Origin of the sequence: Mycolicibacterium elephantis DSM 44368 (genome assembly GCF_004014805.1) — a bacterium.
Lineage (GTDB): Bacteria > Actinomycetota > Actinomycetes > Mycobacteriales > Mycobacteriaceae > Mycobacterium > Mycobacterium elephantis.
Genome location: NZ_ATDN01000004.1, coordinates 57,672 through 112,139 on the forward strand (window position 1 = coordinate 57,672; position 54,468 = coordinate 112,139).

62 protein-coding genes and 1 pseudogene (2 of these 63 running past the window's edge) are annotated in these 54,468 nt (G+C 66.9%); 44 read left to right on the forward strand and 19 right to left on the reverse strand.

All coding sequences use genetic code 11. The annotated features are described in order from the left end of the window. The 3 genes from MELE44368_RS04445 to MELE44368_RS04455 all read right to left on the reverse strand — a co-directional run. On the reverse strand, positions 1–1,394 hold the 5' portion of the coding sequence (locus tag MELE44368_RS04445; protein ID WP_128107387.1) for an ABC transporter permease. It extends 187 nt beyond the left edge of the window; 1,394 of the gene's 1,581 nt are visible here — the first part of the coding sequence; its start codon is at positions 1,392–1,394; its stop codon lies off the left edge, out of view. Beyond that, a complete protein-coding gene (locus tag MELE44368_RS04450) occupies positions 1,395–2,411 on the reverse strand; it encodes an iron ABC transporter substrate-binding protein (RefSeq protein WP_128107388.1) in 1,017 nt (338 codons plus the stop codon). It lies immediately after the preceding gene. Between the two features lie 129 nt (positions 2,412–2,540). Further along, on the reverse strand, positions 2,541–3,359 hold the full coding sequence (locus MELE44368_RS04455) for a DUF1206 domain-containing protein (RefSeq protein ID WP_128107389.1): 819 nt from the start codon (positions 3,357–3,359) through the stop codon (positions 2,541–2,543). A 127-nt stretch (positions 3,360–3,486) separates the two neighbouring features. On the opposite strand from MELE44368_RS04455, the gene MELE44368_RS04460 reads away from it, so the two are divergent. The 14 genes and pseudogenes from MELE44368_RS04460 to MELE44368_RS04515 all read left to right on the forward strand — a co-directional run bounded on the left by MELE44368_RS04460 (position 3,487) and on the right by MELE44368_RS04515 (position 12,755). Then, positions 3,487–3,855: a YraN family protein gene (locus tag MELE44368_RS04460; protein ID WP_128107390.1), complete on the forward strand. Its 369-nt coding sequence runs from the start codon at positions 3,487–3,489 to the stop codon at positions 3,853–3,855. Continuing rightward, entirely contained in the window at positions 3,855–5,366 is a 1,512-nt protein-coding gene (locus MELE44368_RS04465; RefSeq protein WP_128107391.1) for a YifB family Mg chelatase-like AAA ATPase, read from the forward strand. The genes MELE44368_RS04460 and MELE44368_RS04465 overlap by 1 nt, the downstream gene beginning before the upstream one ends. Further along, the gene (gene dprA / locus MELE44368_RS04470; protein WP_128107392.1) at positions 5,363–6,484 is read left to right on the forward strand and encodes a DNA-processing protein DprA; all 1,122 of its coding nucleotides are present in this window, start codon (positions 5,363–5,365) and stop codon (positions 6,482–6,484) included. Before MELE44368_RS04465 ends, dprA begins: the two co-directional genes overlap by 4 nt. A 12-nt stretch (positions 6,485–6,496) precedes the next feature. After that, complete coding sequence (locus tag MELE44368_RS04475; protein ID WP_128107393.1) at positions 6,497–7,546, forward strand: beta-galactosidase; 1,050 nt, start codon at positions 6,497–6,499, stop codon at positions 7,544–7,546. A 77-nt stretch (positions 7,547–7,623) separates the two neighbouring features. Then, positions 7,624–8,490: a siderophore-interacting protein gene (locus MELE44368_RS04480; protein WP_128107394.1), complete on the forward strand. Its 867-nt coding sequence runs from the start codon at positions 7,624–7,626 to the stop codon at positions 8,488–8,490. A 24-nt stretch (positions 8,491–8,514) separates the two neighbouring features. Then, positions 8,515–9,231, forward strand: a pseudogene (locus tag MELE44368_RS04485) (alpha-hydroxy-acid oxidizing protein); the annotation flags it as partial. A gap of 124 nt (positions 9,232–9,355) precedes the next feature. Further along, complete coding sequence (locus MELE44368_RS27290; RefSeq protein WP_264032541.1) at positions 9,356–9,490, forward strand: hypothetical protein; 135 nt, start codon at positions 9,356–9,358, stop codon at positions 9,488–9,490. Positions 9,491–10,190: 700 nt separating this feature from the next. Then, complete coding sequence (locus MELE44368_RS04490; protein WP_128107395.1) at positions 10,191–10,418, forward strand: hypothetical protein; 228 nt, start codon at positions 10,191–10,193, stop codon at positions 10,416–10,418. 79 nt (positions 10,419–10,497) lie between these two features. Beyond that, on the forward strand, positions 10,498–11,127 hold the full coding sequence (locus MELE44368_RS04495; protein WP_128107396.1) for a helix-turn-helix domain-containing protein: 630 nt from the start codon (positions 10,498–10,500) through the stop codon (positions 11,125–11,127). Continuing rightward, on the forward strand, positions 11,124–11,300 hold the full coding sequence (locus tag MELE44368_RS26550) for a hypothetical protein (RefSeq protein WP_164890026.1): 177 nt from the start codon (positions 11,124–11,126) through the stop codon (positions 11,298–11,300). The genes MELE44368_RS04495 and MELE44368_RS26550 overlap by 4 nt, the downstream gene beginning before the upstream one ends. After that, positions 11,297–11,518, forward strand: a complete 222-nt coding sequence (locus MELE44368_RS04500) for a hypothetical protein (protein WP_128107397.1) — start codon at positions 11,297–11,299, stop codon at positions 11,516–11,518. The genes MELE44368_RS26550 and MELE44368_RS04500 overlap by 4 nt, the downstream gene beginning before the upstream one ends. Before the next feature lie 174 nt (positions 11,519–11,692). Then, positions 11,693–11,893, forward strand: a complete 201-nt coding sequence (locus MELE44368_RS04505) for a hypothetical protein (protein ID WP_128107398.1) — start codon at positions 11,693–11,695, stop codon at positions 11,891–11,893. Beyond that, positions 11,890–12,327, forward strand: coding sequence for an HNH endonuclease (locus MELE44368_RS27475; RefSeq protein ID WP_128107399.1), 438 nt, complete (start codon positions 11,890–11,892; stop codon positions 12,325–12,327). Before MELE44368_RS04505 ends, MELE44368_RS27475 begins: the two co-directional genes overlap by 4 nt. After that, positions 12,318–12,755, forward strand: coding sequence for a hypothetical protein (locus MELE44368_RS04515; RefSeq protein WP_128107400.1), 438 nt, complete (start codon positions 12,318–12,320; stop codon positions 12,753–12,755). Before MELE44368_RS27475 ends, MELE44368_RS04515 begins: the two co-directional genes overlap by 10 nt. A gap of 140 nt (positions 12,756–12,895) precedes the next feature. Here the strand turns inward: MELE44368_RS04515 and MELE44368_RS04520 are convergent, their stop codons facing one another. Then, positions 12,896–13,249, reverse strand: coding sequence for a hypothetical protein (locus MELE44368_RS04520; protein ID WP_128107401.1), 354 nt, complete (start codon positions 13,247–13,249; stop codon positions 12,896–12,898). A gap of 405 nt (positions 13,250–13,654) precedes the next feature. Here MELE44368_RS04520 and MELE44368_RS04525 point away from each other — a divergent pair, with 405 nt between their 5' ends. The 5 genes from MELE44368_RS04525 to MELE44368_RS04545 all read left to right on the forward strand — a co-directional run bounded on the left by MELE44368_RS04525 (position 13,655) and on the right by MELE44368_RS04545 (position 18,286). Then, a complete protein-coding gene (locus MELE44368_RS04525; RefSeq protein WP_128107402.1) occupies positions 13,655–15,124 on the forward strand; it encodes a terminase TerL endonuclease subunit in 1,470 nt (489 codons plus the stop codon). 35 nt (positions 15,125–15,159) lie between these two features. Then, entirely contained in the window at positions 15,160–16,533 is a 1,374-nt protein-coding gene (locus tag MELE44368_RS04530; protein ID WP_128107403.1) for a phage portal protein, read from the forward strand. After that, positions 16,530–16,994, forward strand: a complete 465-nt coding sequence (locus tag MELE44368_RS04535; protein WP_128107404.1) for a hypothetical protein — start codon at positions 16,530–16,532, stop codon at positions 16,992–16,994. The genes MELE44368_RS04530 and MELE44368_RS04535 overlap by 4 nt, the downstream gene beginning before the upstream one ends. 107 nt (positions 16,995–17,101) lie before the next feature. After that, positions 17,102–17,956: a phage major capsid protein gene (locus MELE44368_RS04540; protein ID WP_128107405.1), complete on the forward strand. Its 855-nt coding sequence runs from the start codon at positions 17,102–17,104 to the stop codon at positions 17,954–17,956. A gap of 27 nt (positions 17,957–17,983) precedes the next feature. After that, the gene (locus MELE44368_RS04545; protein WP_241566479.1) at positions 17,984–18,286 is read left to right on the forward strand and encodes a hypothetical protein; all 303 of its coding nucleotides are present in this window, start codon (positions 17,984–17,986) and stop codon (positions 18,284–18,286) included. Positions 18,287–18,655: 369 nt separating this feature from the next. On the opposite strand, the gene MELE44368_RS04550 is transcribed toward MELE44368_RS04545, so the two are convergent. Next, a complete protein-coding gene (locus MELE44368_RS04550; RefSeq protein WP_128107407.1) occupies positions 18,656–20,014 on the reverse strand; it encodes a recombinase family protein in 1,359 nt (452 codons plus the stop codon). Between MELE44368_RS04550 and MELE44368_RS04555 the strand changes: the two genes are divergently transcribed. After that, positions 19,946–20,491: an alpha-hydroxy-acid oxidizing protein gene (locus MELE44368_RS04555; RefSeq protein ID WP_409366098.1), complete on the forward strand. Its 546-nt coding sequence runs from the start codon at positions 19,946–19,948 to the stop codon at positions 20,489–20,491. The two genes, MELE44368_RS04550 and MELE44368_RS04555, sit on opposite strands and share 69 nt — an antisense overlap. 32 nt (positions 20,492–20,523) lie before the next feature. Further along, entirely contained in the window at positions 20,524–21,426 is a 903-nt protein-coding gene (locus MELE44368_RS04560) for a tyrosine recombinase XerC (protein ID WP_128107481.1), read from the forward strand. A 15-nt stretch (positions 21,427–21,441) separates the two neighbouring features. Here MELE44368_RS04560 and MELE44368_RS04565 read toward each other — a convergent pair whose 3' ends face one another. Together MELE44368_RS04565 and MELE44368_RS04570 are read right to left on the reverse strand one after the other, a co-directional pair. Then, positions 21,442–22,410: an LLM class F420-dependent oxidoreductase gene (locus tag MELE44368_RS04565; protein WP_128107408.1), complete on the reverse strand. Its 969-nt coding sequence runs from the start codon at positions 22,408–22,410 to the stop codon at positions 21,442–21,444. Positions 22,411–22,520: 110 nt separating this feature from the next. Continuing rightward, positions 22,521–23,003, reverse strand: coding sequence for a M23 family metallopeptidase (locus MELE44368_RS04570; RefSeq protein WP_128107409.1), 483 nt, complete (start codon positions 23,001–23,003; stop codon positions 22,521–22,523). Positions 23,004–23,288: 285 nt separating this feature from the next. Here MELE44368_RS04570 and rpsB point away from each other — a divergent pair, with 285 nt between their 5' ends. The 4 genes from rpsB to MELE44368_RS04590 all read left to right on the forward strand — a co-directional run bounded on the left by rpsB (position 23,289) and on the right by MELE44368_RS04590 (position 27,237). Beyond that, on the forward strand, positions 23,289–24,158 hold the full coding sequence (gene rpsB, locus MELE44368_RS04575) for a 30S ribosomal protein S2 (RefSeq protein ID WP_046754754.1): 870 nt from the start codon (positions 23,289–23,291) through the stop codon (positions 24,156–24,158). Positions 24,159–24,170: 12 nt separating this feature from the next. Beyond that, positions 24,171–24,998 carry a translation elongation factor Ts gene (tsf, locus tag MELE44368_RS04580; protein ID WP_128107410.1) on the forward strand — a complete coding sequence of 276 codons (828 nt, stop codon included), beginning with the start codon at positions 24,171–24,173 and terminating at the stop codon, positions 24,996–24,998. Positions 24,999–25,066: 68 nt separating this feature from the next. Next, complete coding sequence (locus MELE44368_RS04585; RefSeq protein ID WP_128107411.1) at positions 25,067–26,473, forward strand: amidase; 1,407 nt, start codon at positions 25,067–25,069, stop codon at positions 26,471–26,473. Next, the gene (locus MELE44368_RS04590; protein WP_128107412.1) at positions 26,470–27,237 is read left to right on the forward strand and encodes a class I SAM-dependent methyltransferase; all 768 of its coding nucleotides are present in this window, start codon (positions 26,470–26,472) and stop codon (positions 27,235–27,237) included. Before MELE44368_RS04585 ends, MELE44368_RS04590 begins: the two co-directional genes overlap by 4 nt. Position 27,238: 1 nt before the next feature. Here the strand turns inward: MELE44368_RS04590 and MELE44368_RS04595 are convergent, their stop codons facing one another. Together MELE44368_RS04595 and MELE44368_RS04600 are read right to left on the reverse strand one after the other, a co-directional pair. After that, entirely contained in the window at positions 27,239–28,366 is a 1,128-nt protein-coding gene (locus MELE44368_RS04595) for a glycerate kinase (protein WP_128107413.1), read from the reverse strand. Positions 28,367–28,404: 38 nt separating this feature from the next. Then, the gene (locus tag MELE44368_RS04600; protein ID WP_241566480.1) at positions 28,405–28,857 is read right to left on the reverse strand and encodes a MarR family winged helix-turn-helix transcriptional regulator; all 453 of its coding nucleotides are present in this window, start codon (positions 28,855–28,857) and stop codon (positions 28,405–28,407) included. Positions 28,858–28,903: 46 nt separating this feature from the next. Here MELE44368_RS04600 and MELE44368_RS04605 point away from each other — a divergent pair, with 46 nt between their 5' ends. The 5 genes from MELE44368_RS04605 (at position 28,904) to rlmN (ending at position 33,079) form a co-directional block, all read left to right on the forward strand. Continuing rightward, positions 28,904–29,584: a class I SAM-dependent methyltransferase gene (locus tag MELE44368_RS04605; protein ID WP_128107414.1), complete on the forward strand. Its 681-nt coding sequence runs from the start codon at positions 28,904–28,906 to the stop codon at positions 29,582–29,584. Between the two features lie 79 nt (positions 29,585–29,663). Beyond that, positions 29,664–30,470: a UMP kinase gene (gene pyrH / locus MELE44368_RS04610; RefSeq protein ID WP_128107415.1), complete on the forward strand. Its 807-nt coding sequence runs from the start codon at positions 29,664–29,666 to the stop codon at positions 30,468–30,470. A gap of 42 nt (positions 30,471–30,512) precedes the next feature. Further along, entirely contained in the window at positions 30,513–31,070 is a 558-nt protein-coding gene (frr, locus tag MELE44368_RS04615) for a ribosome recycling factor (RefSeq protein ID WP_046753340.1), read from the forward strand. Further along, entirely contained in the window at positions 31,070–31,954 is an 885-nt protein-coding gene (locus tag MELE44368_RS04620) for a phosphatidate cytidylyltransferase (protein WP_206613682.1), read from the forward strand. Before frr ends, MELE44368_RS04620 begins: the two co-directional genes overlap by 1 nt. Before the next feature lie 27 nt (positions 31,955–31,981). After that, positions 31,982–33,079 carry a dual-specificity RNA methyltransferase RlmN gene (gene rlmN / locus MELE44368_RS04625; RefSeq protein WP_128107417.1) on the forward strand — a complete coding sequence of 366 codons (1,098 nt, stop codon included), beginning with the start codon at positions 31,982–31,984 and terminating at the stop codon, positions 33,077–33,079. An 87-nt stretch (positions 33,080–33,166) separates the two neighbouring features. On the opposite strand, the gene MELE44368_RS04630 is transcribed toward rlmN, so the two are convergent. The 4 genes from MELE44368_RS04630 to MELE44368_RS04645 all read right to left on the reverse strand — a co-directional run bounded on the left by MELE44368_RS04630 (position 33,167) and on the right by MELE44368_RS04645 (position 36,912). Continuing rightward, complete coding sequence (locus MELE44368_RS04630) at positions 33,167–33,589, reverse strand: nuclear transport factor 2 family protein (protein ID WP_064930207.1); 423 nt, start codon at positions 33,587–33,589, stop codon at positions 33,167–33,169. A gap of 86 nt (positions 33,590–33,675) precedes the next feature. After that, positions 33,676–35,160: an aldehyde dehydrogenase family protein gene (locus tag MELE44368_RS04635; protein ID WP_128107418.1), complete on the reverse strand. Its 1,485-nt coding sequence runs from the start codon at positions 35,158–35,160 to the stop codon at positions 33,676–33,678. 55 nt (positions 35,161–35,215) lie between these two features. Then, positions 35,216–35,761, reverse strand: a complete 546-nt coding sequence (locus MELE44368_RS04640; protein WP_064918357.1) for a TetR/AcrR family transcriptional regulator — start codon at positions 35,759–35,761, stop codon at positions 35,216–35,218. Between the two features lie 47 nt (positions 35,762–35,808). Then, positions 35,809–36,912 (reverse strand): phosphotransferase, encoded by a 1,104-nt coding sequence (locus MELE44368_RS04645; RefSeq protein ID WP_083042516.1) that lies wholly within the window; start codon positions 36,910–36,912, stop codon positions 35,809–35,811. 54 nt (positions 36,913–36,966) lie between these two features. Here MELE44368_RS04645 and MELE44368_RS04650 point away from each other — a divergent pair, with 54 nt between their 5' ends. Further along, positions 36,967–38,127 (forward strand): CaiB/BaiF CoA transferase family protein, encoded by a 1,161-nt coding sequence (locus MELE44368_RS04650; RefSeq protein WP_128107419.1) that lies wholly within the window; start codon positions 36,967–36,969, stop codon positions 38,125–38,127. Here the strand turns inward: MELE44368_RS04650 and MELE44368_RS04655 are convergent. Beyond that, positions 38,114–38,644, reverse strand: a complete 531-nt coding sequence (locus tag MELE44368_RS04655; protein ID WP_046753355.1) for a TetR/AcrR family transcriptional regulator — start codon at positions 38,642–38,644, stop codon at positions 38,114–38,116. The genes MELE44368_RS04650 and MELE44368_RS04655 overlap by 14 nt on opposite strands. 44 nt (positions 38,645–38,688) lie before the next feature. Between MELE44368_RS04655 and MELE44368_RS04660 the strand changes: the two genes are divergently transcribed. The 3 genes from MELE44368_RS04660 to MELE44368_RS04670 are packed head-to-tail and all read left to right on the forward strand — an operon-like array spanning position 38,689 to position 40,964. Then, a complete protein-coding gene (locus tag MELE44368_RS04660; RefSeq protein WP_064892483.1) occupies positions 38,689–39,942 on the forward strand; it encodes a cytochrome P450 in 1,254 nt (417 codons plus the stop codon). An 8-nt stretch (positions 39,943–39,950) separates the two neighbouring features. Continuing rightward, positions 39,951–40,142 carry a ferredoxin gene (locus MELE44368_RS04665; RefSeq protein ID WP_128107420.1) on the forward strand — a complete coding sequence of 64 codons (192 nt, stop codon included), beginning with the start codon at positions 39,951–39,953 and terminating at the stop codon, positions 40,140–40,142. A gap of 48 nt (positions 40,143–40,190) precedes the next feature. Then, positions 40,191–40,964 (forward strand): MarP family serine protease, encoded by a 774-nt coding sequence (locus MELE44368_RS04670; RefSeq protein WP_128107421.1) that lies wholly within the window; start codon positions 40,191–40,193, stop codon positions 40,962–40,964. 74 nt (positions 40,965–41,038) lie between these two features. Here the strand turns inward: MELE44368_RS04670 and MELE44368_RS04675 are convergent, their stop codons facing one another. Together MELE44368_RS04675 and MELE44368_RS04680 are read right to left on the reverse strand one after the other, a co-directional pair. Continuing rightward, the gene (locus MELE44368_RS04675; protein WP_128107422.1) at positions 41,039–41,863 is read right to left on the reverse strand and encodes a thioesterase family protein; all 825 of its coding nucleotides are present in this window, start codon (positions 41,861–41,863) and stop codon (positions 41,039–41,041) included. Continuing rightward, positions 41,860–42,696, reverse strand: a complete 837-nt coding sequence (locus tag MELE44368_RS04680) for an SMP-30/gluconolactonase/LRE family protein (protein ID WP_241566481.1) — start codon at positions 42,694–42,696, stop codon at positions 41,860–41,862. Before MELE44368_RS04680 ends, MELE44368_RS04675 begins: the two co-directional genes overlap by 4 nt. 49 nt (positions 42,697–42,745) lie before the next feature. Here MELE44368_RS04680 and MELE44368_RS04685 point away from each other — a divergent pair, with 49 nt between their 5' ends. Genes MELE44368_RS04685 through MELE44368_RS04715 form a run of 7 tightly spaced genes read left to right on the forward strand, consistent with a single transcriptional unit; the run spans position 42,746 to position 49,540 of the window. Further along, positions 42,746–43,450 (forward strand): NIPSNAP family protein, encoded by a 705-nt coding sequence (locus MELE44368_RS04685; protein ID WP_128107424.1) that lies wholly within the window; start codon positions 42,746–42,748, stop codon positions 43,448–43,450. 2 nt (positions 43,451–43,452) lie between these two features. Continuing rightward, positions 43,453–44,676 (forward strand): cytochrome P450, encoded by a 1,224-nt coding sequence (locus tag MELE44368_RS04690; protein ID WP_128107483.1) that lies wholly within the window; start codon positions 43,453–43,455, stop codon positions 44,674–44,676. A 1-nt stretch (position 44,677) separates the two neighbouring features. Then, on the forward strand, positions 44,678–45,646 hold the full coding sequence (locus MELE44368_RS04695; RefSeq protein ID WP_128107425.1) for a zinc-binding dehydrogenase: 969 nt from the start codon (positions 44,678–44,680) through the stop codon (positions 45,644–45,646). Continuing rightward, a complete protein-coding gene (locus MELE44368_RS04700; RefSeq protein WP_128107426.1) occupies positions 45,643–46,389 on the forward strand; it encodes an HpcH/HpaI aldolase family protein in 747 nt (248 codons plus the stop codon). Before MELE44368_RS04695 ends, MELE44368_RS04700 begins: the two co-directional genes overlap by 4 nt. After that, complete coding sequence (locus tag MELE44368_RS04705; protein ID WP_128107427.1) at positions 46,386–47,093, forward strand: SDR family NAD(P)-dependent oxidoreductase; 708 nt, start codon at positions 46,386–46,388, stop codon at positions 47,091–47,093. Before MELE44368_RS04700 ends, MELE44368_RS04705 begins: the two co-directional genes overlap by 4 nt. Continuing rightward, positions 47,075–48,592, forward strand: coding sequence for a flavin-containing monooxygenase (locus MELE44368_RS04710; protein WP_128107428.1), 1,518 nt, complete (start codon positions 47,075–47,077; stop codon positions 48,590–48,592). The genes MELE44368_RS04705 and MELE44368_RS04710 overlap by 19 nt, the downstream gene beginning before the upstream one ends. Before the next feature lie 6 nt (positions 48,593–48,598). Next, positions 48,599–49,540 carry an alpha/beta hydrolase gene (locus tag MELE44368_RS04715; RefSeq protein ID WP_128107429.1) on the forward strand — a complete coding sequence of 314 codons (942 nt, stop codon included), beginning with the start codon at positions 48,599–48,601 and terminating at the stop codon, positions 49,538–49,540. Here the strand turns inward: MELE44368_RS04715 and MELE44368_RS04720 are convergent. After that, entirely contained in the window at positions 49,518–49,991 is a 474-nt protein-coding gene (locus MELE44368_RS04720; protein ID WP_128107430.1) for an SRPBCC family protein, read from the reverse strand. The two genes, MELE44368_RS04715 and MELE44368_RS04720, sit on opposite strands and share 23 nt — an antisense overlap. Positions 49,992–50,062: 71 nt before the next feature. Between MELE44368_RS04720 and MELE44368_RS04725 the strand changes: the two genes are divergently transcribed. Beyond that, complete coding sequence (locus MELE44368_RS04725; RefSeq protein ID WP_128107431.1) at positions 50,063–51,232, forward strand: acyl-CoA dehydrogenase family protein; 1,170 nt, start codon at positions 50,063–50,065, stop codon at positions 51,230–51,232. On the opposite strand, the gene MELE44368_RS04730 is transcribed toward MELE44368_RS04725, so the two are convergent. Beyond that, positions 51,229–52,161, reverse strand: coding sequence for an LLM class flavin-dependent oxidoreductase (locus tag MELE44368_RS04730; RefSeq protein WP_128107432.1), 933 nt, complete (start codon positions 52,159–52,161; stop codon positions 51,229–51,231). The two genes, MELE44368_RS04725 and MELE44368_RS04730, sit on opposite strands and share 4 nt — an antisense overlap. Positions 52,162–52,277: 116 nt before the next feature. Between MELE44368_RS04730 and MELE44368_RS04735 the strand changes: the two genes are divergently transcribed. Further along, positions 52,278–53,195, forward strand: a complete 918-nt coding sequence (locus MELE44368_RS04735; RefSeq protein ID WP_128107433.1) for an LLM class F420-dependent oxidoreductase — start codon at positions 52,278–52,280, stop codon at positions 53,193–53,195. Positions 53,196–53,247: 52 nt separating this feature from the next. Here the strand turns inward: MELE44368_RS04735 and MELE44368_RS04740 are convergent, their stop codons facing one another. Continuing rightward, the gene (locus tag MELE44368_RS04740) at positions 53,248–53,940 is read right to left on the reverse strand and encodes a DUF427 domain-containing protein (RefSeq protein WP_128107434.1); all 693 of its coding nucleotides are present in this window, start codon (positions 53,938–53,940) and stop codon (positions 53,248–53,250) included. 110 nt (positions 53,941–54,050) lie between these two features. Here MELE44368_RS04740 and MELE44368_RS04745 point away from each other — a divergent pair, with 110 nt between their 5' ends. Continuing rightward, positions 54,051–54,468 carry the 5' portion of a hypothetical protein gene (locus MELE44368_RS04745; RefSeq protein ID WP_128107435.1) on the forward strand. 122 nt of this gene lie beyond the right edge of the window, so 418 of the gene's 540 nt are visible here — the first part of the coding sequence; its start codon is at positions 54,051–54,053; its stop codon lies beyond the right edge, outside the window.

The window sequence follows — 54,468 nt, forward strand, 5'->3', positions numbered from 1 at the left end:
GCGACGGCGACGAAAACCAGTGCGGCTCCTGCAGCTGCGGCGGGTGCGGTCAGGCGCAGCGTGACGCGGAAGAACGTCGCGGTCGGCGAACTGCCGAGCGAGCGGGAGGCCTCCTCGAGGCTGGTCGGCACCTGAGCGAGCCCGGCGCGGACGTTGACCAGCGCACGCGGCATGAACAGCAGCACGTAGGCGAACACGATCAGCGCCACGCTCTGGTAGAGAACGGGCGCAACGGAAATGGTGACGGTGACCAACGCCAGCGCGGTGACGATTCCAGGCAACGAGCTGGCCACGTAGTTGGCTCCTTCGGCGGCGCGCGCGAGAAATCCGCTGGATCGCACCGCCACCCACGCCACGGGGAACGCCAGCACGGTCGTCAGCGCCGCCGCCGCCGCGGCCAGGCCGATGGTTTGGCCCAACGAGGTGAGGATGCCCCCGAAGTCCCACACTTCTGCGCCGCCGATCCACAGCCAGCGCAGGATGGTCCACGCCGGCACGCCGATCGCCAGCACCGCAAGCGCGACCAGCGCCGCGGTAGCAGGTAACACGCCGCGGCCCAGGCGAATCGGCGTGATCGTCCACGGCACGCCGGAGCCGATCCTGGCGAATCGAGCGTTGCCGCGGGCCGCGGCCTCGGCGACCAGCAGTGCAAGGCACAGCAACACGAGAACGCCGGCGAGCATGCTGCCTGCCGCGCCGTCGAACGTCACCTGGAACTGTTGGAAGATCGCCACGGTGAAGGTGTCGAAGCGCACCATCGCGAAAGCGCCGTACTCGGCGAGCAGATGCACACCGATCAACAGCCCGCCGCCGAGGATTGCCAGCCGCAGTTGGGGCAGCACCACCCGGAAGAACACCGCCACCGAATCGGATCCCAGCGCCCGCGCCGATTCCTCCACCGCCGGATCGAGCCGCCGCAACGTCGCCGCGACGGGCAGGTACATGAACGGGAAGTAGGAAAGCGTGGTGATCAGCACGCCGGCCCACAGCCCGTGCAGCGACGGCACCAGGCCAACCCACGCGTAACTGTTCACGAACGCCGGAACAGCAAGCGGCGCAACGAACAGCGGACGCCAGAACGCCCGTCCCGGCAAATCGGTTCGTTCCACCAGCCAGGCCACCGTGACACCGATCAGCACGCATAGTGGCACCGTGACGGCCACCAGCGCGACGGTGTTGTAGAGCAGCTCGCCGACGCGCGGTCGCACCACCAGTTCATAAGCGCGGTCCCACCCGATCGAGACGGCACCCCACACCACGTAGCCGAGCGGAATGCCCGTCGCGGCAACCAGAATCGCGACGGTTGCCGAAACCAGCGGACCCGGCCGGGTGCGGGTGACGCTGTCCGTCCGCGAAGCCGGTGCAGTGGGAGGGGCGACGGCGGGGACGGCCACCTACAGCAAGCCTGCCTTCGTCATCAGCTCGGTCACTTTCTGCTCATTCAGCGTCGACGGATCGACGTCGGGCGCTTGCAACGAATCAAGCGGAGGCAGTGCGGGATTCGCGGGCGCACCGCTGGCCACCGGGTACTCGAACGACGTGCCCTTCTCGAGGACCTCTTGGCCGGCCCTGCTGGTGATGAACCGGATGAACTGCTGTGCCTGATCCTGCTTGTCGCTGGACGCCAGCACCCCTCCACCCGACAGGCTGACGAAGGCACCGGGATCCTGGTTCTTGAAGTAGTGCAGCGCGGTGTTGCCGCTGATCTCCTTGGTCTTGGACTGATCGCGATACCAGTAGTAGTGGTAGATGATGCCGCCGTCGACGTCGCCGGCGTTCACCGCTTTGAGGGTGTCGATGTTGTTGTTGTAGGGCACCGCGTTGGCCTTCATCGCGTCGAGCCACTGCGCGGTGGCTGCTTCCCCCTCGAGTTCCAGCAGCGCGGCGACGATCGCCTGGAAGTCGGCCTTGGCCGGCGGGGCACCCCAGCGGCCCTTCCATTCGGGCTGCTGCAGGTCGAGCATCGACTTCGGCAGCTGGTCGGGCGTCAGCCTGTCCTTGTTGTAGACGAACACGGTGCTGCGCGCGGCGACGCCGGTCCACCTGCCGGTGTCCGGACGGAACTGCGCAGGAACCTGATCGAGCGTCTCGGCGTCGAGTTCGGCGAACAAGCCCGCGCGTTCCACGGCCGCCATCGCGGGGGAGTTCTCGGTGAGGAAGACGTCGGCGGGTGACGCGTCGCCTTCGGCCACCAGCTGGTTGCCGAGTTCGGTGTCGCCGCCCTGGCGGTAGGACACCTTGATGCCTGTCTCCTCGGTGAACGCCTCGATCCACTCCTTGGTCAGCGACTCGTGCTGGGCGTTGTAGATCAGCAGCTCGTCGCTGTCGCTCGCGCTGGTGCATGCGGTCGCGCCGACCGCGACGGCGAGCGTTGACAGGGCGGCGGCGATCCGCCTCCACCGTGGTCGCATGCAGGGGATCCTTTCGCTGTTCGTGCAGGTCAGATCGCAGCCTTAGCTGAGGGTTACCTAATGAAGATACCCTTTCGTGGTTTCAGCCGACTGGCTCTGCGCAGATGCGCCGAAGTGACGTGCCGAGAGTCACATCCGAGCGGAGCGGGCCCGGGCGAAGTTGTAGACGCCGAACGCGGCGATACCGACCGCGGCCAGGATGAGAAGAAACTTGCCGAACGGCGCTTCGCCGAGCCCCTTGACCGCCGCATCCAAACCCGTCGCCTTGGACGGGTCGGCCTGCAGCGTCGCCACGATCACCAGCACACCCGCGCCGGCCAGCACCAGCCCCTTGGCCGCGTAGCCGGTGATCCCGACGGCCGAGACCCAAAAGCCACCCGACGTGCGCAGGTCTTTGCAGAAGCGCTTCGTCACACCCTTGTAGACGTGGTAGCCGCCGACACCGATCACCGCGAGCCCCACCGCGACCAGCACCGCCTTGCCCCAGCCCGACTGCATCATCTGTGCGCTCAGGCCGGCGTTCTGCTGGGCGTTCTGCTGTCCGCTGCCCGTGGCGAAGCGGGCCGCCGAGAAGGCGATCGCGAAGTTGACCACGGCCAGTCCGAGCGACTTCGCCCGCTTCCACGCCGGGGTCTCGTCGTCGTGGCGACCCGATCCCTCGCCCGGTCGCGGGCCGACGATCGCCTCGGCGACGCGCCACAGCCCGAGCGCGAACATGCCCACCGCGACGACCCACAACAGCACCGCGCCCCCGGTGCGTTGCGCCAGCGTCGCCAGCGCGCCGGTCTGGTCGGCGTTTCCGCCGGACCCCAGGGCGATTCGAAGAATCAGGTAGCCGATAAGCAGGTGCAGTACTCCGCTGACCGCAAACCCGGCGCGTGCGGTGTATTCGAACGCGTCACTGTCGGTGGCGCGGTCGGCGAGGCCGTGTAACGACTGGTTGGTCATGCCGGCCTGTACCCGCCTTTTGACGCCGGCGAAACAGGCCGTGCCGAATCTGTGGATGAATCGCCGGTTGGGGATGACGCGGGCCGGGCGGCGCCGACTTGTCGGTCACCTGCTCCACGGTGGTGCCATGACTTCGTTCACCTCCGCTGAAATCGGCGCACTCGGAGAGCAACTCGCCGTCGATCATCTTCGCTCGCTTGGGCTGCGGGTGCTCGACCGGAACTGGCGCTGCCGGTATGGCGAGCTGGACGTGATCGTCGCCGACGACGCTGCCCGCATCGCCATCTTCGTCGAAGTGAAGACCCGCACCAGTGATCGGTTCGGCGGTGTCGAGCAGGCCGTCACCCCGGCGAAGGTGCGCCGGCTGCGCCGGCTGGCAAGCGTGTGGTTGGCGGGCCAGGACGTCGGGTGGTCGCAGCTGCGGATCGATGTCGTCGGGGTGCGCATCGGCAGGCGGCGCACGCCGGAGATCACCCATCTGCAGGGGGTGGGGTGATGGCGTTGGGGCGGGCGTTCTCGGTGGCCATCCGCGGCCTCGACGGGCAGATCGTGGAGATCGAGGCCGACATCTCTTCCGGTCTGCCCGGCGTGCATCTGGTCGGGCTCGCGGATGCGGCGCTGCAGGAATCGCGCAACCGGGTCCGCGCGGCGATCACCAACTGCGGCAACAACTGGCCGATGGCGCGGCTGACGCTGGCGCTGTCGCCGGCGACGCTGCCGAAGATGGGGTCGGTTTACGATCTGGCGCTGGCGCTGGCCGTGCTGTCGGCGGAGAAGAAAACCGAGTGGCCCCGGTTGGAGAAAACGGTGCTGCTCGGCGAGCTCGCGCTCGACGGTCGTGTGCGTCCGGTCAACGGGGTGCTGCCCGCGGTGATGGCCGCCAAACGCGAGGGCTGGCCGACCGTCGTGGTGCCCGTCGACAACCTCGCCGAGGCCAGCCTGGTCGACGGCATCGAGGTGCGTGGGGCGCGGACGCTGCGCGAGTTGCAGTCCTGGGTCGCGGGAAAAGCGCCGCTGCAGGGCAGAATTGATGCGCCGCGCGACGGGTCGGGGCCGACGTCGGACCTCGCCGACGTGGTCGGGCAGACCCAGGCGCGCTTCGCCGTCGAGGTCGCCGCGGCCGGCGGGCATCACCTGATGCTGACCGGCCCACCCGGTGTGGGTAAAACGATGCTGGCACAACGGCTTCCGGGGCTCCTGCCGACACTGTCGGAAAGCGAGTCGCTGGAGGTGACGGCGATCCACTCGGTGGCGGGCATGCTTGCCTCCGACACGCCGCTGATCACTCAGCCGCCGTTCATCGCCCCGCACCACACGTCGAGCGTCGCGGCCATGGTCGGGGGCGGCTCGGGAATGGCGCGCCCAGGGGCCGTCAGCCGCGCTCACCGCGGCGTACTGTTTCTCGATGAGTGCGCGGAGATCGGGGTGAGCGTGCTCGAGGCGCTGCGAACCCCGCTGGAGGACGGCGAGATCCGGCTGGCGCGCCGCGACGGGGTGGCGCGCTATCCGGCTCGGTTCCTGTTGGTGTTGGCGGCCAACCCGTGTCCGTGCGCACCGCCCAATCCCCGAGACTGCATCTGCGGCGGGGCCGAGAAGCGGCGGTATCTCGGCAAGCTGTCCGGCCCGTTGATCGACCGCGTCGATCTGCGCGTCGAGATGCATCCGGTGCGAGCAGGTGAGCTTGTGCAGCAGGACGGCGAGTCCACCGCCGTGGTCCGCGAGCGCGTCGTGGCCGCGCGGAAGGCCGCCGAGGAACGGTGGCGGTCCTACGGCATCCGAACCAACGCGGAGGTCAGCGGATCGTTGCTGCGACGCAGGTTTCGCCTGCCAAGGGTGGTGATGAAGCCGCTGTACGGGGCGGTCGATCGCGGTCAGCTCAGCGCCCGCGGCATGGACCGCACGCTGCGGGTGGCCTGGTCGCTGTGCGACCTGGCCGGGCGGACCTCCCCGGACTTGGAGGACGTCACCGCGGCCTTGAGTTTCCGGCAGTGCGGGGGTGTGCGATGAACGAAGACGAGGGGCGGGCCTGGGCCTACCTGTCCCGGGTGGCCGAACCACCGTGTCCTGCGCTGAACGCACTGGTGGCACGGGTCGGAGTGGTCGAGGCCGCCGAACGTGTCCGCAACGGGCAGGCAGGCGCCGCGGTGACCGAAGGGGTGGAATCCAGACGTCACATCGACTGCGCCGCAAGGGATTTGGATCTGCTCGCAGCGATGGACGGCCGGCTGGTCACACCGGGTGACGACGAATGGCCGATGCTGGCGTTCACCGCGTTCGATGGCATCGCCGGGCGGCTGCGCCCGCAGGGTCACAAGCCGATGGTGCTGTGGGTGGTCGGGCCGGCGCGGCTCGACGAGGTGGCTGCCCGTGCCGCGGCGGTCGTCGGCACCAGGGCGGCCACCGCATACGGCGAGTACGCCGCGGCAGACCTGGCCGCCGGCCTGGCGGCAAGGGATGCGGCGGTGGTGTCGGGGGCGGCGTTCGGTATCGACGGCGCCGCCCACCGCGCCGCGCTGGCGGCCGACGGGCTGACCGTTGCGGTGCTCGCCGGCGGGATCGACGTGCCCTATCCGGCGGGGCACAGCGCGCTCTTGCGGCGAATCGCCGAGGACGGGGCACTGATCACCGAATATCCACCCGGCGTGCGCCCGGCGCGGCACCGGTTTCTCACCCGCAACCGGCTGGTGGCTGCCCTGGCCGGGGCCACCGTCGTGGTCGAGGCCGGGGCCCGCAGCGGCGCCGCCAACACCGCGGCATGGGCCGGCGTGCTGGGGCGCGCGGTGTGCGCGGTTCCCGGCCCGATCACGTCCTCCGCGTCGGTCGGTTGCCACGCCTTACTGCGGGACGGGGCCCGTCTGGTCACCCGCGCCGAGGAGGTCATCGAGCTGGTCGGCCGGATCGGCGAGCTGGCTCCTGACGAGCCGCGGCCGGTCTCACCGCTCGACGGCCTCGACGACACCGACAAACGGGTTTATGACGCGCTGCCCGCACGTGCGGCACGTGATCTCGACGAGATCGCGATGGCCGCCGGTTTGCCGGCCAGGCACGTGTTGGGCCCGCTGGCAACGCTTGAGCTGGCCGGCCTGGTGCGACGCCGCGACGGCCGCTGGAAGCGCATCCTTTAGTAGGTTGTCGAGATGCGAAGCCGGGTGAACACGTGCGTCGGCCGGATCACGGCGGTCGTGCTGCTGTTTGCCGCGGTGTTGATCGCCGACGGGCGTATCGCGCAGGCGCAGCCGGCCCTCGCGCCCCGCGACGGCTACGGCTTCGCGGTCGGCGCGCCGATGACGTGGATCAGCGACATGGAAGCCGACCGCGAACTCGACGCGGTGGCCCGAACCGGTGCGACATGGTTGCGGGTGTTCGTCGACTGGAGCCGCGCCGAGCCGATGCCCGGGGCCTACGACTGGGGCTATCTGGACCACTGGATCGATGGCGCCGTGGCCCGTGGGTTGAAGGTGCTGGCGATGGTCTCCTACACCCCGGAATGGGCCAGGGCGCCCGGATCCTATTTCAGCGCCCCGCCCGTCGAACCCGCTCTCTTCGCCAGCTTCCTGACCACCCTGGTGAAGCGCTACGGCGACCGGGTCAGCAGCTGGGAGGTCTGGAACGAGCCGAACGTTCCGCTGTTCTTCGGCTACCTCGATGACCGTGCGGCCCGCTACACCGAGCTGTTGAAGGCCGCGTACCCGGCGATCAAGGGGGTGCAGCCGCACAGCACCGTGCTGGCCGCGGGAATGAGTCGCGCCTTCGCGCCCGACGCGCCGCCGACGTTCGTCGAGGCGATGTACGCCCTCGGCGCCGCCGGGTTCTTTGACGCCATGGCCATGCATCCCTACGTCTATCCCGCCGGGTTGGGCGTCGACGACCACAACGGTTGGTCCGACGTCGAGCGGGTACGCCGACTCATGGTCGACAACGGAGACGGTGCGAAGAAGATCTGGATGACCGAGATCGGGGCACCGACCGCCGCGGCCACGCCCGGCGGGGTCAGCCAACAAGAGCAGGCGCGGCAGATCACCGACGTGCTGGCCAGGGCAGCGCACACCGACTACAGCGGTCCGGTGTTCATCTATTCGATCCGCGACATCGACACCGCGGACGAAACCGATGACCAGGACAACTTCGGGGCGTTGCTGACCTCGGACTGGCAGCCCAAGGCGACCGCTGAAGTGCTGGCCAGGTAGGCCGCGACGGTGGCGCTCGTATAGTCGGGCCCGTCGGCGCAGGATCTGGCTTGCGACCGTGGATGTGGAGGAGCGACGTGGCAGGGCGTCCGATACACACCTTTCAGGTGGTGCGAACCGAGCAGTTGACACCGCACCTGCTTCGCCTGGTGCTCGGCGGGTCGGGTCCGGGGACCGGGTTCGACACCTTCACGCCCAGCGAGTTCACGGATTCCTACGTCAAGATCGTCATCGTCGACGACGACATCGACGTCTCGACGTTGCCGCAACCGTTGACCATCGACAGCTTCAACACCCTGCCGCCCGAACATCGACCCACGGTGCGCACCTTCACCGTCCGCAGAGTCGACGCCGAGCGGCGTGAGATCTGGATCGACTTCGTGGTGCACGGCGAACACGGGGTGGCCGGGCCGTGGGCGGCTGCCGCCGAACCGGGCCGGCCCGTCTACCTGATGGGGCCCAGCGGAGCCTACGCGCCCGACCCGGCAGCGGACTGGTATCTGTTCGCCGGCGACGAGACTGCGATTCCTGCGATCGGTGTGGCACTGGAAGCGTTGCCCGACAACGCGATCGGTAAAGCCTTCATCGAAATCGCCGGGCCCGAAGACGAGATCCCGTTGAAGAGACCCGAAGGGGTCGAGCTGACCTGGATCTATCGCGGCGGCCGGGCCGACCTCGTGCCCGAGGATGTCGCAGGCGACAACGCGCCGCTGATCGCGGCGGTCAAAGAGATGCCGTGGCTGCCGGGGCAGGTGCAGGTCTTCATCCACGGCGAGGCGCAGGCGGTGATGCACAATCTGCGGCCCTACATCCGCAAGGAGCGCGGAGTGCAGGCCAAGTGGGCGTCGTCGATCTCCGGATACTGGCGTCGCGGCCGCACGGAGGAGACCTTCCGCCAGTGGAAGCGTGAACTGGCTAAGGCCGAGGAACAGGCCAACGCCTGAGCGTCGGCCTGGCACCCTGGCCGCATGGCGTTCAGCGACTACCAACTCGAGATCTACTTCCAGGGACTGTCCGGTGTGCTGCCGGCGCTGCCGATGGCGTTCGCGGAACTGGAGGCCAAGGCCCAAGCCGCGATGTCACCGTCGATGTGGTCCTATGTCGCCGGTGGGGCAGGCGACGAACGCACCCAGCGCGTCAACGCCACCGCCTTCGAGCAGTGGGGGCTGATGCCGCGGATGTTCGTCGGCGCCAGCGAGCGCGACCTGTCGGTGGAGTTGTTCGGGATGACGCTGCCGTCGCCGGCGCTGCTGGCTCCGGTGGGCGTCATCGGGCTCTGCGCTCAGGACGGTCACGGTGATCTGGCGACCGCCAGAGCCGCCGCGCGCACCGGCGTGCCGATGATCGCGTCGACGATGTCGGCCGACCCGATGGAACAGGTGGCCGCCGAATTAGGTGACACCCCAGGGTTTTTCCAGCTCTACACGCCCACCGACCGTGAGTTGGCCGCCAGCTTCGTCCACCGCGCCGAGGCGGCGGGGTTCAAGGGCATCGTCGTCACGCTGGACACCTGGATTCCGGGATGGCGCCCCCGCGACCTGGCGTCGTCGAACTTCCCGTTTCTGCGCGGGCTGTGTCTGGCCAACTACACCTCCGATCCGGTGTTTCGCGCGAGCCTGGCGCAACCGCCGGAGGAGAACCCGCAAGGTGCGGTGTTGCGCTGGGCACAGATCTTCGGCAACCCGAAGATTGCTTAAGGGACTTACTAGCTGGCTTAGTGGCCTTGTTAACGCGGCTTGCATCGAACAGATGTTCGCATACCCTCCGGGCTTGAAAGGTTGCTAAGCGAGGCCGGTAGGGGGAGACGGGTTGGCGTACGAATACGCCGAATTGGTTGCGCAGGCTGTGGAGTCCGCGCCGCCGTTGACGAGTGAGCAGGTGGACAAGCTCACCGTGTTGTTTGCGCAGGTGTCCGGTGTGCGCGAGTTGTCACGGGCGGGGTAGCGAGTGTCCGCAGCCGTCGCACCAGTGCAAGCCTTGGAGGTTCCACACGCCGCAGTGTCGGCAGCGGGACCGGCCGCGCCGACGTGGCGGGTGCGCAGCGACCGGCTGCGCCCGCAGCGGCGAGGCGACGTTAGCGGCGTCGATGAGTGTGGCCGCGAGCTTGCGCGCTTGGCCGGGTGTGAGAACCGCGACGTTCGCATACAGGCACACGGCCCGGTCAACGTTGCCTTTCGTGTCTTGATCGCCGGTCACCCATATGCGGGCATCGCCGACATACGTTTCAGGCCAGGTCACAAGGCGTGATCCCGTTTCCCATTCGCTTACTTTTTCTGCGCCGATTGTTTCGTAGCTGGTCACGGTTCCGGACGCTAGGGGAATGGTGTTGGGCTTGGCAATGGGGATGGCGAAAAACGCAACTATACATGCGCCGGATGTGTGTGAAACATGGCGAAGGGGTCAAATCCGAAAAAAACCGTAGTGTGATATACGTCACTCGCGGGTGGGTAAAACCCGGAATCGAATACCGAATTTGATAAATTGGAACCAAGGATAAGACAAGACAACTGAATACAGGCAGTTAATGAGAGAAAAGATATGGCGGGAGATTCCGCTATTCCCTGGCTATTCTGCCAGTCGAGACGGACGCATCCGGCGCGGTAAGTATGTGCTAGCCCGTCGAATCATTCACGGTCATCCGCATGTGCGTATCGACGGTTGCGATGTGCCGGTCGATGAGTTGGTCGTCTCGACATTCCACGGCTGGCGGCCACTTAAAGACCGGCTTGTCGAGCACTTAAATTCAGACACGCTCGACTGCTCGGCCGACAATGTTCGTTGGGTTGATGACCCGGACCGCCCGCGCCGTTTCTATGAGGCATTGATGCGGCAGCCACCGCGTAAGGATTCGCGTGTGCTGATCTACAGGTGAAGCAATACGCACCAGCAGTTTTGAACGATGTTGAGCCTTTGTCGTTATCGACGGGCGTTTGCAAGGAGAGAAAAATTGAATGGCGTTCGACAAGTTTGATTATGTTCGAAAGTTACGCCGGGTCGCAATGTCGGCGGGCGCGTATCGGGTGCTTATCACTTTATTGCTGACCTACAGCGACAGGGATGGGCAGAATGCGTTTCCCGGTGTTGGGCGGCTAGCAGAAGATTGCTGTATGTCTGAGCGATCGGTGATTAGCCACCTTAAGTGGCTTAGAGAACGCGGCTACTTGCGACAGGAGACGAGGGGCCGGAAGCACGGCGGGGCGTCGGTCTATTCGCTGGCCTGGCCGGAGGCCGAGCGCACTTCTCAAGGTGCAGATTCGCGTAAAGACGAATCGCTCAACGTGCAAAATCGCGTATCTCAACGTGCAAAATCGCGTATCTCAACGTGCAAAAATGCGCAATCTCAAGGTGCGAAAATTTTCACCCCAACAGATCAAGGAACAGGGGGCGTAACGGTTGAGATGGACGACCAACTGAGCGTTGACGTGAGCAAGCTACAGGAGGCGGAGCGACGCAAAGGTCGCGAACTCAAACCCGATGAGGTCTGCGCCCTTCTCGCCTGCGGTCACGAATATGCGCGCAAGGTGTTCTTTGCCTGCCGGCGCGATGAGAAGAATACACAAAGAGAGGAACGGGCTGGATGAGGATTGATATTGGCAAAGGGACGCCGTTTTGGGTATCGCCACGCCCGGACGGTGGGGTCAACATCATTCAAGGCGCATCGCGGCTGTTCGTTTCCGAGGCGGAGTTGCCGCATCTCATCCATGCAATTTGCACGGTGGGTAACTACGAAGAGGGAACAAAAGAACGCAAATGAGCAGAACGATAAAAACGAACGGCAGTGACATATACCTGATGGACCGTCCCGGCGGACGCTACCTAGTCAAGCAGGGAAATTCGTACCTGCTGCTAACGCCCCGCGACGCCAAAGAACTAGCCAACGCGCTGGCCGAGATTACGGCCGACCGTCCAGCAACGACGCCCGCTAAGGCCAGGCTGCAAAAGTTCGTCGGCGGCGTGGAGGTATTCGATTGATAAAAGTTCCAAGCTCACGCGGCGGCAGCCCATTCTGCATTCAGGTATTACCGGACGGAAACAGCGTTAATATCTCGCGCCGAGCGTCCACTATCAACTTAACCAAGACGGATATCGCGGCCGTGTTTGAGGCCGTTTACCGGCACTTTTACAAAGGACAGGAAGAAACAGCACATGGATGAGACCATCCGCACTATCGAGTTCGACCGTTTCGAGTTTATGGCCAGCGTCAGTCACGGCAACCTTATCGGCGTGAAGATCGTTCCCGCTGATGGGAACCTCGCGCCGTTCGTCATTCCATTCAGCGTGGAGGCGGCAGACAGCATGGGCAAGGGTCTATTGCTGCATTCGTACGTGATCCGTAACGGCGGATGATCGCCCGGCCGTGCCTCGGCTGCGGCCACCTAATCGCCGCCGGTAGCCGATGCGGCGACTGCCAACCCAAACGGCAAGCGCCGACACTATCGGCAGCCAAACGCGGCTACGACTACCGCTGGCAAAAGCTCAGCCAGCAAGCACGGCAAAAGCAACCGTGGTGCGCGCTATGCGGCAGCACAAACCAACTCCAAGCCGACCACATAGTTCCCGTCTCCGAAGCGCCAGAGATACGCCTAGAACCGCTCAACGTCCGCGTGCTGTGCGCTGACTGCAACAAACGGCGCGGCAACAAATGCACAGACGCCGAACGCCAACACGTCCACGCCGCCATACAAGCCCGCAAGCAACGCCGGGCGGCCTACTACCGCACACAACTAGACAACGGCGCTCAACGCGGCAATGAGACGGCAAAGGAGACGCAATGCAGCTAGCCACGCTCACACCACACAGCCGTCTCGGCTGGCGCATATGGCAGATCGAAAACCACCGCCTAACCGCGCCATTCCTCAACACGGAACTACCACGCGACGGCGTACTCAAAGCCACATGCAACAAACAACACCAACCGCCCGTCGCAACCTGCCGATGCGGCATCCACTACATGACCGACATTCACCGCCTAGCCGACTACTTCTCCAACGCCAACCGGATAGTCACCGAAGCAGAACGGCCCACCTTCATAAAACGCCTAATCGAACAAGGCGAGTGGGCTGTGACCTGCGGGCTAGCGGACGGCCCGGTCATGCTCGACGGCGACTACGGCCACAGCCTGCGCTGCGCCACATACCGGACACGGCTCATCGTCGGCCCCGCCAACCTGCGGAAACACTACGACCTACCAGTCATCACGCACAGCTAAGCCACACGCTAGCCAAAACCGCAGGTCAACGGCTAGCCGGCTTGCGGCGTCAGCAACGCGCCCCGAACGGCGAAAACGCAGGTGGGGGCGCCCCCGCAGCGGCGCGTTTCCAGACTTGAACCGTCCAGCACAGGGACGAATTAACTCGACTCTTCGTCGGCCTGTAGCCGGTTGAGGATCGGCCGCAATTGCCGTGCCCATTCGACGTTGGAGAATCCCAGCCGTCCTGCTTCGTCTTCGGCGTCGATGTACCCGGTGTGCTCGTCGGCGGCTTCGTATGCCACTGCGGCGTCGGCCCAAAGGCGTTTCCGATCTTCGCGCTCGCGACGTATACCTTCTAACTCAGGGCGAAGCAGCTTCTCTTGCCATGGCGCGACTTTAGCCGCGCCGCGTCTGAGGTTTAATCCCAGTTTCTGAGCCGCCTGGCCGGCTTGCGGTGTCTTAAGTTTGTACTCACCTGCGAGATGGGCGAGAGTTGGCCATTCTTGTGTCATTGAGCACACCTGGGTTCTGTCGCTACGGCAGAAACGCGCCGTTCACGGCAGGTAGGAGCGCTCCATCAGATTAACCGCACTTGCGCCGAAGCCCTGCGGGCCGCGACGTCGGCGGCTAGGCTCAAAACGTTATCGCCAAATAACACGCTGAGCCCTGGCTGACGGAGAACCGTTCCTGTCAGGGCTTTCGCGTTCCTGGACTAAACGGTTCGTCTAGTCCCGTTCATTGGAGCATGTGAACGCGACAACAGACGCTTCTGGAACGCCACTTCTTATGAATGTGGTTCTGTCGTGCCTGGTGGCCGCCGATGCTGAGGGAAAATTCATAGACATTTTGTGATCTGGCCCACACGCAGTCACGGCGATGGAGTGCTAGATAACTGTGAATATCGGAGATGGAAAATTATGCGCCGTGGACCGAAGGGCGATGTAGACGAGTCGCCGCTGCCGTTTCGGCCGCGCAAGACAGGTGTAGCCCGCTTTCAGGCATTCGCTGAGCGGTTCTTGATCGTGCCGAAGGGCAAGGGCGCGGGTAAGCCGATGCGGTTGCGGCCGTGGCAGGTGGAGATGTTGAGGCCATTCTTGGACCCCGAGCCGCGGCCGGTGGTCGGGGCGATCATGGGTCCGCGTGGGCTTGGCAAAACGGGTTTGTTCGCGGCGTTGGGCTTGTATGAGTTGTTCTGCGGCCCGGACGGTAACGAGCTTCCGATTGTGGCGGTCGATGAGCGCATGGCGGGCCGGCTGTTGAAGCCTGCGGCGCAGATGGTCGAACTTAACGACGAACTTGCTAAGCGTGCCGTGGTGTACCGGGATCGAATCGAAGTGCCGGGTAAGCGTTCGACCCTAACGGCGCTACCGGCTGAGGCTAAGCGGATCGAGGGGCTTGGTACGTGGACGCTGGCGTTGGCCGATGAGCTTGGCGAGATTGACCCGGATACGTGGTCAACGCTGCTACTTGGCGCGGGGAAGCTCGACGGCGCTATGGCGTTGGGAATTGGCACGCCACCGAACCGCGAAACGTCAGTGCTTACTGATCTGCGGGAGGCGTGCCGGGCGAATCCGGACGATAAGACGATGGCGTTTGTTGAGTTCAGCGCAGCCGGGTTTGAGCACCACGACGTTGCCTGTAGTCATTGCCTTGAGCTTGCCAACCCGCAACTTGACGATTTGTTGAGCCGGGACCGGGCGACGGCGCTGCTTAAGCAGACGACAGAGGGGGAGTACAGGCGCAAGCGGTTGTGCCAGGTGGTTACGACGAATGAGAGTCCGTTTCTCACGGCCGACGTGTGGGACGGGCTTGCTTGCGCGGGTGGTGTTCCGGACGGCGTTGACGTGGTTATCGCGCTGGACGGCAGCCTTAAGGATGACTCGACGGCGCTTGTGGTCGGCACTGTGGCGAAGGTTCCGCATTTCGACAAGCTCGGCGTGTGGTCTAAGCCGTCTGACGATGACGGGTGGCGGGTGCCGGTGCTCGATGTGGAGCAGGCCATTAGGGACGCCGCTAAGCGTTGGCGTGTGCGAGAAGTCGCGTTTGACCCGTACTTGTGGACCCGCTCGGCGCAGGTGTTGGAGTCGGAGGGATTGCCGATGGTGGAGTTCCGCCAGTCGCCAGCACGGCAGACGGCGGCGACGAACGATCTTCATAGCGCGGCGGTTAACGGCCGGTTCACGCATTCCGGCGACGAAACGCTCCGGGCGCATGTGCTTAACGCGACCGTGTTGGAGACGGACAAGGGCTTACGCATCGCTAAGGCATCGCGGTCGAGACACGCACCCAAGATTGACCTTTGTACGGCGTTGATGATGTGTCACTCGCGGGCGACGTGGCTTGCTGCACAAGCTAAACCAAGCAGGCGTGTCGTGTCGTTCGCCTAGTGGCACCTAAAGACTTGAGGGACAACTAAATACAGATGAGTTCAGACCTACTTGTGGAGCTGCTGGACACCTTGAACCGTCCGCAGCACCGTTACACAGAACTAGACCGTTATGCGTCGGGCCGGCAGAAGCTCGCGTATCTAAGCCCGGAGGCGCGCATCGCGCTACCGGCGCTTAACCGCATCGTGTCCAACATTCCGGGCTTAGCGGTTACGTCGCTTGCGGAGCGGCTACGGGTTACCGGCTTTAAGGGCGTCGATATTTGGGATGAGTGGCTTGCTAATGACTTAGACCAGGCGAGCACGATTCTGCACCGCGAAGCGTTGACGTTTGGGGATGCTTTCGTGATCGTTTGGGCGCGGCCGGATGGTTCACCGCTGGCAACTGTCGAGTCGCCGCAACAGGTTGCGGTAATCAAAGACCCGGCTACCCGCGAGATCGAATCGGCGGTTAAGCGTTGGCGCACTAAGACAGAGGATTACGCCGTTCTGTATCTGCCAGATCGTGTCGAGCGTTGGCGTGCTAGGACGGCGGAGGCGGCGAATACTGCTTTTGAGCTTGTCGAGACGTTGGACAACCCGCTCGGCGTGGTTCCTGTCGTGAATTTCTGCAACGCTTCGCGGATTCTCGGCTGCGGCCGCTCAGAGTTGGACGACCTTATTCCGTTGGTGGACGGGCTTAACGCCACGTTGGCGGGTTTGGCTGTGGCGCAGGAGTTCACTGCTAGGCCGCGCCGTTGGGCTACCGGCATCGAGCTTGTGGAGGTTCCTAAGCTCGACGGCAACGGTGACCCGGTGGTCGATGACGACGGCAACCCGGTCATGGAGACGGTTAACCCGATCCCGGAGGGCAATCGGGCGATGATCGCCGAAGGTGAGAACGCCAAGTTTGGGCAGCTTCCGGGCGCGGACCTTAAGGGCTACGAGAACGCGGTCAACATCTGGCTCGGTCAGATCATGGCCGTCAGTGCGTTGCCTGCGCACTTCGTTGGCATCACTACCGAAAACCCGTCGAGCGCGGAAGCGTTGCGCGCTAGCGAGAGCAGTTTGACGGCGCGTGCTGAGGCGCGGCAGGCCGTGTTTGGCCGTTCATGGGAACAGGTTGCCCGGCTGATGGTCGCTATCCGTGACGGCGTTGCGGTTGATTCGGTGGACGTAAATGTCGTGTGGGGTGACCCGGCGAGCCGTTCAGTCGCCGCTGAGGCCGACTCGGTAACCAAGCTGTATCAGTCGGGTTTGTTGTCGCGTGCTGGCGCGCTGCGCCGTCTCGGCTATTCCGAAGATGAAATTGAGGCGGAGCGCCGGGAACGGCTTAGGGACGACTTGTCGGCGGAGCGGATTACGGCCGACATGATGCGCGGCGTCAATTGGGATGACTTGAACAAAACTTTGGAGGACGTTGAACAGTGAGTGACGGTACGCGGCCCGATGCCGCGAATAACGCCACGAACGGCGCAAAGAATAGCGAATCCGCGTCACCTGATGTGACTACCGCGGATAAGGCAGAAAATGCGCCAGAAACGCAATCCGGCAGCAATACGGATGTTTTCCCACGTTCTTATGTGGAGGAATTGAGGCGGGAGTCGGCCGGTTACCGGGACCGCGCTAAAACGGCGGAAGAACGCGCCGACGCGCTCGCTAAGCGGCTGCACCGTGAGCTTGTGAAAGCAACCGGCCGCTTAGAGAATCCGGACGATCTGCCGTTCGACGCCGACCACCTGGACGACGCCGACAAGCTCGCGGAAGCTATCGAAACCTTGCTAAATGACCGGCCCTATCTGGCTAAGCGGAAAGTTAAGGGCGATGTTGGGCAGGGGCAGCGCGGAGGAAACGCCGCAACGCCAACTTTCGCAGACCTATTCAGCGCTTGATGCGCCCATCTCTGTAACTGCGCCCGGCGCGCACCCTAATAGCTCGCCCCGGTGGCGGACACAATTGAATACGCACTTTCGATAATTGAATAGAGGCAAAACTAAATATGGCAGTTCTAGACTCTAATCTCGCGCAGGCGTGGACGCCGGAGGATTACGGCAAGCTTATCGACATTGTTGTCGCGGAGAAGTCCATTGCTTTTCAGGCTAGCACCGTCGTTCAGACCGATTCGGAAACTATTCGTTTCCCGATGCTGACGGCGGACCCGTCCGTTGGATGGTATGCGGAAAACTCGCAAATCACGCTGACGGACCCGACCGATTCGGAATTGGTGGTTACACCCAAGAAGGTTGCGGGGCTTACGCAGATCAGCAATGAGGCCGCGCAGGACACCAACCCGGCGGTTGCCGAGCAGGTTGGGCGTAGCCTTGCGCGTTCGATTGCTAAGAAGATCGACGCCGCGTTTTTCGGCGACACCATCACTAACGGGCCTAACGGGCTTCTGTCGCTAAAGGACGGCAGCGATAACCCGCTTTACAACGTGGTCGATACCAGCGAGATTGCGCTCACTTCGCTTGACCCGTTCCACCAGGCCAAGAGTGACGCTCTGGCGGACGGCGCGAATCTGACGCACTTCATTCTCGCGGCCGATGTGGCTCTGGCACTGGCTAAGGCTAAGCAGGCGTCCGACTCGAATATGGGTCTGCTGGACAACGTTGGCGACGGCGTGACCCTTGCCGGCGTTCCGGTTTTGGTGAGCGCCGATGTTGAGGCCGGAAATGCGTGGGGCGTTGATGCGTCTCAGATTTTCGTGGTGCAACGTACCGGAACCACGATTGTTAAGTCGGCCGATGCGGCGTTCGATTATGACGCTGTGCAGGTTCGCGCTACGGCCCGCGTCGGGTTTGGTTTCGCTAACCCGGCTGGCCTAGTTCGGCTGTACGACGCCGAATCGGAGTAATTCGTGGCAGCGCCATCCGCTGCGGACGTGGCCGCATTCCTCGGAAAACCGGGGGATGCGGCCACAATAGCGCAAGCTAATCAGGCAATTACGATTGTTACCGCTATGGCGTCGGCTTACACGCGCGGCGAGGGTTTTGCCGGCGGTGAGCCGTCCGACGATATTGCGGCCGTTATTTTCACTGCCGCGCTGCGGTTCCTTGCCAATAAGTCTCAGCTTGAAATGAGCAAGGCCAAGGGTCCGTTTGCGGTGGATTACCGGAGCGCGTTTGACGGGTGGAGTTTAGCTGAGCAGTACGTGCTAAACCGCTACCGCAAGCGCGCCGAATAGCCTATTTTCTTCCTTGACGGAATAGCCATCTATTTTCCTTGAGTTTGTCGGGGTGCTTTGTACCTTTCGGCCCCGACACATTTTATTTGTTGAAGAATCAAAGCGACGTTCGGGTCCATATAAGAGAAATTGATACTTCAACAATTCGGAGACTGCCCTATCTGTCCCGCGTTTTCCCATAGCGCGTGATACGGGGTGGTGGCCGTGTGTGTTTTCGCCGGGCGTGTGCAGTCCGGGGAAATAAGCGCACGGCTCGCAGGGTGCCGGGTTTTATCCCGGTTCGTGGTCGCCGCTCGACCCGGCACCCTGGCCCGCTCCATGCGAGCGCACCTAAGCCAGCGGCAGCAAGCGAGACCCTTTACCGGCCGCTCATCCCCGGCCGGTTTTCCATTTCAGAACCACCCGCTCCGGGTCAAAAGCCCGGCCCTTACCCACGGGCATGATCGTCACGGAAAGCAGCGCGTCCACGACGGCGCGTTGCCGGTCGAGCGGCAGCGCATCGAACGCGGCCCGCACGTCCTCCGCGCCGATAAGCCCGTCGAACATGCGGCGCGAATTAGCGTCGAACATTTGCGACTCGACTGCGCTTAGCTTCGCTTTGATCCGCTCGGTGGCCGTCCGCAATTGTGACGCCGTAAGGTCACCCTCCGCGAAGTCTGTCGCCAGGGCGTCGAGCCGGGACCGCAGGGCGTTAGCTTCTGCCCGCAGCGCGGGCATATCGGCCCGGTTCTCGCGCACAAGCACTTGCGCCGCGTCCGGTTGCGATAGCCGGGCGACAACGTGCTCGATTACCCAACGGTCCGTTTTGTCGATTTGGCGGGTAACACCACCGCATTCTTTGCACTTGTAGACGGGCGCGGAGTCCGTTTTGGCGCTAGAGCCAACCGGGCGTCCGCACACGCCGCAAACCGCAATGCTTGTCAGTAGGTATTTGCGGGCGGGGAACGGGCGGCTAGGTGAGCGTTGCGCCAACAGGTCACACAGCGAGCGCCAAACGTCCTCGGTGACGATTGCCTCCCATTCGGCTTTACCGACGATCTCACCGTGGTAGGCGCGCAGACCGGCGTAGCGCGGCTTGGTGAGGGTTTGTTTAACCGTGGTGCCGGTCCAATCGTTACCGGCCGTTGTTTTCAGCCCGGCGGCGTTCCAGCGGGCGGCGACGGAATGCAGTGTGGCCCCGGCGAGAATGTCGGCGTAGCCGTCACGCACGGCCGATGCTTCCGGCTCAAAGACTTTGTTGTCGCGGGTGTATCCGAATGGGCGTCGCCCGCCTCGGTGCGGTTTACCGGACTCGGCTAGTTGCCGCTCGGCGCGCTTCTGCCGGGCTGACTTCTGTTCCATCTCCATGCGGGCGAAAACGCCTTTCATTCGGGCGTTGCCGCGCCCGGTTGGGGTGGACAGGTCGAAGTCTCCGCCCACGGTCGCTAGCGCGAGTTTGTGGGCGTCCGCTAGGTCAATGAAGTCCTCTAGTTCGCGGGGCTGCCGGTGCAGCCGGTCAGCGTCCCACGCCACGACTGCGCCGACACGGCCGGCGCGAATGTCGGCGAGCATTTGTGTGTAGGCGGGGCGACGCTTCCCGTTGCTCGCACTTGTGTCGTTATCGACGTACTCGACCGGGGTCCAGCCGCGCCGCTCGCACAGCTTCAGGCAGTCCTCACGCTGGCGGGAAACCGCGAGTTCGTCACCCAACTTGTCAACGGATTGTCGCAGGTAAACGGCAGCACGCATGAGAAATACCCTAGCACAATGTTAGGTAACCCGCTGACGTGGGACGACCTGCCGTGGTTGCGGTCGCTCACCGACCTGCCCCTCATCGCCAAGGGCATCTGCCATCCCGACGACGCGCGACGCGCCAAGGACGGCGGCGTGGACGCCATCTACTGCTCCAACCACGGCGGTCGGCAGGCCAACGGCGGAATTCCGGCGATCGACTGCCTGCCGGCGGTGGTCGACGCCGCCGACGGGCTACCGGTGTGGTTCGACTCCGGAATCCGCAGCGGCACCGACATCGTCAAGGCGCTCGCGCTGGGCGCCGACGCGGTCGCCATCGGAAGGCCCTACGTCTACGGCCTCGCGCTGGGCGGTGTCGACGGCATCGTGCACGTGCTGCGGTCGCTGCTGGCCGAGGCCGACGTGACCATGGCCGTCGACGGCTACCGCTCGCTGAAAGAACTAACCCCGGAGGCGATGCGGCGCGTCACCTGACACCCGCGGTCGTGTCTGCGACGGTAAGGGGCGTGGAGGCGATCCTCGAGGAGTTCGACGAGTACCTCGCGCTGCAGTGCGGGCGCTCCGAACACACCCGCCGCGCATACCTCGGTGACCTGCGGTCGCTGTTCGACTTCGCTGACCAGCAGATCGCCGAGATGGGCCTGGACGCGCTGACGCTGCCGCTGCTGCGCTCCTGGCTGGCCGCGCAGGCGACCGCGGGTGCGGCCCGCACGACGCTGGCCAGGCGCACGTCGTCGGTCAAGACGTTCACCGCGTGGGCGGTGCGGCGCGGGCTGATCGCCACCGATCCGGCGGTCCGCCTGCAGGTGCCCAAGGCCCGGCGCACCCTTCCGTCGGTGCTGCGTCAAGACCAGGCGCTCGACGCCATGGCTGCCGCGAAATCCGGTGCCCAACAAGGCGACCCGCTCGCACTGCGGGACCGGCTGATCGTCGAGCTGTTGTACGCCACCGGAATCCGGGTCAGCGAGCTGTGCGGACTGGACCTCGACGACGTCGACACGTCGCGGCGGTTGCTGCGCGTACTGGGCAAGGGCAACAAACAGCGCACCGTCCCCTTCGGCGTGCCGGCGCAGACCGCGCTGACGGCGTGGCTGGCCGACGGGCGCCCCGCGTTGGCCACCGCCGATTCCGGGCCTGCGCTGCTGTTGGGCGCGCGGGGCCGCCGCCTGGACCCGCGGCAGGCCCGCACCGTCGTGCACCAGACGATCGCCGCCGTCGACGGGGCACCCGACATCGGCCCGCACGGGTTACGTCACAGCGCCGCCACGCACCTGCTCGAGGGCGGGGCGGACCTGCGCGTCGTACAGGAACTGCTGGGCCATTCCACACTGGCGACCACACAGCTCTACACCCACGTCACCGTCGCCCGGCTGCGCGCCGTGCACGACCAGGCCCACCCCCGCGCGTGATTCGGCTGGCCGAGCTCAACGCAACCGGTTGATCACCTCGGCGATGTCGGGCATTGCCGAGGAGCGGCCCACCCATTCGTCGAACACCGTCCAGTAGCTCACCCCGAAGCGCTGTTGCCGCGCGACGAGCGTTTCGGCCATCTGGTCGTGCGTGCCGAGCAGCACGAAGGGGGAGTCCAACAACAGCTCCGGGGAGACGCCGCCGAACGTGGCGGCCAATTCGGCGGCCGCTGCCTCGCGATCGTCGGTGACGACCACGAACTGGATGAGCGCGTTGAGTTCGACGGCGTCGAACCGGTCGCCGGCCGCCTCGCGCACCACCGTGATCCGGTTCTCCAGTCCCGTGGCGTCGAAGTGTGTCAAGTTCACCTTCGTGGCGTCGCGGTTGTGGCTGAACCCGGCCAGCCCCGCGATGTCGGCGACGCGGCCGGCCAACCGCAGTACCCGGGTTCCGTTGCCGCCCACCAGGATCGGCACCCGAACGCCGGGCGCCGCGACCAGCGATCCGGCCCCGGCGTGCACCCGGTAGTGGGCGCCGTCGACGTCGACGGGCTCACCGGCCAGCAGCGACCGGATCACCTGCACCGACTCGACCAGTCGGTCGACCCGTACCTGACCCGAGTCGAAAGGGATGCCGGCGGCGTCGTATTCGGACTTCATGTGCCCGGCGCCCAGCCCGAGTTCGAAGCGGCCGCCGGAAACCGCTGCGACGGTGGCTGTTTCGCGGGCGACCTCGACCGGATGACGCAGGTCGTTGTTCAGCACCAGCGTGCCGGTGCGCAGTCGGGTGGTGGCGGTGGCGGCCGCGGCGGCCCCGGCGAACGGCGAGAGCGACGCGACGAGATGGTCGGGGATCGTCAGCACGTCGAAGCCGGCGTCCTCGACCGCGACGGCGAACTCGGCCAACCCCGGGCCGCGGGGTAGCGCCGTGTGCAGGCCGAACCGGAGCGGGCGGGTGCGGTGCGCATCGGATGCGACGGTCATGGTCGCGACGGTAGGCGCTCGCAGGCGCCGTCGCGAGCGTGCGCAAAATTGCGGAAAACCCCGGCGTGTCGCCCTCGGACACGCACGCTCGCGACAAGAGGGGTTCGCGCTCAAACGGGTTTGAGGCGGATCGGTGTGGTGGCGAGCAGACCCAGCGGGTCGACGTAGTCCGCGCGCGACGCGGGGCCCCACATCGCACCCCAGTGCAGGCAGGCCGCCGCCGGGCAGCCGGCGTGGCCGGCCTCGAGGGCGCCGATCGCCATACCGGCGTCGACCCGCTGCCCGACGCGCACGGCCGGCCGCACCGGTTCGTAGCTGGTGCGCAGACCGCCGGGGTGCGCGATCGACACCAGCGCCCGGCCGGCCAGCTCACCGGCGAACACCACCGTGCCCGCGGCCGCGGCATACACGGTCTGGTCCGTCGAACCGGCCAGGTCCACACCGCGGTGGCCGCGCTGCCAATTCGGCGACGGGGCGTCGAACGAGCGGGTCACCGCGGGTCGCGGCTGCAGCGGCCACCGCAACCGCTCACCGTCGGCGCCCGCAGGCGCCGCCCACACCAGCGCCGCGGCCACCAGTGCGAGCCACCGCATCGGCCCAGCTCAGCTCATCGTGGGCAAACCACGCCAGGTCTCGGCGGCGATCTGTGGATCAGCAGGTCGCTGTGGAAAAAGCACCCCTTCAGACGGTGTAAACTTGCTAACCGCAGCTCGCGCGAGCGGGCTGACTTCGCGTGTCTGCGCCACGACCCGGTTCTTCAAGGTCGTATCCCGGATGCCGTCGGTCCCGTTTCCAGACGGGTCTGGCATTCCGAGCGGGCACCAGGGCTCGGCGTCACCCGGCGTCGGGCGACAACCGACGAAAAAGGAATAGCCGACATGGCTGTCGTAACCATGAAGCAGCTGCTTGACAGCGGCACCCACTTCGGGCACCAGACCCGTCGCTGGAATCCCAAGATGAAGCGGTTCATCTTCACCGACCGCAATGGCATCTACATCATCGACCTGCAGCAGACGCTGACCTACATCGACAAGGCGTACGAGTTCGTCAAGGAGACCGTCGCCCACGGCGGAACGATCCTGTTCGTCGGCACCAAGAAGCAGGCGCAGGAGGCGATCGCCGAAGAGGCCACCCGCGTCGGCATGCCCTACGTGAACCAGCGCTGGCTGGGCGGCATGCTCACCAACTTCTCCACCGTGCACAAGCGGCTGCAGCGCCTCAAGGAGCTCGAGGCGATGGAGCAGACCGGTGGCTTCGAGGGCCGCACCAAGAAAGAAATCCTGATGCTGACCCGGGAGAAGAACAAGCTCGAGCGCAGCCTCGGCGGTATCCGGGACATGCAGAAGGTGCCGTCGGCGATCTGGGTCGTGGACACCAACAAGGAGCACCTCGCCGTCGCCGAGGCCCGCAAGCTGAACATCCCGATCATCGCGATCCTCGACACCAACTGCGATCCCGATCTCGTGGACTACCCGATCCCGGGTAACGACGACGCGATCCGCTCGGCCGCGTTGCTGACCAAGGTGATCGCCGCCGCGGTCGCCGAGGGGCTGCAGGCCCGGGCCGGTGTGGGACGTGACGGCGACAAGCCGGACGCCACGGGCGCCGAACCGCTGGCCGAGTGGGAGCAGGAACTGCTGGCCTCCGCGACCGCACCGGCGGCCACGGCGTCCCCGACCGCGGCCGGTGCCGAGCCGGGCACCCCGGAGGCCGACGTCCAGACCGAACCGAAGACTCCAGAGGCTTAGGGAGAGCTGAACATGGCTAACTACACCGCTGCCGACGTCAAGCGACTGCGGGAGCTGACCGGCGCCGGCATGCTCGACAGCAAGAACGCGCTGGTCGAGGCCGACGGCGATTTCGACAAGGCCGTCGAGCTGCTGCGCATCAAGGGCGCCAAGGACGTCGGTAAGCGCGCCGAGCGGGCCACCGCCGAGGGCCTGGTCGCCGCCAAGGACGGCGCGCTGATCGAGCTGAACTGCGAGACCGACTTCGTGGCGAAGAACGCCGAGTTCCAGGAGGTCGCCGACAAGATCGTCGCCGCGGCCGCCGCGACGAAGGCCAACGACGTCGACACGCTCAAGGCCGCTCGCATTTCCGCCGATTCGGCGGCCCCTACCGTCGAGCAGGTCATCGCCGACCTGTCGGCCAAGATCGGCGAGAAGCTCGAGCTGCGCCGCGTGGCGTACTTCGACGGCACCGTCGAGACCTACCTGCACAAGCGGGCCGCCGACCTGCCGCCGGCCGTCGGCGTGCTGGTCGAGTACGAGGGCGCCGACAAGGACGCCGCGCACGCCGTCGCGCTGCAGATCGCCGCGCTGAAGGCCAAGTACCTGACCCGCGAGGACGTGCCCGAGGACGTGGTCGCCAACGAGCGCCGCATCGCCGAGGAGACCGCCCGCAACGAGGGCAAGCCCGAGCAGGCACTGCCCAAGATCGTCGAGGGCCGCCTGAACGGGTTCTTCAAGGACGTCGTGCTGCTCGACCAGCCGTCGGTGTCCGACAACAAGAAGACCGTCAAGGCACTGCTCGACGAGGCCGGGGTGAAGGTCACCCGGTTCGCGCGCTTCGAGGTCGGCCAGGCCTAAACCGCTTACGGCTCACGCTTTCCGGACGCTCGCCTTCACGTGGCGGTACGAGTTGGTACCGTCACAGCATGAAACGCATTTCCGCGTTCGGCGACGACGCCCTTGGTGACCTCGATGCCGTTGGTCTGGTCGACGCTCTTCGGGCGGGCACGGTGTCGGCGGCCGAGCTCGTCGAGGCTGCCATCGCCCGCACCGAGGCCGTCAACCCGGCCCTGAACGGGCTGGCCCACGAGGCGTTCGACCGCGCGCGTACCCGGGTGAACTCCTCACGGTCGTTCGGCGGCTACTTCGACGGCGTGCCGTCCTTTCTCAAGGACAACGTCGCCGTCGCCGGCATCCCGACGATGAGCGGCACCGACGCGTGGGATCCGCGGCCCGAACCGGCGCACGGCGCCTTCGCCAAGGGCTTCCTTTCGACCGGGCTCGTGCTGCTCGGCAAGACGCAGTTGTCGGAGTTCGGCTTCAGCGCCTCGGCTGAGCACCCCCGGCTGGGCCCGGTCCGCAACCCGTGGAACACTGACCACACCGCGGGGGCGTCCTCGTCGGGTTCGGCGGCCTTCGTCGCCGCCGGGGTGGTGCCGATCGCGCACGCCAACGACGGCGGCGGCTCGATCCGAATCCCGGCCGCCTGCAACGGGTTGGTCGGCCTCAAGCCGTCCCGCGGACGGTTGCCGCTGGACAAGGACATGCGCCAGATGCCGGTGCGTATCGTGGCCAACGGGGTGGTCAGCCGGTCGGTCCGCGACACCGCGGCGTTCTACCGGGAGATGGAACGGGCGTACGCCAACCCGAAGCTGCCCCCGATCGGCGACATCACCCACCCGGGTACGCAACGGCTACGGGTCGCGGTGTGCACGCGATCCATCTCGCGCGACGCCAGCCCCGAGGTGCGCGAGCTCACCCTCAAGACGGCGGCGCTGCTCGAGGAGCTGGGACACCGAGTCACCACGATCGACAACCCCGTCCCGCAGCGCTTCATGCACGACTTCCTGTTGTACTGGGCGTTTCTGGCGTTCGCGCTCGTGCGCGGCGGCCGTCGCACGTTCGGCCCGAGCTTCGACCGGACCCGGCTGGACAACCTGACCCTCGGGCTGGAGCGGCACGCGGGACGCAACCTGCACCGGTTGCCGCTGGCGATCGCGCGGCTGTCCCGGATCCGGCGGGTCACTTCGCGGCTGGCCGAGACCTACGACGTGGTGTTGACGCCGACGCTGGCCGACGTGACGCCGCCGATCGGCCACCTCGATCCCACTGCCGACTACGAACAGATCATCGATCGCCTGATCGACTGGGTGGCCTACACCCCGTTGCAGAACGCCTCCGGCGAGCCGGCCATCTCGTTGCCGCTCGCCGCGTCGGCGTCCGGGCTGCCGGTCGGCATGATGTTCGCCGCGCCGCTGGGGCAGGAGGCCCGGCTGCTCAGACTGGCCTATGAGCTCGAACAGGCCCGGCCCTGGCCGAGTTTGAAGGCATGACCCGCGACTACGTCTTCGAGCAGGACTTCGCGCACGAGCGCGAACGGCTGCGGGGCATGGAGGCGCTGTGGGACGCGGGCAGCCAGGCCCTGCTTGACGAGCTCGGTGTCGGCGCCGGATGGAACTGCCTGGAGGTCGGGGCGGGCGGGGGCTCGATGGTCGAGTGGACGGCGGGCCGCGGCGCCACGGTCACCGCCGTCGACATCGACACCCGTTTCATCGATCACCTGGCATCCGACTCGATCACCGTGCGCCACATCGATATTCGTGAAGACGAGCTTCCGCGATCCGAGTTCGAGCTGGTGCACTCCCGTCTGGTCCTGGAACACCTCGCCGATCGCAGGCAGATCCTCGACCGGCTGGCCGCCACGCTGCGGCCCGGCGGCTGGATCGTCCTCGAGGACTACGACTGGGGCAGCTTCGGTTTCGACGACGAGCACGACGGCTTCGCCGAGGTCTCCACCGCGGTGCTGGAGTTCATGCAGCGCCGCGGCTTCGCGCCCGACTACGGCCGCCGCGTGATCGGCGACATCGTCGACGCGGGTTTCGTCGATGTCCGCGGCGAGGGGAGGGTCCGCGTGATCGACTCCAGTTCACCGGGTTTCGACTTCTTCCGGTTGACGTTCGAAAGCCTTCGCCAGGCACTTGTCGATGAGGGCCTGCTCTCCGCCGAGGCCGCGGCGGCCGCCTCGGCCCGGTTCGCCGAGGACGTCCGGGTGACCACGCCGTTGATGATGGCCGGAATCGGCCGTCGCCCCGGCTGACTCAGCCGCCGATCTCGCGGCAGACCTTCGCGGTCGCGCGGGTCAGCGCGGCGGCGCCTTCGCGCAGCGCTTGCTCGATCGGTGTTCCTTCGGCGGTGATCGCGACCAACCGGTCCACGCCGTAGTCGAACAACACCGACGCGTCGGGGGTGACGCGGCCGGCGAAGATCACCACCTGGGCTCCGGCCTTCACCGCCAGCTGTGCGACACCGAAAGGTGTTTTGCCCATGACGGTTTGGGCGTCGACGCTGCCTTCGCCGGTGAACACCCAGTCGGCGCCGTGCAGCGCTCGCTCGAGGCCGACGGTTCGCGCGACCTCCTCGACACCGGGCCTGATCTCCGCCCCGAGAAATTCGGCGAGCGCAAAGCCCAGACCGCCCGCCGCGCCGGCCCCCGGACGGTGCGGCTCCGACCGGCCCAGCGTCGTCGCCGTGACGGCAGCCAGCCGCGACAGCGCCGAATCCAGCCGCTGCACATCGGCGGCGCTCGCGCCCTTCTGCGGGCCGAACACCGCGCTGGCGCCCGTCGGCCCCAGCAGGGGAGCGGTGACATCGGATGCGACGCGAATCCGCACGTCGCGCAATCGTGGATCCAGTCCGGAGACATCGATGCGGTCGAGCTGCTGCAGCGCGGCGCCGCCGGGCTCCAGCGGGTTTCCGGCGGCGTCGGTCATCACCGCGCCGAGCGCGACGAGCATGCCCGCGCCGCCGTCGTTGGTGGCCGATCCACCCAGCCCGACGAGGAAGTCCTCCGCACCGCGATCCAGGGCCGATCGGATGAGTTCACCGACACCGAAGCTGCTGGCGCGCAGTACGTCTCGCTGCTCAACGGGGATGCGCTCCAAACCGGCCGCCGCCGCGATCTCGATCACCGCCAGCTGACGCAGCGGCACGTAACCGTAGGTGGCGGTCACCGGCCTGCCGAGGGCGTCTTGAACGACCGCCTCGACGCGCTGGCCGTGCAGGGCGTCGACGACGGCATCGACGGTGCCCTCGCCGCCGTCGGCCATGGGCATCTCGATGCACTCGGCGTCGGGCAGCACCGCCTGTACGCCTGCGCGCATCGCGGCCACCGCCTGTGACGCGGTCATCGACTCCTTGAACGAGTCAGGCGCCAGGACGATCTTCATCGCCACCATTGTGACTGTCGCCCCGTTGGCGCGCAGACTCAATCGGTGCCGAGCATGACGAGGATGCGCTTGAACTCGCGCCGTTGCGCCGGGGTCAGGTTCGCCAACAACTTGCGGTCCGCTTCGCGCACCCCGGGGTCGATGCGCTTCAAGACCGCGCGCCCCTCGGCGGTGAGTTCGGCGGGCAGCGCGCGGCCCGACGAGACGCTGGCCGGCCGGGTCACGAGTCCGCGGTCCTGCAGCGCCCGCAGCACGATGTTCATCGCCTGCGGTGAAACGTTCATGTAGCGGGCCAGATCGGCGTTGGACCGGCCGGGGTACTTCGACAGGATCCGCATGCAGATGTACTGCGGGAAGGCCAGCCCCAGTGGGTCGAGCACGGTTGCCGTCACCTCCGCGCGCAGCGCATTGGCGACCCGCGCGAGCAGATAACCCAGCGGCTGGTCTTCGAGCATCTCGCCGGCCGAGCCGGCATCGCCAGGCGATGTCATATCAAGCATATTGACACATATCAACCACGTTGATATACCGGAGTGCATGACGGAACCCACGGGCCAGATGTTCGAAAGCGCGTACAGGGGCGAGGCCGAGCAGATGGGCGGTGTCGGCGCCCGGCCGCCGTGGAGCATCGGCGAGCCGCAGCCCGAGCTGGCCGCCCTGATCGAGCAGGGCAGGTTCACCGGGGATGTGCTCGACGCCGGTTGCGGGGAGGCCGCGATCTCGCTGTATCTGGCCGAACGGGGATACACCACCGTGGGACTGGATCAGTCACCGACCGCGATCGAACTGGCCAGGGCGGAGGCCGCTCGGCGCGGCCTGACCAACGCCACCTTCGAGGTCGCCGACATCAGCGACTTCGGCGGCTACGACGGCCGGTTCAACACCATCGTCGACTCGACCCTGTTCCATTCGATGCCGGTCGAGCTGCGCGAGGGATACCAGCGGTGCATCGTGCGGGCGGCGGCACCCGGCGCGTCGTACTTTGTGCTCGTGTTCGACAGGGCGGGCATGCCCGACGGCCCGGCCAACCCCGTCACCGAGGACGAGCTGCGTGACGTCGTGGCGAAATACTGGACGATCGACGAGATCAGGCCCGCGCGCATTCACGGCGTCTTTCCCGAGGGCTTTCAGGAGTTTTTTCCGGTGACCGACGTGCGTGATGAGCCGAAGGGCCGCAAGTCGGTGCCGGCCTGGTTACTCTCGGCGCACCTGGGTTAACCACACCGACCCCGCAGCGCCGGGACGGCCGCCATGAGGCAGGATGAGGGGAACTCAGCGAGGACCTCGAAGGAGTCGGATGGCGGACCCTGTCGACAGCGCCGCTGCCGGTGAGGCGGCGTCGGAGCCCACAGGGCCCAACGGTGCGAGCCCGTCGTCTCCAGCCGCTTCGTCCGTCCGGCCGATGTACTCACGCGTGCTGCTCAAACTCGGCGGCGAGATGTTCGGCGGCGGGCAGGTGGGGCTGGACCCCGACGTCGTGCACCAGGTGGCCCGCCAGATCGCCGAAGTGGTCCGCAGCGGTGTGCAGGTGGCCGTCGTCATCGGCGGCGGCAACTTCTTCCGCGGCGCGCAGTTGCAGCAGCGCGGTATGGAGCGCACCCGCAGCGACTACATGGGCATGCTCGGCACCGTCATGAACAGCCTTGCGCTGCAAGACTTCCTGGAGAAGGAAGGCATCGCGACCCGGGTGCAGACCGCGATCACGATGGGGCAGGTCGCCGAGCCCTACATTCCGCTGCGGGCCCGCAGGCACCTGGAGAAGGGGCGGGTGGTGATCTTCGGCGCGGGCATGGGGCTGCCGTACTTCTCCACCGACACCACCGCCGCCCAGCGGGCGCTGGAGATCGGCGCCGAGGTGGTCCTGATGGCCAAGGGGGTCGACGGGGTCTACACCGCCGACCCCAAGAAGGATCCCGACGCCGAACTGCTGACCACGATCAGCCACCGTGAGGTCATCGACCGCGGCCTGAAGGTCGCCGACGCCACCGCGTTCAGCCTGTGCATGGACAACGGTATGCCGATCCTGGTGTTCAACCTTCTCGTCGACGGCAATATCGCGCGGGCCGTGGCAGGTGAGAAGATCGGAACACTGGTCACCACCTGACGGTCGGCTGCGCACCCGAGAAGCAGGAACAGGAGAAGCACCGTGATCGAGGAAACCCTCTTCGACGCCGAAGAGAAGATGGAAAAAGCGGTGGCGGTGGCGCGCGACGACCTGGCGTCGATCCGCACCGGACGGGCCAACCCGGGCATGTTCGCCCGCGTCACCATGGACTACTACGGCGCGCAGACTCCAATCACGCAGCTGGCCAGCATCAACGTGCCCGAAGCACGGCTGGTCGTGATCAAGCCGTACGAGGCCAACCAGTTGCGCAACATCGAGGATGCGATCCGCAACTCCGACCTCGGTGTGAACCCCACCAACGACGGCAACGTGATCCGGGTGGCCATTCCGCAGCTCACCGAGGAACGCCGCCGCGACCTCGTCAAACAGGCCAAGGCCAAGGGCGAGGAGGCGCGGGTGGCGGTGCGCAACATCCGTCGTAAGGCGATGGAGGAACTGCACCGCATCAAGAAGGACGGCGAGGCCGGCGAGGACGAGGTCAGCCGCGCGGAGAAGGACCTCGACAAGGCCACCCACCAGTACACGAGCCAGATCGACGACCTGGTCAAGCACAAGGAAGGCGAGTTGCTGGAGGTCTAGTGGCCCGACAGCGCGCGACTCCCGTGGCAGACACCGAAGCCGGCCCCAGCGAGCCGCCCCAGAAGACGTCGCGGGCGGGCCGTAACCTGCCTGCCGCGATCGGGGTCGGCGTCGTACTCGGCGCGCTCGCCATCGGGGTATTGCTCTTCGTGCCGATCGGGTGGCTGGTCATGCTCGCGGTGGCGATCCCGGTGGCCACCCACGAAGTCATCCGCCGGCTGCGCGACGCCGGGTACGCCCTGCCGGCCATTCCGCTGCTGATCGGCGGCCAGGCGATGATCTGGCTGACGTGGCCGTGGGGCACGGCCGGTCTGTTGGGCGCCTACGGGGGCACGATCGTGGTCGCGATGGTGTGGCGCTTGATCGGCCAGGGGCTGCGCCAACAACCGGTGAACTACCTGCGTGACATCGCGGCCACGATCCTCGTCGCGACGTGGGTGCCCCTGTTCGCCGCGTTCAGCGCGCTGCTGATCTTCCGGGACCACGGCGGCGGCCGGGTCTTCGCCGTCATCGCCACCGTGGTGTTCGGCGACATCGGCGGCTACGTCGCCGGGGTGTTGTTCGGCAAGCATCTGATGGCGCCGGCGATCAGCCCGAAGAAATCGTGGGAGGGGCTGGCCGGCTCGCTGTTGTTCGGGACGGCCGCATCCGTGCTCGCGGTGACGTTCCTGCTCGAGAAGCCGTGGTGGGTCGGCATCCCGCTGGGACTGTTACTCGTGATCACCGGTGTACTGGGCGATCTGGTGGAGTCGCAGGTCAAGCGCGACTTGGGCATCAAGGACATGGGGTCGCTGCTGCCGGGCCACGGCGGTCTGATGGACCGCATCGACGCGATGCTGCCGTCGGCGGTGGCCGGCTGGATCGTGCTGACGCTGCTGGCCTGACGGCGACCCCGGCATACTGGAGGGCACATGTCTGCCTCCCTGCCCCTGGTCTTCGATCCGCCGCGCCGCGCCATGCCGCCGCGGCATTTCGCCGACCTCGACGAGAGTGGCCGGGCGGTGGCCGTCGCCGAACTCGGGCTGCCGGCGTTTCGGGCCAAGCAGCTGGCCAACCAGTACTACGGCCGGTTGATCGCCGACCCCCGGCGGATGACGGACCTGCCCGCGGGGGTGCGCGATCAGGTCGCCGAGACGCTGTTTCCGACGCTGCTCGACGCGGTGCGCGAGATCGAGTGCGACGCCGCGCAGACCCGCAAGATGCTGTGGCGCGCGGTCGACGGCACGACGTTCGAGTCGGTGCTGATGCGCTACCCGGACCGCAACACCGTGTGCATCTCGTCGCAGGCGGGTTGTGGCATGGCGTGCCCGTTCTGTGCGACGGGCCAGGGCGGGCTGACGCGCAACCTGTCGACGGCCGAGATCCTCGAGCAGGTGCGCGCCGCGGCCGCCGAGTTGCGTGACCGCGACGGTGGCCGGCTGTCGAACATCGTGTTCATGGGCATGGGGGAGCCGTTGGCCAACTACAACCGGGTGCTGGCCGCGGTGCGGCGGATCGTCGCGCCGCCGCCCAACGGCTTCGGCATCTCGGCCCGGTCGGTCACGGTGTCGACGGTCGGGTTGGCGCCCGCGATCCGCAAGCTGGCCGACGAACGGCTCAATGTGACGTTGGCGCTGTCGCTGCACGCCCCCGACGACGAGCTTCGCGACACGCTGGTGCCGGTGAACAACCGCTGGAAGGTGTCCGAAGCGCTGGACGCGGCGCGGTACTACGCCGACGTGACCGGCCGTCGGGTGTCGATCGAGTACGCGCTGATCCGTGACGTCAACGACCAGCCTTGGCGCGCCGATATTTTGGGCAAGCGGCTGCACGGCGCGCTGGGCCCGCTGGTGCACGTCAACGTGATCCCGCTGAACCCGACACCCGGAAGCGAGTGGGACGCCAGTCCCAAACCGGTGGAACGCGAGTTCGTGCGGCGGGTGCGGGAGCGCGGTGTGTCCTGCACGGTGCGCGACACCCGCGGTCGTGAAATCGCCGCCGCCTGTGGGCAGTTGGCGGCCCAAAGCTGAGCTCTTCTTTGCGTCGAGACTGCGGTGAGATCGCGTTTCGGCGCGAGATCGCGATCTGTGCGCAGTCTCGATGTCGTGGGCGCCGACTCAGCCGCCGGGTTTGTTGACGAACCAGACGTTCTCCTCGCGCAGGCGGCGGCTGCGCCAACCGTCCTGCGTGCGGACGAGCTCGTGGTGGTAGTAGCCCCCGCAGCTGCTGATCTCGGCCATGCCGGGCAGCTGCATGGGGTTATAGAACATCGCCCGCACCGTCGCGGTGTCGCCGTCGATGTCGCTTTCGATGTTGGTGATGTAGTGCATGCTCCACGGCAGCACCCCGAAATTCGCCGCGAACCAGTCGACGACCTCGTCGCGGGAGCCCACCACCGCGCCCGCCGACGAGTAGTCGATGTGCGCGTCGTCGGTGAACACCGACCGGTACAGCTCCCAGTCCTTGGTGTCCACGGCCCGGGCGTACCGGTACAGCAGGCGGGCGATCTCGATCTCGTCGCTCACCCGGTGAACGTCCATGCGCACGCTCCCTCCGTCACTCGCCGAGATCGACGAAATGGCGAGTTCTTCTCGCGCTTGGCTTGGGCGTCAAGTGGCGAAGCCACCTACTCCGGCATGCCGATCGTCTTGGCTTCCAGGTACTCCTTGTAGCCTTCCTCGCCGTTGCGGTAGCCCAGCCCGCTCTGCTTGGTGCCGCCGAACGGGCTCGTGATGCCGAAGTGGCTCTTGCCGTTGATCGTGACGTTGCCCGTGCGCATCCGGCACGCCACCTCGAACGCGCGGTCCAGGTCGCCGCCGGAGACCTCACCGGACAGCCCGTAGATGGTGTTGTTGGCGATCGCGACGGCCTCGTCGTCGGTGTCATACGGCGTCACCGTCAGCACGGGACCGAAGATCTCCTCCTGGGCCACCTGCGAATCCGGGTCGACGTCGGCGAGCAGCGTCGCCTGCGTGTAGTACCCGGTCGGCAGGTTCTCGGGGATGCCGCCTCCGGTGACCAGCCGCGCCCCGGAGTCGATGCCCGACTTGATCAGCCCGAGTACCTTCTGGCGCTGGGTCTCGCTGATCTGCGGGCCCTGCATGTTGCCCGGCGTCCACGGGTCTCCGACCGGGAACCCCTCCATCATGGTCTTCAGTATCTCGATACCTTCGTCGTATCTGCTGCGCGGCAACAGGATCCGGCTCGGCAGAATGCAGCTCTGGCCCGACATCACGCACGCCATCATCGCCGCCATCGACAGCGCCGAGTTGAAATCGGCGTCGTCGAGCACGATGTGGGCCGACTTGCCGCCCAGCTCCAGCAGCGTCTTCTTGACCGTGGAGGCGCCCGCGGCCAGGATCGCCCGGCCCGTCGCCGTCGAACCGGTGAACGTGATCATGTCCACCCGAGGGTCGGCCGACAGCGCCGCGCCGACCTCGTTGGCGTTGGACACCACGACGTTGAACACCCCTGCGGGAATGTCGGTCTCCTCGGCCACGATTCGGCCGAGTTCGCTGCCCGACCACGGGGTGAGCTGGGCGGGCTTGAGCACCACGGTGTTGCCGGCCATCAGCGCGGGCACGGTCTCGGCGATGTTGAGGTACAGCGGCACGTTCCACGGCGTGATCGCGCCGACCACACCCACCGGCTCGTAGTGGATCTTGCGCCGCGCCGGGCCCAACTGGGTGGGATGGACTCCGGTGTCCACCAGATAATTGAAGGCCTTGCCGTGTTCGGCCCAGTGCTTGACTTCCTCGATCGGGCTCTCGATCTGGCTGCCGGACACCGTGACAGGACAACCCACCTCGGTGATCAGGATGCGGCGCAGCCGTTCCTTGTTGTTCTCCAGCGCGGCGTGCAGCTGGGTCAGGCAGTGGTAGCGGAAGTCCAGGTCGCGCGACCAGGTGCTGGCGTCGAACGCCCGGCGGGCCGCGCCGACGGCGCGCTCCATGTCGGCGACGGTGCCGTCGGTGGCTTGCCCGGCCACCTCTTCGCTGGCCGGATGGATGACGTCGAACTTCGCGCCGCTGCTGGTGAACTGAAGTTCGCCGTCGATCAACATCCGCTCTTCGCCGGCCAGCACGCCGGTCTCAGTCTGCACCTCGGTCATGCCTGACAACTTTACAGATTCTTTCGGAAGTGTCAGTCCTTCGCCGAAGTCGCTCTCAGCCCTGTGGCTTGATCCCGACCGCGTGACGCAGCTGCGCGAGGAACTGGTCGTCGTCGTCGCTGCGCACGATGAAGTGCGAGATGGCGACGCGAATCGCGGTGGCCGCCTTGACGGATTTGTTGGGGCCGCTCAGCAGCCGCTCCAGCCGGGCCCGCATCACCGGGATGATCTTCGACAGCTGCGGGATCACCACCTCGGGTTCGATGTCGACCACCCGCACCCCGGAGTAGGAGTGCTGGTACTCGACGATGAACTGCAGCGCGGCGTCGAGTTTCTCGGTGCCGCGCAACCCCGCCGTGGCCTTGCTGACGCCGTTGTCGAACAGGTCGCGCTCGTAGGCGCCGAACGCGTCGAGCAGTTCGGACTTGGAGGCGAACCACCGATACAGCGTCGGCCGTGACACGCCGGCCTGCAACGCGACGTCGGAGAGGCTCAGCTTCGTCTGACCGCTGCGAGCCAGTACCTCTGCGGTGGCGACCAGAATGCGGTGCCGCGTCGAGGTGTCCTCGCTGTCTCCTTCTGCATCGGGTTGTTCTCTCACAGGAAAGGCTCTCTATCGTCCGGGTCAGTCAGATCGTAGAGCCTCAGTCACAGGGACCGCGTCAAAAGTGCGACGGTGTCGAGATCCTCCAGCGCGGCCACCCCCCGCCGCAACCCCTCCAGGGCGATGTCTTCGGCCTGCATGCCGCCCATGCCCGCGGTGATCAGCGCGGCCACATACGCGTAGAGCGCGCCTTGCCGGTAGCGGCGCCACAAGTCGTCGCGGTCCAGCTGCGGGCCGCCGTGAGCGGCCAGCGCCTGCCGGTAGACGTCGAGCAGGTCGCGTTGCTCGGCGCGCCGGTCGGCCGGGGTCATGCTGGTGACCAGGGTGTAGGCGAGTTCGCGGCCCGGATGGCCGCGCCGGACGGCCTGCCAGTCGAGCAGGCCCGCCTGGCCGTTGCGGAAGTAGACGTTGCCGGGATGGGCGTCGCCGTGCATGACGGTGTGCGGTGGCCGGTCGATCAGCGCGGCCACCGCGCGGTAGTTGTCGTCGATGAAGCGCCCGCGGTCGACGGGAATGTCGGTCCGCTCGGCGATGCGCCGCGACGACGTCTTGAGCAGCGAGCCGGTCAGCAGTGCGGCGCTGTCGCCCGACGCGGTGTACGCCCACCGCGGGACCCGCTCCCAGAACATCGCGTGCAGCCGCGCGAGCAGTTCGACGACGAGGGCGACCTGATCACCGCCCAGCGGATGCAGCGTGTCGGGGAACTGGCACTCGTCGGCGGGCAGGTCCTCCAGCACGAGCACGAAGCGTCCGGTCAGCGGGTCGAACGCCGATCCATACGATCGGGGGACTCCGCTCAGCTGCGCGGAAAGCTCACGGTAGAAGCGGGTTTCGGTATCGGCGAGCCTACCCAGTTCACCCATCAGGCGGGTCGCGACGGTCTGCGCCGACATCTTGACGAAGACCGACGCCGGGACGCCGTCGCCGGACAGCGCCAGGCGCGCCCGCGAGGACGTCCCCGCGTCGCCGCCGAGCACCGACACCGAAGTGACGGTGCGGCCCATGATCCGGGACAGCGCCGCAGCGTCGAGGTCGTCGACCGTGCGCGGAATCGACCGGATCCGGCCGACGACGGCGTCGGTGGCGATACGTTGTACACCGCGCCCCAGATGCGACGCCAGGCCGACGAATGGCGCAACCCGATTCACCTCGCCAGCTTACAAATTTCGCCGAGTTTGTAAATCCACTTGGGAAGGACGCGCATGGCCGGACCGTTGGAAGGCATCAGGGTCGTCGAGCTGGGGGTCTGGGTGGCCGGGCCGGCCGCCGGCGGGATCCTGGCGGATTGGGGCGCCGACGTGGTCAAGATCGAACCCCCGACGGGCGACCCGGCGCGCACCTTCGGGCGGATGCTGGGCATCGAGGACGGGGCGAGCCCGCCGTTCGAGATGGACAACCGCGGCAAGCGCAGCGTCGTGCTGGATGTGACCACCGAGCGGGGCCGCGCGATCGCGCTCGAACTGCTCTGCGGGGCAGACGTTTTCCTCACCAACGTGCGTCCGGGCGCGCTGAGACGGATGGGGCTGGACTTCGCGACGGTCGCGACGAGCAACCGGCGGCTGGTGTACGGGTTGATCACCGGCTACGGCGAGACCGGTCCCGACGCCGACCGCGCGGCCTACGATGTCGCGGCGTTCTGGGCCAGGGCCGGCCTGGCGCACCTGCTGACCCGGCCCGGCCAGACGCCGCCCTTTCAGCGCGGCGGGATGGGCGACCACGCGGCCGGGATGACGTTGGCCGCGGCGGTATGCGCGGCGCTGGTGGCGCGAACCCGCACCGGCGAAGGGCAACTCGTGAGCACCTCGCTGTACCGGCAAGGTGCCTACACGGTCAGCTTCGACCTCAACACGTTCCTGCTGACCGGTCACTCCATCGCGATCGGGCAACGCGAGACCATGGGCAACCCTTGCATGAACAACTACGCCGCCGGCGACGGGCGCCGGTTCTGGATCGTCGGCCTGGAGGCGAGCCGGCACTGGCCGCCGCTGTGCCGGGCGGTCGGCCGGCCCGAGTGGTTGACCGACCCGCGGTTCGAGACCGCGCGGTCGCGCGCCGCGCACGCCGTCGAACTCGTCGCCGCGCTCGACGAGATATTCGCCACCCGATCCCTCGACGAATGGTCCGAGATCTTCGCCGCCGAACCGGAATTGTTCTGGGCGCCGATCAATTCGGTCGAGGACGTGCTGGCCGACGATCAGTTCCACGCCGCGGGCGGCGTCGTGTATGTGCCCGACGGCGACTCGACGGTTCCGATGATCGCCTCGCCGGCCGACTTCTCCGGCACGCCGTGGGCACCGCGGTCGACCGCCCCGCAGCTCGGTGAGCACACCGCCGAGGTGCTCGCCGAACTCAGCGATGCTTGATGCGCGCCGCGTGGCGAAGCTGGGCGAGAAAGTCGCCGTCGTCGTCGCTGCGAACCAGATAGTGCGACACCGCAACCCGGACCGCGGTCGCCACCGCCAGGGCGGGATCGGGTCCGGGGGCCAGCCGCTCGAGCCGGTGCCGCATCAGCGGGATCACCCGCGACAACCGCCTGATCACGCGCTCCGGCTCGACGTCGATCATCCGCAGGCCCGGATAGGACTGCTGGTAGTCGACGATCACCCGCAGCGCGGCGTCGAGTCGCTCGGCCGCCGGGAGATCGGCCGTGGCATCGGCCACCGCACGTTCGTAGAACTGCCGCTCCCACACCACGAACGCGTCGAGCAACTCCCGTTTGGAGGCGAACCATCGGTACAGCGTGGGCCGGGACACGCCGGCCTGCTGGGCCACCTCGGACAGGCTGAGCTTGGTCATGCCGTGGCGGCCGAGCACCTCGGCGGTGGCGGCCAGCAGCCGCTCGCGCGTCGGCATATCGGGTTCGGCACAGGAGTCCGGCATCGGCCTAGCTTTACAAATTTTCGCTCAAGTGTCACGCTAAATCGGTGACTGTCGTCAGCTCGGAGTCCCCAAATTACAGCCCCCACGACCTTTCGACACGCGAATTCTGGAGCCAATCCTTCGAAGTGCGCGACCAGACCTTCGCCGAATTGCGCGCCGGCGAGGGGCTGAGCTGGCATCGACCGTTGCCGTCGCTGTTCGACACCGTCGAGCCCGGCTTCTGGGCGGTGACCCGTCGAGCCGACATCGTCTACGTCAGCCAGCACCCCGAGTTGTTCACGTCGGCGCGGGGCGTCGCGCTGGATCCCATGCCCGCCGAGGTGCAGAAGATCGCCACCTTCTTCCTCGGCATGGATCCCCCCGAGCACACCGTCTACCGCCGGTTGATCAGTTCGGCGTTCACGCCGCGCAACGTGCGCCAGATCGAAGACCAGATCCACAAGAACGCCGTCGCGATCGTCGACGATTTGATCGGTGCGGGTGACATCGACTTCGTCAGCGCGTGCTCGGCGCGGCTGCCGATGATGACCATCTCCGAGATGCTCGGTGTCCCACCGTCGGAACGCGAAGCGGTGGCGAAAGCGGCCGAGAAGCTGTTCTCGATGAGCGACGACGAGTACAGCTCATTGGAGGAGCGGGCGCAGAACACCATGAACGAGATGATGTTGTTGGTCAACACCGGCGTCGAACTCGCGAAGTACCGGCGCAACCACCCCGGCGACGACCTGATGACCAGCATCGTTGAAGCCGAGGTGGACGGACACCGGCTCACCGACGAAGAGGTCGGCGCGTTCATGCTTCTGCTCGCGTCGGCCGGAAACGACACCACCAAGCAGACGACGTCACACGCGATGCTGGCGCTGGTGAACAACCCCGAACAGCGCGGCTGGCTGATGGAGGACTTCGACGGGCGGATCACCTGGGCCATCGAGGAATTCGTCCGATGGTCCACACCGGTGTTGCAGTTCGCGCGGTTCGCCACCCAGGACACCGAGGTCGCCGGCCAGCAGATCAGCGAAGGGGACAAACTCGGGCTCTTCTACTGCTCGGCCAACCGGGACGAAACCGTCTTCGACGATCCGCACACCTTCGATCTGCGACGCTCGCCCAACCCGCACCTGGGCTTCGGCGGCGGCGGGCCGCACTTCTGCCTCGGAAATCAGCTGGCCAAGACCGAGCTGCGAAACCTGTTCCGCGAGTTGTTGACTCGGCTCAAGCGGGTGGAGTTCGGCGAACCTGACCTGCTGCTCAGCAACTTCGTGCACGGGATCAAGCGCCTGCCGGCGCACGTGCAGTAGGAGATTTGATGCGCGTCGAAGTGGATCTCGACAAGTGCACCGGACACGGCATCTGCGAATCGATCGCTGACGACGTGTTCGAGGTGACCGACGACGGCGCCGTGGTCATCCACGGCAGTGAACGGCCCGAATCGGACCGCGAACGCATGGAGCAGGCCGTCACGCAATGCCCGGTGGCGGCGCTGCGCCTGTTCGATTGACCCGGCCGAATTCCGGCCGGCGCCGAACAACCCGATATCGTCTCCTCGATGAGACCGATTCGACGGGCGGTGACGCTGACCTTCGCCGCCCTGACTGTGGCCGCGGTGGCCGGCTGCTCGGGGGGTTGGCCCGCAGCGGAGGTCACGCTGCCGCCGGCCGAGACCCCGACGCTCGCCACGGTGGAACCGCCCGATGCCGCGTTGGCGGGCAGCCCGGTCGTCGCGCAGGCGCAGCGCAGCGTCGCCAAGATTCACGGCATCGCGCCGTCCTGCCAGAAGATGCTGGACGGAAGCGGTGTGGTCTTCGCCCCGAACCGGGTGATGTCGAGCGCCCACGGGGTCGCGGGGGCGACCGACATCACCGTTTCGGTCGACGGCGGCGACTATCCCGCCACGGTGGTCTTCTACGATCCCGACGCCGACATCTCGATCCTCGATGTGCCCGGCCTGCAGGCGCCGCCGCTGGCCTTCGCCGAGGAGATGGCGCCGTCGGGCGCCGACGCGCTGATCCTGGGGTACCCCGGCGGTGGGCCGTTCGTGGCCACCCCGGCACGGATCCGCGATGTCATCGAGCTCAGCGGTCCCGACATCTACCGCACCAAGACCGTGCACCGCGAGGTGTACCTGGTGCGTGGCGCCGTCCGGCAGGGCGGATCCGGCGGCCCCCTCATCGATCTGAACAGCCGGATTCTCGGCGTGGCGTTCGGCGCGGCCGTCGAGGATCCCGACGCCAGCTTCGTGCTCACCGCGAAGCAGCTCTTTGGCCTGGCGGTGAACGCCAACGGGTCAGCGCCCGTTCCCACCGGTGACTGTGTCGGCTGAGGTCGGCTGAGGTCGGCTGAGCCGCCGAAATAGAGTTCCGGGTCGTTGAAGTCGGAGTTTTGCCGCCCGGAACGCTATTTCGCGAACTCGGGGGGCATCGGCCGCACCAACACCGACTGCTGAATGCCTCCGACGGCACCGGCTTCGTCGAACAGCGTGCCGATCGTCGTCGCGATGCCGTCGGGGCCGTAGTTGGTGTCCGACCGGATACCGATCCACTCACCGTCGGGCACCCGGTGGATGTGCACGACGAGGTCGGTGTTCATGAACGTCCACTCGCGCGGGTTGAGCTTGGTGCCGATGCCGTTGGCGTCGTCGGCGACGGCGAACAACCGCTCGAGCTGAGTCATGGTCTCGCCGTTGACAAGGTCGACCTCGGGCTTGATCCAGGACTCGCCGGGCCCCTCGCTCAACGGCTTGGTCAGCCATCGCCAATCCAGGCTGTGCACGTAGTTGCGGTCCCAGTCCTTCTTCATGTCGCGGCCCAGCGCCTCACTGACCGGGCGCAGCGGCGGAGCCGACGCGTGCAAGAGGCTCGGCGTGTCGACCGTCTTCAGCCGCCATCCGCTGGCCTTGGCCACGGGCCGCGGCTCGCCGTCGGGCCCGGGGGCGAGCATTTCGGCGCTGACCAACTCGATCTGCCTGCCCGCGCGGTCGATTCGGGACCGCACCCACAGATCGCCCTCGGCGGGTACGCCGCCGAGCAGGTCGACCATCACCCGGCTCAGCCGCGTGTCGGGCCGCGCCTCACAGCGCTCCAAAGCCCGTACCAGCAAGGCGGATACCGGTGCGCCGTGCTGGATCTCGGCCGACCAGGTGCTGCGCACCAGATCGGTGGCGGCGAACTTCTCGCCGAGCGGGTCGGTGGCGTCGATCAGCTCGTAGTAGGAGTCGCTCATGGCAGGCCGGCTCCTGGGATCTCGACGGGCGTCGTGTCGACGCGGGACAACTTCGTGCCGACCAGCCGCTTCGGGTAGGCGTCGGCGGCGGACACGAGGAACAGGGTGCGGCGTTCGGGCCCGCCCAGCGTGCATGCGATCGCCGCCCGGTCTCCGATGTCGATGCGGTCGGTCACCTCGCCGCCCTCGGTGACCCGCTCGAACCGGTGCGCCAGGGTCATCGCCACCCAGACTCCGCCCTCGGCGTCGAGGCAGATCCCGTCGGGTGGTCCGTCGAGTCCGTCGGCGAACACGCGCCGGTCGGTCAGGGCGCCGTCGGGGGTGCGGGTGAACGCGGTCAGGCGTCGGCCGATCGACTCGGCCACGATCAGCGTGTCGCCGACGGGCGTGATCACCATTCCGTTGGGGAACGCGAGGTCCTCGGCGACCACGGCCGAGGATCCGTCCGGGTCGACCCGCACGATCACGCCGCCTTCGAACGCCTGCGATCCGACGTAGGCGCGACCCACGTCGTCGATCACCATGTCGCCCAGGTCCGCCGGCGCCGTTGCGGACAGATCGGCGACGGTGGTCATCACGTCGCCGTCGTAACACAGCACCTGCCGCCGCTCGGTCGAGACGATCAGCAGCGATCCGTCGGGGCGGAAGCCCAGCCCCGAAGGGGCGTGGCCGGGCACCGGCAGCGTGGTCGTCGCCCCCTGCAGGGTGACGGTGTGCACCGCTTCGCCGAGCATGTCGGAGAACCACAACAGCCCTTCGAACCACCGGGGCCCCTCGCCGAAGCAGAACCCGTCGGCCAGCGGGCGCAGCGCCGTGGCACCTTTACAAATCACGCCGTAAGTGTCACGCTCGCAGGGTGTCACTGTCAAATGGGTGCAGGTCATGAAGCGGTACTACGGTCACACTCTTCTCTATCTCCATGAAACGATCGATCTCGGGTCGGGCCGAACCGACCGCTTCACCGAGGTGTTCAGCGACGTCTACCACCCGATGATGTCCGAACTGGGGGCGCGGTTGTTCGCGATCTGGGAGACCACCCCGTACAACGGGCACTGGCCCCAGGTGACGATCATCTGGGAGATCGACCGGTTCGCCGACTACGCCCGCATCGGCAGGGCGCAGGCCCGCGGCGGTAGCCACGAGGCGGCCGCGGCGAAGTGGTCGTCGTTTCTGTCCGAGCTCGGCGCCCGAGGTGAGGGCAGGATCATGTACGCGGGCAGGAGCAACAGGACACTGGCGCAGCTTCAGGAGGAGAACTTCACCGCGGGCCTGGTGATTCAGGAGATCATGCAGACCAAACCCGGCCGCCAGGACGACTACATCCGCGAGCTCGAACGCCTCTACGTGCCTTGGTCGGAACGAACCGGAAAGCGTTGGCTGGGTTCGTTCATCACGACCTTCCGGTTCAACGAGGTCATTCACTACTGGGCGCTGGAGGGGGGCTGGGACTGCTTCGCCAACCATTACCCGTCCTGGAAAGACAGTCCACCCGCGGAGATCGTCACCTGGATGAGTGTCGCGCCTGCGCTGCGCGACGGCTGGGAAGACTCCATTCTGGCGGCCCTACCCCCTTCACCACTGCAATGACGATGACTGCGCGGCAACGCTTTTCCTACGACCCGTTCGATCCAGCCGTGATGGCCGACCCGCTGCCGTACTATCGCGTCCTGCGGGAGAGGTATCCGGTGTACTACGTCGACAAGTGGGACACCTACGCGATATCGCGGTTCGAAGACATCTGGCGGGTGCTGGAGGTCAATGACGGCACGTTCGTCGCGTCCGAGGGAACACTGCCCGCGGCAACCGTTTTGGCCCGGCACAACGACGGTTCGGTGCCCGACCCGCCGTTGCATCCGATGCCGTTTCACGCCAACTTCGACACCCCGGTCTACGACGGCGTGCGACGCTGCACCGCGGGCCAGTTCCGGCCGAAATTCGTCGCGAACCTCACCGACCGGATCCGCACCCTGGCCAACGAGCGCCTCGACGAGCTGCTGCCGCGGGGCACCTTCGACCTCACCCAGGATTACGGCGGCATCGTCGCCGCCTCGATGGTCTGCGAACTGCTCAGGATGCCAACCGAACTCGCACCGGAGGTGCTGGCCACCGTCAATGCGGGCAGCCTCGCGCAGCCCGGCAGCGGCGTGGAGGTGGCGAACGCCCGGCCAGGCTATCTGGAGTACCTCATTCCGCTCGTGCAACGCAGCCGCACCGAGTCGGGAATCAACCCGATCGCCGACAACCTCATCGACTACCAGCTTCCCGACGGGTCGCAGTTGAACGACGTCGAAGCGGCCACCCAGATGCTGGGCGTCTTCATCGGCGGCACCGAGACCGTGCCGAAGATCGTCGCGCACGGGCTGTGGGAACTGGGCCGGCGTCCCGATCAGTTGACGGCCGTGCGGGCCGACCCGGCCGCGAACGTGCCCGTCGCGCGCGAAGAGATGATCCGCTACTGCGCACCCGCGCAATGGTTCGCGCGCACCGTGCGCAGACCGTTCACCATCGCCGACACCACGATGACCCCGGGCCAGCGAGTCATCACGCTGCTGGCGTCGGCCAACCGCGACGAACGGGAGTACCCGGAGCCCGACGAGTTCATCTGGAATCGGCCGATCGAGCGGCTGCTGGCCTTCGGGCGCGGCCAACACTTCTGCCTCGGTGTGCATCTCGCGCGCCTGGAGATCACCGTCCTGGTGTCGGAGTGGCTGCGACGCGTATCCGACTGGCGCATCATCAGCGAGGCCGCGTCGCGGCCACCGTCGAGTTTCCAATGGGGTTGGAACAGCGTGCCTGTCCGGGTGGAGGTCTGACGTGTGGTCATACCGATTGGTGGCGCCGTACACCTTCGAACGGCAGGACATCGCCGAGCTCTCCCCGGAATCGCTGGGCGACCGTCAGGTGCTGCTGCGGTTCCGGGCGGCGGGGGTGTGCGGCAGCGATCTACCGCCGTTTCGTGGCGTGCGCGGCAAGATCGCCGGCGACGCGGGACAGAGCGCCGCCGAGATGGCCGGGTTCCCGGTCCACGAGGTCGTCGGCGAGGTGATCGCGAGCCGACATCGCAGCCACGGGATCGGGGACCCCGTCGTCGGCTGGGCATCGGGCTTCGACGGCCTGATGCAACACGTCGTGGCCGACGGTGACGGGTTGGCGCCGTACGACCCGGCGCTGAGCCCCCAGCACGCGGTGGCACTGCAACCGCTGGCCTGCGTGCTCTACGCGGTCGAGCAGATCGGCAGCCTGCGGGGCCGTCACGTCGCGGTCATCGGTCAAGGCTCGATCGGGCTGCTGTTCTCCTACGTGGCAAAGGCTTTCGGGGCGCTCCGGGTGACCGGCGTGGACCCCGTCGACCGTGAGGGCATCGGCAGGCGGTTCGGTGTCGACGACATCGTGCGTGCCACCAGCGACCGGTGGGTCAGCCACCTCACGCCCGACGACCGGCCCGACGTCGTGATCGAGGCCGTCGGCCATCAGGTCGCCACACTCGGCCACGCCGTCGAGGCGACCGCTCCCGGCGGCACGATCTTCTACTTCGGGGTGCCCGACGACGACAGTTATCCGATCAGCATGCGGACCATGCTGCGCAACAACCTGACCCTGAAGTCGGGGGTGACCCTCGACCGGCGCCGAATGCTGAGCGCCGCAGACGAATTCGCACGACAGCATCCCGACCTGCTTCCCGCCTACGTCACCCACACGTTCGGCGTCGACGAGGTGCAGGCGGCCTTCGAGCTGGCGTGCCGTCCCGCGCCCGAACGCATCAAGATAGCGATCGTCGAGTGACATCCAGCAGACTGCAGCAGGCGCTGGCCGCCAAAGAGCGGGTGTGGGGCGGCTGGGTGGTGGGCCCGACGATCATCGGCCCCGAGGAGTTCGCCCAGGCCGGCTACGACTATGTCGGGTTCGACGTTCAGCACGGGTATCTCGACGACGCCGACGTCGCGCTGTTGTTGCGCCGGCTCGAGCACGTCCCGATAGCCACGGCGGTGCGGCTGCCGTCGGCGGATCCCGCACCGATCGGCCGGGTGCTCGACGCCGGCGCCGACGCGGTGATCGTCGCGATGATCGAGTCGGCCGAGCAGGCCGCGGCGGCCGTCGCCGCCACGCGGTACGCACCCGCGGGGGTGCGCAGCTACGGGCCCCTGCGCGCCAGCCTCGGCCGGGAACCCGCCGAGCACGAGGCCCGGGTGACCGTGCTCGCGATGGTCGAGACCGCACGGGGGCTTTCGACACTCGACGAGATCTGTGCCGTGCCCGGCCTTTCCGGCATCTACGTGGGCCCCGCTGATCTGGCACTGTCGCTCGGCCACAGCCCCGCGGAGGCGTGGACCACGCCTGCCGTGCGCGACGCGATCACCCGGATACAGTCCACCGCCGCGACCGCCGGGCTTCTCACCGGCGTCCACGCGGGCGCATCCACATCGGCGAAAGCCATGGCGCAGGCGGGGTTCCGCATGCTCACGCTGGCCTCGGAGTCGCAGGCGCTGCGCCGCGGCGCCGCCGAGTACCTGCGGGAGGCGCAGTGACGACGGCCGACCGGGTCGCGCTGGTGACCGGCGCCGCGCGGGGCCAGGGGGCGGCGATCGTGTCGCGGCTGCGCGCTGACGGGTTTCTCGTCGCCGCCTGCGACGTGCTCGACGCCGAGGCACAAGACGACGGCGTACTCGCGCTGGCGCTTGACGTGACGTCCGAACCGCAGTGGCGCGCCGCGGTCGACGCGACCGTCGACCGGTTCGGCAGACTGACCGCGTTGGTCAACAACGCCGGGGTGCTGCATCGCGCCACGCTGGCCGACGAGACCGCGACGGGTTTCGAAAACAGCTGGCGGGTCAACTGTCTGGGCCCGTTCTTGGGCATCCAGGCCGCGCTCGCACAACTCCGGGTGGCCGAAGGCGCGGCGATCGTGAACACCTGCAGCACCGGCGCGATACGCGCCTTCCCGAACCACGCGGCCTACGGCTCCTCCAAGTGGGCGTTACGGGGGCTGACCCAGATCGCCGCCGCCGAACTGGCCCGCGACGAGATCCGGGTGAACGCCGTCTTTCCCGGGCCGATCGCGACGCCGATGCTCGACGACGCGACCCAGAACAGGCTGAGCGCGTCGTTCGGGCGGCTCGGCCGGTCCGTCGAAGTCGCCGACGCGGTCGCGTTCCTGGTCTCCGACCGCGCGTCGTTCATCACGGGAAGCGAACTCGTCGTGGACGGAGGGCAATGCCTGCGCATCGGATGAACCCGTCGATCGGCATCATCGGCGCCGGCCCCGGCGGGCTGGCCCTGGGAATCTTCCTGCGCAAAGCGGGGTTTCGGGACTTCACGATCTTCGACCGTGAAGGCGGCGTCGGGGGCACCTGGCGGATCAACACCTATCCGGGGCTGGCGTGCGACGTTAAGTCGCACCTGTACTCCTACTCCTTCGACCTGAACGCCGACTGGTCTCGACTGTGGTCGGCGCAGCCGGAGATCCTGGAGTACTTCGAGAACTGCGCGCGCCGCTACGCACTCGAACCGAACCTGCGGCTGCACACCGAGATCGTCGCGGCGCACTGGGACGCCCAGGGCACCAAATGGCGGCTCACCGACGCCGACGGCGCCACGTATGACTTCGACATCGTGGTGTCCGCGGTCGGCCTGTTCACCCGGCCGCTGCTGCCCGACCTGGTCGAAGAAGAGCCGTTCAGCGGAACGCTGATGCACACCGCCCGCTGGGACCACTCGGTGGACCTCACCGGCGCCCGGGTGGCCGTGCTGGGTACGGGATCGACCGCGTCGCAGCTGATTCCCGAAGTCGCGAAGGTCGCCAAGAAGGTGTATTCGGTGCAGCGCTCGCCCACATGGGTGCTGCCCAAACCCGACCGGCCCTACTCCGAACGCGAGAAGTGGGTCTTTCGCCATGTTCCGTTCGCCAAGAAGATCTACCGCACCCGGCTGTGGCTGCGCAGCGAGGCCAACATCTCGGTGATCGAGCACGGCAGCGACAAGACCCAGGAGTTCAGGGAGATCGCGCTGCGGGGGCTCGAGGCCAACGTGCCCGACGCCGAACTGCGCGCCAAGCTGACCCCCGATCACCCGATGGGCTGTAAACGGCTGGTGTTCGCCACCGACTATCTGCAGACGCTGACCCAGCCGCACGTCGAGGTGGTCGCCAGCCCCGCTCGGGCGCTGCGCGCCCGAAGCCTGGTCACCGAGGACGGCACCGAACTCGACGTCGACGTGGTGCTGTGCGCCACGGGCTATGCCGCTGCCGACTATCTGGGCCAGATCGACGTCGTCGGCGAGCACGGAACGACGTTGCGGCACAGGTGGCGCGACGGCGCACACGCCTATCTGGGCATGACCGTGCCCGGGTTCCCGAACTTCTTCATGCTCTACGGCCCCAACACCAACGTCGGCTCCAACAGCGTCATCTTCATCCTCGAGGCGCAAGCACATTATGTGGTCCGCGCGCTCAAGTACATGCGGCGCAAGGGCAAGTCGTATGTGGCGGTCCGGCCGTCGACCATGGCGGCGTTCCTCACCAAGATCGACGAGTGGATGCAGGGCACCGTGTGGCTCACCCGGTGCAGCAACTACTTCCGCGCCGCCAACGGCCGAGTGGTGACCCAGTGGCCGCGCAGCGCCCGCGCGTTCTGGTCGATGACGCGCCGCTTCCGGCCCGCCGACTACACGTTCGATCCGCCGACGCAGTCCGATGCCGCGGTCCGCGAGGCGCACACGACGGCCAACCGGTAGCCGACCGTGAGCTTCGTCGCGCGTCTCGACCCCGCGCTGCGCCACCTCGCCGAGGCCCGCACCGATCTGTCATCGGGGGTGCTTGGCGCGGTGCGGGATTCGTTGAACCAGCGCCGCGCCGAGGCCGCCGCAAGGGTGGACACCGCCGGCGTGGAGATCGAGGACCGCGCGGTGGCTTCGGTGCCGGTGCGGATCTATCGGGGCGCCTCGTCACCGGCTCCCGCGGTGCTCTACTGCCATTCGGGAGCTTTCGTGCTGGGAAACCTCGACACCGACCACCGGCAGTGCGTGGAGTTCGCCAGGCGTGGCCGCTGCACGGTGATCTCCGTCGACTACCGGTTGGCTCCCGAGCACCCGTACCCGGCCGCGGTGCACGACGTCACGGCCGTGCTCGACGGTGTGGTCGCCGACGCGGTGGACCTCGGGATCGACCCGGATCGGCTGGCGGTGGCGGGCAGCAGCGCCGGTGGCGCGCTGGCGGCGCGGCTGGCCCAGCGGTCCGCCGCCAAAGCCGCGCCGCCCGTGGTGTTTCAGCTGCTGCATCAACCGGTGCTCGACGACCGGCCCACCGAGTCGAAGCAGGAGTTCGACACCACCCCCGGGTTCGACGGCCCCGCCGCGGACACGATGTGGCACCACTACCTGGCGGGCCGGCAGGCCTGCGACGATGCCGCCCCGGCGCGGGCCACCGAGTTGTCCGGTGCGCCAAAGACGTTGATCACCTGCTCCGAGCTCGACCCGTTGCGCGACGAAGCGATCGACTACGCCACGCGGTTGATGCGCGCCGGGGTGTCGACCGATTTGCACGTCTACGGCGGTACGTGTCACGGGTTCGACTCGCTGCTGCCGGAGTGGGAGGTCAGCGAGCAGCTGTTCGTGCTTCAGGGCGCCGCGCTGCGCAGGGCACTGCACGGCGACGCCGCGCTCAGGATCCGGCCAGTTCCTTAGCCACTGCGGCGTGGTAGGCGTCGATGTGCGCGGGGTTGACCGTCCGGAAGAGCCCGTCCGGCAACGGCGCATGCTTGTAGGCCTCGATCGTCATCGTCCTGGTGAACAACGTGATGTCTTCGCCGGGTTGGCTGAAGTGGTAGTGCACCGTGATGCGGCCCTCCATGCCGCCGTTGCCGTCGGCGTCGTGGCCGAGGCGGCCGACCGAGTTGAACACCCATATGGTCGGGCGCATGGCGATCGCCAGGTGCCAGGTGAAGATCCGGTTCCCGTCGGGCCCGGACTCCGTCCACGTGTCGCCGACCTTCAGCGGCAGCGTCTCGGGTAGACCCCCGATGTGCGCACTGCCCGGATAGGTCTTCGTCCAGTTGGCCGGGTTGGTGACGAAGTCATAGATCGTCTCGGGCCGGTGAGCGAACGCGGTTTCCGACGTCGTGGTGACGATTCCCAAGGTGACGCCCTTCTGTGGTGAATGACCGCAGCATACTTTACAAAAATGCACGCAAATGTCACGGTGTTCAGGTGGACTTCTCGCACGTGCAACTCTCCGATGAGGACCGGGCGTTCCGTGACGAGCTGCGCGACCTGCTGCGCAGCATCGTGACCGACGACGTCATCCGTCGCGACCGCGAGACCGGCGAGAACTTCGACGAGGGTGTGCATCTGGCGCTCGGGGAGCGCGGTCTTCTGGCCGCGGACTTCAAACCCGAGTCCGAGGGCGGATTCAGCGCCGTGCGCCGGCGCGTCTGGGAGCTGGAGATCGGGCGCGCGCACACGCCGTGGTTTCACTGGCCGACCACCGCGATGGTGGCGCACACCCTCGACCAGTTCGCCACACCCGAGCTGAAGGAAGAGGTGCTACCGAAGGTGCTCTCCGGGCATTACCGGCTGTGCCTGGGCTACACCGAACCCGAGGGCGGCTCGGACGTCGCGACCTGCAAGACACGCGCGGTGCGCGAAGCGGATGGATCGAGCTGGATCATCAACGGCTCCAAGATGTTCACCTCCAACGCGCACAACGCGCAGTTCGTCTTCCTGGTCACCAACACCGATCCGGATGCGCCCAAACATCAGAGCCTGACCATGTTCCTGGTGCCGCTGGACTCCCCGGGCGTGGAGATCCAGCCGTTGCGCACCGTCGACGGCGACCGCACCAACATCACCTACTACAGCGACGTACGCGTCTCGGACCGGTATCGCGTCGGCGAGGTCAACGGGGGCTGGGCGGTGTTGCGCGAAGCGCTCAACGCCGAGCACGGCACCGTCGAACGCGATGCGCAGGGCCTGCAGAAGCTGGCCACGATGAGCGAGCACGTGCTGCTGCTGGCCGAGGCCATCGACCGGATCGCGGCCGTGGCCACCGACGACGACTCCGTGCGCTACCGGCTCGGCCGCGCCATCGCCCGCATGGAGGCGGCGATGAGCACCCCGGAGATGTTCGGGCGCGTCGCGATCGCGCAGACGATGCGCGACGTATCACCGGATCTGATGGACATTCTCGGTGCCGCGGGAGCCCTGCCCGTTGATGTCGACGGCGCCGCCGACGACGGGGGAGCCGAGTACATCTTCCGGCTGGCGTGTCCGACCGGCATCTACGGCGGCACGCTCGAGGTGTTCCGCAACATGATCGCCCAGCACGCGCTGGGGTTGGGCCGCCCGAACTATTCACCGCCGGCCAAGCGGCCCGCCTAGAGTTTCGCGATCACCTCGCCGGCGAGCAGATCCAGCGTTTCGTCGGAGCCGCGGTCGTGGGTGAACAGCACGATCTGGTCGAAGCCGAGTTCGCGCAGCTGCTGCAGGCGGTCGACGATCGCGGGCGGCGTGCCGACCAGCCCGCCCTCCTCGAGCCCGAACGCGGGTAGCCCGAAACGCTTTTCGGCCAGCTCGCGCACCGACGCCAAGGACGCATCGTCGGGCGCCAACGCCATCACCGCCTCGACCGACAGTACGATCGTCGACGGATCCCGGCCGACCTCTTCGCAGATCGAGCGCAACACCGACGTCTTGTGCTCGAGCTCACCGAGCGCGTAGGTGGGCACGTTCCACACGTCGGCGTAGCGCGCCACCAACGGCAACGTGTACTTCTCGCCGACACCGCCCACCACGATCGGGGGGCGCGGCCGACGCGTCGGGCCGGGCTTGATCGGCATGTCCCGCACGGTGAAATGCCTGCCGGCGAAGTCGATCACCTCGTTCGCGAACGCCTGGTGCAAGATCTCCAGCGTCTCGCCGAGCCGTTCGGAGCGGTCCCGGAACGTCCCCCAGTCCAGCCCGGCCCGGTTGTGCTCGTCCTCGATCGACCCGCTGCCGATGCCCAGCTGAAGTCGGCCCGCCGAGATGTGATCGAGCGTCGTCACCATCTTGGCCAGCACCGCGGGATGGCGAAACTGGTTGCACAGCACCATATGTCCGACATCGATGCGTTCGGTGTGGGCGAGCAGCGCGGTCGCCAACGTCCAGGCCTCCAGCGACGGGTAGTCGGGCACACCCGGCCCGTAGAGGTGGTCGTAGAGCCACACCGAGTCGATGCCGAGCTGCTCGCACCGCCGGGTGCGATGCAGGATCTGCTCGTATGTGAAGCCCATCTGGGGCAGGTACACGCCGATCTCCGGCTTGCTCATGGACGCGGTTTCCCATCCTCTGGTCGCCGTTGTGGCGCGCGGGCTGTACATTCGGCTGCCCGCATGGTAACGACATTCTCACAAATCGAGAAGACTGTTCTGGAGCGGAGCACCTCATGCGGTTCACGTTCACCCATCCGATGCACAGCCATCCCTACAACCCGGAGTTGGTGACGGGGGCGGGCATCGCCGCGGTCGCCGCCGCCGCCGAGAAGGCCGGCTTCTCCGGGTTCGGGTTCACCGACCACCCGGCGCCCACCGAGCGGTGGTTGCAGGCCGGTGGGCATGACGCGGTGGATCCGTTCGTGGCAATGGGTTTCGCCGCGGCCACCACGACGACGCTGCGGCTCGTCCCCAACATCGTGGTGTTGCCGTACCGCAACCCGTTCGTGGTCGCCAAGGCGGGCGCCACGCTGGACCTGCTGTCGCAGGGCCGGTTCACGCTCGCGGTCGGCGTGGGCTATCTCAAGCGGGAGTTCACGGCGCTGGGGGTGGAGTTCGACGAACGCGCGGTGCTGTTCGAAGAGGCGTTGGAGGTCATCCGCGGGATCTGGACCACCGACGACTTCTCCTATCAGGGCCGCCATTTCACCGCCGAGAGCATCACCGCGCACCCGCGCCCGGTGAGCGACCCGCACCCGCCGATCTGGATCGGCGGCAACACCGCGGCCGCGCGCAGGCGGGTCGTCAAGTTCGGTGACGGCTGGTGCCCGTTCGCCGCGCCGGCCATGCTGGCCAAGACCGCACGCACCGCGGAGATGGACGCCGACCGCCTGGCCGTGGGCGTCGACGATCTGCGCCGGCGTTTCGACGAGGCCGGCCGCGACTTCTCCGCGATCGACATCACGTTCACCAACCCCGACGGCGGAACTCCCGGCACCGACGATTTCAACGCCGAGGCCTACCTTTCCGGCCTGGAAAAGCTTGCCGCCGTGGGAGTCACGTGGGTGCAGGTCGGTCTGCCCGGCGACAGCCTGGCCCATGTGCTCGACACCATCGAGGAGTTCGGCACGTCGGTGATCGACCAGGCCTGAGCGTCGAATCTGAAGTTATGCACGCGATCTCACGCGAAAAGCGGACACAAGCTCAGATTCGGCGGCCGGAAGCGGGCTGCGGGAGTTCGGCCGACACGTCGGCGCGTTCGGTGTCGAAGCTGAGAAAGCCTTTGATGGGCAGGGTTTCGGGCAGCGGGTCGTCATAGCTCCAGGCCACGTCGGCCACGACACGGTCGCCTCGCACCGCCGACCAGTAGGTGGCATAGCCCTTGTAGTTGCAGTAGCTCGTGGTGTCGGAGCGCTGCAGCAGATCGGTGCGGACGTGAGACGGATCGACGTAGAGCCGTGTCTGCACCGCGGTCTCGAACACGATGACGGTGTCGGTGGTGTCCACCAGCGTCGCGCCGTCGACCGCGACGCGCAGACGCCGGCTGGTGGGACGACAGTCGACGCGGTGATAGGGATTCGGCGGGTAGTGCACGAGCTGGCGGCCTTCCTCGAGCCAGGTGTCCACCGCGTCCCACGGCACCCGCACGAACCCGGGCGCCTCCGGAACGGGTTCGTGCGGAAGGTCGCCGACCTCGCCGGCGGGAAACGCGTAGCTGAGCGGATGGTCGCACCGGTGCACCAGCAGGGCGCCTTCGGTGTCGATGACCACCCGGCCGTCGCGCACGGCCTGCACCCGCCGGGGGTGCGGCTCGACATAGACCACCTCGGGGATCGGGGGAGCGAACCATCCGGCGGGGTCCCTGCTCAACGGGCCACGCCCGGCCACCAGACTCATGGAACCTACTCTCACAGCCTTTACAGATCGACGCAATAGTGTCACCCTCTATGCGTGCCGCGGGCTGGCCCGTCGACCGGCACGCGATGGACTGATCGGATAGGACAGACATGGCGACCCGACCCGTCACCGCGCGCGACGATGCGCACGAAGGCGCTGGGATTCTCAATCGGCCCCAACTGAGCGTGATCGCCGCGGACATGGTCGATCTGGTGTCGTCGTCGGGCGGATGGCTCTACGACCGCGCCCGGGCCGGTTGGACGGTCAACGTGCTCGTCGGTGCTGCCCGGGAGGTGCGCCCGCTGACGATCCTGGGCGCCACACCGGTTTTCGCGGACGCGACGTCGATTCTCGAAGCCACGGACGCGTTCGCCGTCAGCGCCGACCTGCTGCGCCGCGACGCGCGGGTGTGCGAGCAGGTCCTGCGTCTGTGGAACGCGGGGACCACCGAGGTGACGGTGTGGGGGACGTCGTGGCCGGACCAGCTGGGCCGTCGTATCGATCCCGTGCAGCACCGCCTGAGCGTGG

Bases quoted from the DNA above. Each gene is read 5' to 3' on its own strand.
- MELE44368_RS04570 (WP_128107409.1), bottom strand. From the start codon at position 23,003: ATGCGGTGGCTCGCACTGGTGGCCGCGGCGCTGGTGTGGGCGGCGCCT.
- MELE44368_RS04630 (WP_064930207.1), bottom strand. From the start codon at position 33,589: ATGGACGTTCACCGGGTGAGCGACGAGATCGAGATCGCCCGCCTGCTG.
- MELE44368_RS04450 (WP_128107388.1), bottom strand. From the start codon at position 2,411: ATGCGACCACGGTGGAGGCGGATCGCCGCCGCCCTGTCAACGCTCGCC.
- MELE44368_RS04690 (WP_128107483.1), top strand. From the start codon at position 43,453: ATGACTGCGCGGCAACGCTTTTCCTACGACCCGTTCGATCCAGCCGTG.
- MELE44368_RS27475 (WP_128107399.1), top strand. From the start codon at position 11,890: ATGATCGCCCGGCCGTGCCTCGGCTGCGGCCACCTAATCGCCGCCGGT.
- MELE44368_RS04505 (WP_128107398.1), top strand. From the start codon at position 11,693: ATGGATGAGACCATCCGCACTATCGAGTTCGACCGTTTCGAGTTTATG.
- dprA (WP_128107392.1), top strand. From the start codon at position 5,363: ATGAACGAAGACGAGGGGCGGGCCTGGGCCTACCTGTCCCGGGTGGCC.
- MELE44368_RS04675 (WP_128107422.1), bottom strand. From the start codon at position 41,863: ATGAGCGACTCCTACTACGAGCTGATCGACGCCACCGACCCGCTCGGC.
- MELE44368_RS04455 (WP_128107389.1), bottom strand. From the start codon at position 3,359: ATGACCAACCAGTCGTTACACGGCCTCGCCGACCGCGCCACCGACAGT.
- MELE44368_RS04530 (WP_128107403.1), top strand. From the start codon at position 15,160: ATGAGTTCAGACCTACTTGTGGAGCTGCTGGACACCTTGAACCGTCCG.
- MELE44368_RS04740 (WP_128107434.1), bottom strand. From the start codon at position 53,940: ATGAGTCTGGTGGCCGGGCGTGGCCCGTTGAGCAGGGACCCCGCCGGA.
- MELE44368_RS04600 (WP_241566480.1), bottom strand. From the start codon at position 28,857: ATGACATCGCCTGGCGATGCCGGCTCGGCCGGCGAGATGCTCGAAGAC.
- MELE44368_RS04605 (WP_128107414.1), top strand. From the start codon at position 28,904: ATGACGGAACCCACGGGCCAGATGTTCGAAAGCGCGTACAGGGGCGAG.
- MELE44368_RS04550 (WP_128107407.1), bottom strand. From the start codon at position 20,014: ATGCGTGCTGCCGTTTACCTGCGACAATCCGTTGACAAGTTGGGTGAC.
- MELE44368_RS04710 (WP_128107428.1), top strand. From the start codon at position 47,075: ATGCCTGCGCATCGGATGAACCCGTCGATCGGCATCATCGGCGCCGGC.
- MELE44368_RS04565 (WP_128107408.1), bottom strand. From the start codon at position 22,410: ATGACCGTCGCATCCGATGCGCACCGCACCCGCCCGCTCCGGTTCGGC.
- MELE44368_RS04585 (WP_128107411.1), top strand. From the start codon at position 25,067: ATGAAACGCATTTCCGCGTTCGGCGACGACGCCCTTGGTGACCTCGAT.
- rpsB (WP_046754754.1), top strand. From the start codon at position 23,289: ATGGCTGTCGTAACCATGAAGCAGCTGCTTGACAGCGGCACCCACTTC.
- MELE44368_RS04670 (WP_128107421.1), top strand. From the start codon at position 40,191: ATGAGACCGATTCGACGGGCGGTGACGCTGACCTTCGCCGCCCTGACT.
- pyrH (WP_128107415.1), top strand. From the start codon at position 29,664: ATGGCGGACCCTGTCGACAGCGCCGCTGCCGGTGAGGCGGCGTCGGAG.
- MELE44368_RS04635 (WP_128107418.1), bottom strand. From the start codon at position 35,160: ATGACCGAGGTGCAGACTGAGACCGGCGTGCTGGCCGGCGAAGAGCGG.
- MELE44368_RS04465 (WP_128107391.1), top strand. From the start codon at position 3,855: ATGGCGTTGGGGCGGGCGTTCTCGGTGGCCATCCGCGGCCTCGACGGG.
- MELE44368_RS04665 (WP_128107420.1), top strand. From the start codon at position 39,951: ATGCGCGTCGAAGTGGATCTCGACAAGTGCACCGGACACGGCATCTGC.
- MELE44368_RS04590 (WP_128107412.1), top strand. From the start codon at position 26,470: ATGACCCGCGACTACGTCTTCGAGCAGGACTTCGCGCACGAGCGCGAA.
- MELE44368_RS04540 (WP_128107405.1), top strand. From the start codon at position 17,102: ATGGCAGTTCTAGACTCTAATCTCGCGCAGGCGTGGACGCCGGAGGAT.
- rlmN (WP_128107417.1), top strand. From the start codon at position 31,982: ATGTCTGCCTCCCTGCCCCTGGTCTTCGATCCGCCGCGCCGCGCCATG.
- MELE44368_RS04500 (WP_128107397.1), top strand. From the start codon at position 11,297: ATGAGCAGAACGATAAAAACGAACGGCAGTGACATATACCTGATGGAC.
- MELE44368_RS04515 (WP_128107400.1), top strand. From the start codon at position 12,318: ATGCAGCTAGCCACGCTCACACCACACAGCCGTCTCGGCTGGCGCATA.
- MELE44368_RS04735 (WP_128107433.1), top strand. From the start codon at position 52,278: ATGCGGTTCACGTTCACCCATCCGATGCACAGCCATCCCTACAACCCG.
- MELE44368_RS04595 (WP_128107413.1), bottom strand. From the start codon at position 28,366: ATGAAGATCGTCCTGGCGCCTGACTCGTTCAAGGAGTCGATGACCGCG.
- MELE44368_RS04495 (WP_128107396.1), top strand. From the start codon at position 10,498: ATGGCGTTCGACAAGTTTGATTATGTTCGAAAGTTACGCCGGGTCGCA.
- MELE44368_RS04475 (WP_128107393.1), top strand. From the start codon at position 6,497: ATGCGAAGCCGGGTGAACACGTGCGTCGGCCGGATCACGGCGGTCGTG.
- MELE44368_RS04650 (WP_128107419.1), top strand. From the start codon at position 36,967: ATGGCCGGACCGTTGGAAGGCATCAGGGTCGTCGAGCTGGGGGTCTGG.
- MELE44368_RS26550 (WP_164890026.1), top strand. From the start codon at position 11,124: ATGAGGATTGATATTGGCAAAGGGACGCCGTTTTGGGTATCGCCACGC.
- MELE44368_RS04520 (WP_128107401.1), bottom strand. From the start codon at position 13,249: ATGACACAAGAATGGCCAACTCTCGCCCATCTCGCAGGTGAGTACAAA.
- MELE44368_RS04685 (WP_128107424.1), top strand. From the start codon at position 42,746: ATGAAGCGGTACTACGGTCACACTCTTCTCTATCTCCATGAAACGATC.
- tsf (WP_128107410.1), top strand. From the start codon at position 24,171: ATGGCTAACTACACCGCTGCCGACGTCAAGCGACTGCGGGAGCTGACC.
- MELE44368_RS04525 (WP_128107402.1), top strand. From the start codon at position 13,655: ATGCGCCGTGGACCGAAGGGCGATGTAGACGAGTCGCCGCTGCCGTTT.
- MELE44368_RS04655 (WP_046753355.1), bottom strand. From the start codon at position 38,644: ATGCCGGACTCCTGTGCCGAACCCGATATGCCGACGCGCGAGCGGCTG.
- MELE44368_RS04460 (WP_128107390.1), top strand. From the start codon at position 3,487: ATGACTTCGTTCACCTCCGCTGAAATCGGCGCACTCGGAGAGCAACTC.
- MELE44368_RS04730 (WP_128107432.1), bottom strand. From the start codon at position 52,161: ATGAGCAAGCCGGAGATCGGCGTGTACCTGCCCCAGATGGGCTTCACA.